The following is a 53399-nucleotide window of genomic DNA, read 5'->3' on the forward strand; positions in this document are numbered from 1 at the left end:
ATCAGGCCCTGTACGATTCGATCACGGCCAATTCGAAAAACATGTTCAAGTCCAGCCTGACGCAAATCGATGGCAAGATTTCCGGTGAATTGTTCAACTTACCTGCCGGCGCCGTCGGCCTGGCGGTCGGTACCGAGTTCCGTCGCGAAAGCCTGAGCACGTCGCCTGATCCGCTTGCCGTGGAAGGCGAGTTCTATCACCAGGCGCAATTGCCGCCAGGCTTTTCGAATGACCGTAACATTTCCTCGATCTATGCGGAATCGACGATTCCCCTGCTGAAATCGCTGGAAGCGCAAGTGGCAGTGCGTCACGACCATTACTCCGACTACGGCAATTCGACCACGCCGAAAGTGGGCTTGAAGTGGAGCGTGACGCCGGCGTTCATGGTGCGCGGCACCTATGCTGAAGGCTTCCGTGCACCGACCTTGGTGGAAAACTCCACCGACGTGCGCAATGCCTTTGTGTCGATTCGCGATCCCTACCGTTGCAACGCCCAATACAAGCTGGGCTGCTCCACTTCCAGCCCGTATCAAAGCGGCGCGAATCCGGAGCTGAAACCGGAAACGGCGAAGAGCTACACCCTGGGCCTGGCCTGGGAACCAAGCTCGTCGTTCCTGGCAACGATCGATCTGTGGCAGATCAAGCGCGTCAACGAAATCGGCACCTATGACCTGGACAAGGTCCTGTCCGATCCTAGCCGCTACGCTGGCGACCCGGCCGTTGCCATCACGCGTGATCCGCTGACCGCCGCCGACAAGCTCGCCGGTGCCACCGCCGGTGAAATCACCAACATCAAGATGTTGCTGACCAACGTGGCCGTGACGCAGATCCGTGGCGTGGACCTGAAGCTGACGGGCCGTATCAACCTGGGTGAGTACGGCAGCTTGCAGCCAACCCTGAACGTCAGCCACATGCAGTCGTTCAAGAACGCGCCGTCGCCAACCGACGACCTGATCGAGTATGCCGGCACCCGTGGCACGCCGTCGGTGCAAGCTACCCTGGGCCTGGCGTGGAAGAAAGCGGCCTACGCCTTGTCGGCAGATACGGTATTTATCAGCAAGATGGCATCGGTTGCCGACCGTACGCAAGATTGCGTACTTGAAACCGAAGGCTTCCCGGAGCTGTGCAAAGGGATTCCATCGTTCACCGTGGTTAATCTGGGCGGCAGCTACAGCGGCTTCAAGAACACCAAGCTGAGCTTTGCCATCCAGAATGCCTTCGACCGCAAACCGCCTTTCCATCCGAACGGCACGGCGAACTACTACTCGTCGCTGCATAGCGCGATGGGCCGTTATTTCCAGATCACGGCTGATTACAGCTTCAAGTAATCGCGCATGATGAAGAAGGCGCCGTGACCGTGAGGTAACGGCGTCTTTTTTTGTCCTGCTGGGCAAGCAGTGCGTGATTGCCTTAAGGAAATTAAAGTCATTGTTTTTATCGAGGAGACTGTCTTGAACCGACGCATCATTCCTGTCGTGCTTAGTACCTTGTTACTCAGTAGCGGCCTGTACAGCGCAAGCGTGCGCGCCGACGAATCCATTCCCATTGCCGAATTTTTCAAGAAAGCGGAGTTCAGCGGCCGCCCCATCCTGTCGCCCGATGGTCAAAGCATGGCGGTGTTGACGCCGCGCAATGGACGCTTCGTGCTGGCGGTCATCAATCTCGATACCAGGGCTTCGACCGTGGTGGCTTCCGATCCGGACTGGAACGTGGCCAACCCCATTTGGGTCAACAACAAGCGCCTGGTGTTCAGCATCAGCAAAGGCAGCGAAGAAGTACTGGAAAAGCAGACCGGCGGTGGTTTGTTCGCCGTCAACAGCGACGGCAGCGGCTTTCGCAAGCTGGTGATCAGCGTGAAGGAATCGATGAGCTCGGGCATGCCGTACAAGCCCGTGTCCGTGCTGCAGCGTGTGGGCGGCGACAGCAACGACTTGATTGTCGTCAACAACGAGCGGGGCCGCGATGCCGACCTGGGCGCCAGCGACGTGTTCCGCCTCGATACGACGAACGGCCGCATGGCCTTGTTGACCTTTAATAATCCGGGCGCCGTCAGCGGCTGGGTGCTTGACCATAATAATGTGATCCGCGTGGCATCGGCCATGACGGTGGAAGACGGCAGCAAGCGTATCGTGCAAACCGTGTACCTGCGCGATGACGAGAAGGCGCCGTGGAAAGCGATTTACAAGGCGTATCTGGATGAAGGCAAGGAAATGAATCCGCTGGGATTTGATTTTGATAACAAGACCCTGTTCGTGGCCGGACGCTTCAATGGCCGCGACAAGGCCGGCGTGCATATCTGGAACAGCGCCACCAATACGGCGGGAGAGCTGATCGCCGAACATGCGGAAGCCGATATCGCGGGCGGCCTGATCTTTGATGAAGCGCGCAAGAAGGTGGTGGGCGTGGCCGTCAACGGCATGAAGCCGGAAATGTATTATTTTGACGAAGACTATGCGCGCCTGCAGGCTTCGCTCGACGCCAGCCTGCCTGGCGAGCACGTGGAATTCCAGTGGCGCGGCAACCGCGCCGTCGTTGTCACCACCGGCGTCAATAACGTGGGCAAGCTGTATTACTTCGATACCTTGAAGAAGACGCTGGAGCCGCTGTACAGTGTCAAGCCCTCACTGGACGGCAAGAAACTTTCCGAGCAGACGGTTATCCGTTACAAGGCGCGCGATGGCCTGACCATCCCGGCCTACCTGACCTTGCCGGAAGGCCGCACGCCCAAGGCCCTGCCGCTGGTGGCGTATATCCACGGTGGCCCGCATGCGCGCGACAGCTTTGGCTACGATCCGATCACGCAGATGCTCGCTTCACGCGGCTTTGCCGTGATGCAACCGCAATTTCGCATGTCGACTGGCCTGGGGTGGAAGCACCATACGGCGGGCTGGAAGCAATGGGGGCTGGCCATGCAGGATGACATCACGGACGGTATCGAGGAACTGGTCAAGCAGGGCGTGGTCGATCGCAACCGCGTCTGCATCATCGGCGCCAGCTATGGCGGCTATGCCACCATGTACGGCCTGGTGAAGAATCCCGACCTGTACAAATGCGGCATCAACTGGGTGGGCGTGACGGACGTGAAAATGTTGTTTACTGTCAACTGGTCCGATGTCTCCGGTCCTGTGATGGATAACATCGGCACGAAAATGCACGGTGATCCGAAGACCGACGACGTGTATTTCCGGAAGGTATCGGCGATCGATCATGCGGACAAGATCAAGGCGCCCGTGCTGATGGCCTATGGTAGCGAAGATCGCCGCGTGCCCCTGATTCACGGCGAAAAAATGCGCGACCAGTTGCTCAAACAAGGTAATACGGTTGAATGGATGGTGATGACGGGCGAGGGCCATGGCTGGTCCAAGGAAAGCAACAACATCAAGTGGGGAGAAGCCGTGTACAGCTTCATTAACCGCTATATTGGTCCGGCTGCCGGCAACAAGACCGCGCAGCAGTAATTCAGCATAGCAAGGTGATGCCGTTCAGACCTGGTCTGGACGGCATTTTTGTTTCCACAGCCGGCGCCGGTAAAAGCGCCACAAGACGCGCAAGTCGCGCAGCACGGGCACGCCCGACAGTAAAGTCAGCACGCCGGCGAGGATGATGGTGGCGGCCGGAAAGCCGATGTGCTTGAAGGCCAGTGCGCCGCTGACGCCGCCGATGAAGAAACAGCTGATCAGCAGGCTGTGCGTCCTCAGCTTGCCCCGGTTGACCTTCACCATCCGGTCCGGCAATTTCCTGCGGTTGTAATACGCCATCTTGCCCAGTTCGATGCCGATGTCGGTCGACAGGCCCGTCACGTGCGTGGTGCGGATGACGGCGCCCGAAATCTTGGTGATGATGGCGTTCTGCAAGCCCATCACAAAGCACAGCAGCAAGATGGTGACGGGACCCAGCACGTCGGGCATGGCCGCGAGGTAGTTGCCCGCCAGGCCGAACAGCAGCAATAGCGCCGCCTCCAGCAGCAGGCTGGCGGCGAACTGGCTGTGCAGCCGGCGCCGCTTGCCCCAGTTCACCATGATGGCCGTGACGGCCGCGCCGCTGACAAAGGCCAGCCAGGCGCCCAGCGCGGCCAGGGCTACCGTGACGTTGCCCAGCGCCAGGTCATCCGCCATGCCCGAGACGATGCCCGTCATGTGCGAGGTATAGCCGCCGATGGCGAGAAAACCGCCCGCGTTCACGGCGCCGGCCACCAGCGCCAGCACGCAGCCCAGCTGCAGATTGGCTTGCGTATCGCGCGCCGATCCGCTCAGGCGGGACAGGTAATGAAGCGGCATGCCCGGGCCGGCCTCAGGCCGCGGCGCCGAAGATGGCTTGCCACAGGCGCATGACATTCTCCGCATGCACGCGCACCCGCTCCGGTTCCACGCGGGCCAGATCCTGCCCTTGCAGGCGCAACTGGTGCTGCAGCTTGCGCAGCGCGCGGTAGGCGTCGGCAACGAGGGTCGCCAGTTGCGCGTCGATCAGCCCCAGCTCGCCGCACAGGCGCAGCAGGGCGATATTGCCCGAGTTGGCCGTCAGCTGCGGATACTGCGCCGCATGCTGCAGCACCAGGTATTGCACCATGAATTCGATGTCGATCATGCCGCCCGGATCCTGCTTCAAGTCAAAGCTGCCGGGGCGGGGCGGATGCGCATCGAGCATTTTCTTGCGCATGGCCACCACTTCGCCCTTGAGCGGGCCGTTTTCCGGGCGCTCCTTGCGCAAGATCGTGTCGCGGATGCGTTCGAAATGCTTGCCGATGCTGACGTCGCCGGCGCAAAAGCGCGCGCGCGTGAGCGCCTGGTGTTCCCACACCCAGGCCGCGCTGCTCTGGTAGCGCTCGAACGCCTGCACGCTGGACACCAGCATGCCCGAGGCGCCGTCGGGGCGCAGGGCGATGTCGATGTCGAACAGGATGCCGGCCGAGGTGTGCGAGGTCATCCAGGTGATGAAACGCTGCGCCAGCTTGGCGTACAGGCCGGGCGCTTCCTGGTCGTCGTCGTCGAACAGGAAGATGACGTCGAGGTCCGAGACATAGCCCAGTTCCTTGCCGCCCAGCTTGCCATATGCGATGACGGCGAATTTCGGCACCTCGCGGTGGCGCGTGGGCAAGGTTTGCCAGACGGCTTGCACGGTGGCGGCGACGATGATGTCGGCCAGCTGCGACAGGTAATCGGCCAGTTTTTCCACGCTCAGGTCGCCCGCCAGGTCTTGCGCCAGGCACTGGAACAGCTGCGCGTGGTGCATTTCACGCAGGATATCCATCTGCCGCTCCGTGTCGCCGGGGGCGTCGTCGAGCTGGCGTTGCAGGTCCAGCGCCAGCGCGGCCGGATCCGGCACCGTGTTGCGGATGCGCTCATCGAGCAACTCGTCGAGCAGGATCGGGTGCTGCGTGAGGAAGGTGGCGGCCCAGCCGCTGGCGCACACCATGCGCACCACGCGCTCCAGGGTGTGCGGGTATTCCGTCAGCAGCGACAGATAGGCCGAGCGGCGCGCGATGGCTTCCAGGAAATCGAGCAGCCGGCCCAGGGTGGCCAGCTGGCTGGCGTTGCCGTTGGAAACGGAGCAGTCGGTGATCAGGGGCAGGGCGGAATTGACGAGGGCGACCAGACGCGTGCGGCTTGCCTCGGGCAAGGATTGCAGGCGCGGTGCTTGCCAGGTGGCCAGCAGCCGGCGCGCGCAGGCGGCCGGCTCATGAAAACCCAGGGCGGCAAAGCGCGCCTCGATGGCTTCCTGCTGGTCCGAGGCGGCGCAGTCGTTCGAGGTTTGCGGGTCGATGCCCGTGTCGGCCGGCGGCGTGCCGCTGCTCTTGTCGCTGAACATTTCGTCGAATTGACCGGCGACAAACACGCGGTGCGCTTCCAGCCGGGCCAGCAGGGTAGCGATGTCGGGCAGGCCCATCATCTGCGCCACGCTCAGGCGGTCGGCGTCATTCGCGGGCAGGGTGTGTGTCTGTGCATCGTCAAGATACTGCAGCCGGTGTTCGAGGTTGCGCAAGAAAGTGTAGGAACCGAGCAACTGTTCCACGATGGCCGGTTCCAGCAAGCCCTTGTCCGCCACCGTGCGCAGGGTGGCGCGCGTGGAGCGCTCGCGCAGTTCGGCGTCGCGCCCGCCCCGTATCAATTGGAATACTTGCGCGAGGAATTCGATTTCGCGGATGCCGCCACGGCCCAGCTTGACGTTGTTGCTGCGGTCCGGGTGCAGCCGCTCCTGGCGGTTGACTTCGGCGCGGATCTGGCCGTGCATGGTGCGGATGGCGTCGATGACGCCGAAATCGAGGTAGCGGCGAAAGACGAAGGGGCGCACGATGGCGTCGAGCGCGGCGATGTCTTCGGGCTTGCCCGTCACGGCGCGTGCCTTGACCCAGGCGTAGCGCTCCCATTCGCGGCCCTGCACGATCAGGTATTGTTCCACCATGCTCAGGCTGGCGGCCAGCGGCCCCGAATTGCCATTCGGGCGCAAGGCCATGTCCACACGGAAAGTAAAACCGTCCTGCGTGATCTCGGCCAGGGCGGCGATCAGTTTCTTGCCCATGCGAATGAAAAACTCGTGATTCGACAGGCTGCGCTGGCCCGGCTGGGTCGCTTGCGTGTCGCCATCTTCCGGATACACAAAGATCAGGTCGATGTCCGACGAGACGTTCAGCTCGCCGCCGCCCTGCTTGCCCATCGCCAGCACCATCAAGGCCTGTTCCTCGCCCGATTCCTCGCCGACGGGCATGCCGTGCAGGGTCACCATCTCGGCCATGATGGCATCCACATGCGTGCGGATGGCGAAATCGGCAAAGCCCGTCATGGCCGTGACGACTTCGTTCAAGTCCGCCTGGCCGCCAAGATCGCGCACGATCAGGCCGCATACCAGCAGGTTGCGCAGGCGGCGCATGGCCCGCTCGGGCGGCAGCGGCGGCGTGGCCGCGTTCGCCTGCTCGGCCAGCGCGGCGGCAAAGTCGAGCCCATCCAGCGGCGCGCGCACCAGTTGCGCTACCTGTGCGGCGCGCTCGGGGGCGGCGTCCAGCCAGCGCTGGTAGAAACGGGAGGCGGAAATCAAAGGCTGTGTGCTCATGGTATCGGTAAGGGTCTCGTGGATGCTGCGTGCATGTTCTTGTTTAACTTGGCTGCGAACGGCGGGGGATGCGGTAAAATTGTGCCGCTGGCGCTAAGCCGCCGGCAGTGCGTGCTCTTCCGGACGATGGTAAGGGAGGCTTTGCTCAGACGCAAGCGCAAGGATGCAGGCGCGCACCACGAATGCAGACGATTTTTGCCATTATTTGACGCCGGGCCCGTTTATTAGCTTATTGATGCAAAAACCGCCAGAAGCAAGCGTGACAGAACATGTGCCATTGGCCCTGCGCTGGCAGCGGCTGCGTGCCGCCTATCGCATGGCAAACCTGGCCACCCACCATGTGCTGGGTTTTACCGTCAAACTGGTGCTGCTCGCATATTTTGCCTTCGCCGTGCTGTTTCTGTTCCTGCGCTACGCGATCTTGCCGAATATCGATTACTACAAAGGCGATATCGAGCGGGCGGCCAGCCGCGCGCTGGGCAACCCCGTCAGTATCGCGCGTATTTATGCCTCCTGGCACGGCCTGCGGCCGAATCTCTTCCTCGGCGACGTGACCTTGCGCGACCAGGCGGGCCGCCAGGCGCTGAGCCTGCCGAGCATCTCGGCCACCGTATCGTGGTGGAGCGTGCTCGGTTCCGTACGCTTCACTACCCTGGAAATCACGCGGCCCGATCTGGACGTGCGGCGCAGCAAGGATGGCAAGCTGTACGTGGCCGGGGTATTGATCGACAGCACGCAAGGCAGCGATGGCAAGGGCGCCGACTGGCTGCTGTCGCAGCATGACGTCATCATCCGCGACGGCAAGGTGCGCTGGACGGATGAAGCGCGCGGCACGCCGGAGCTGGCTTTGTCCCAGGTCAATCTGCTGCTGCGCAACCGCTGGCGCAGCCACCGGCTGGGCTTGCAGGCCACGCCGCCCTCCAGCCTGGCCGCCCCCATCGATGTGCGCGCTCACTTCACGCATCCCCCTTTCAGCACGCGCATCTCCGATGTGTCGATGTGGAAGGGCGAGCTGTATGCGGACCTGAAAAACGCCGACCTGGCCGCCTGGCGCCGCTATCTCGATTACCCGTTCGAGCTGAGCCAGGGCAAGGGCGCCCTGCGCGCCTGGTTGAGCCTGGACCACGCGCGCCTGGCCGGCTTCACGGCCGACGTGGGCTTGACGGATGTGCAGGCGCGGCTGGGCGAGCATATCGCGCCGCTCGACTTGCTGTCGGTCAGCGGACGCATTTCGGCAAAAGAAGAGCTGTCGGCGCAGGTGCCTGACGGTAAGCCGACCTTTGGCGCGAACGGCCATCAGGTGGAATTGACGAACTTCGCGGTGGAAACACGCGACGGCCTCATCCTGCCGCCCACGACCTTGTCCGAGCGTTTCATCGCTGCCACGAAGCGCAAGCCGGCGCGCACGGAAATCACGGCCAAGTCGCTCGATTTGCAAACCCTGGCCGCGCTGGCCGACAAGTTGCCGCTGGGCGAGCAGCAGCGCCAGCGCCTCGACGCCCTGGCGCCGCGCGGGCGTTTGCAGGATTTTTCGGCGCAATGGGAAGGCGAGATGGCCGCGCCCGCCAGCTACCGTCTGCGAGGCAAACTCATCGACCTGGGCCTGGATGCGCAGCCGGCGCGCCTGGCCGTGGCGAAGACGGCGGGCAGCCCCGCGCAGGCCGCCGCGCCCGCCATTCCCGGCTTCGATAAACTCAGCGGCAGCATCGACGCCAGCGACAAGGGCGGCACCATTGCCATCGACGCGCAGGACCTGGTGCTGCAATTGCCCACGTACTTGAGCGAACCGGCCTTGCCGTTCGAACAATTCGCGATGCAGGCGCGCTGGACGTTTGAAGCGGCCAATATGCTGCAGGTCGAGCTGGACAAGCTGGATTTCAATCAGCAAGGCTTGCGCGTCGCCCTGCAAGGCACGCACCGCCTGCCGCTCGACGGCAAGAACCTGGGCCAGGTCGACTTGACGGGCACGATCGACAATTTCCAGATCAATACCATCGGCCGCTATCTGCCGCTGCAAACGCCCGAGCACCTGCGCCATTGGCTGACGGGCGCGCTGGAAGGCGGCATGGCGCACGATGTCAGCCTGCGTCTGCGCGGCGAGCTCGAACATTTCCCCTTCAAGGCCGACACGCCAGCCCAGCGCAACCGGGGCGACTTCCGCGTAGCCGGCAAGATCGAGAACGGCACCTTGAACTATGCGCCCGGCGAATTTGCGGAAAGCGGCCCGCTGGCGGGCAAGGCTCCCCTGTGGCCGCAGGCGGAAAAGATCAAGGGCAGCTTTGTGTTCGAGCGGGCGCGCATGGAAATTCGCGGCGACACGGCCACCACGGGCGGCGTGGCATTGACGAACGTCAAAGCCGTGATCCCCGACCTGACCGTGTTCGACACCTTGCTCGATATCGACGGCAACGCGGCCGGCCCGATGCAGGAATTCCTCAAGTACGTGACGGCCAGCCCCGTGCTGGGCTGGATCGAGCATTTCACGGATGAAACGACGGCGACGGGCAACGCCAGGCTGGCCCTCAAATTGCATTTGCCGATCGAGCGCATGCTCGAGTCGACCGTGCAGGGCAGCTTGCAGCTGGCGGGTAACGACGTGGTGCTGTTCCACGACATGCCGCCCGTGCTGGGCACGCAGGGCAAGATCGAATTCAACGAAAAGGGCGTCAACCTGAATGGCTTGAACGGCAGCCTGCTGGGCGGGCCGCTGGCCATTTCGGGCGGCACGCAGGCGGACAGTTCCATTCAGGTGAAACTCGCCGGCAACATGACCATCGATGGCTTGCGCAAGACGTATCCGGCGCCCGTGCTGCAGCGCCTGGCGAAACATTTGAACGGCGGCGCGCGCTACAGCGGCCTGATCACGGCGCGCGACCACCAGGTGGTGGTCAATGTGGAGTCGCCCTTGACGGGTCTGGGCCTGGATTTTCCCGCCCCCCTGAAAAAACCGGCCGGCGACAGCCTGCCCGTGAAATTCACCCTGACGGGCAATGCGGCCAACGGGGCCGGGCTGCGCACGGACGATATCCGCATCGCGCTCGGCTCCGGCATTGCCGCACGCTACCAGCGCCAGAAGCAGGGCAAGGATGCCTGGCGCCTGGTGCGCGGCGGCATCGGCGTGAACGTGCCGGCGCCGGAACCGGACAGCGGCATGATGCTCAACGTGAATATGAAAACCCTGGACGTGGATAGCTGGATCGCCGCCGGCAGCGAGATCGCCGGCGGCGCCGCGGCGCCAGCCGATGCGGGCGGCAGCGCGGACGACGCGCCCGATATCGCGCAATACGTGGTGCCGGACATGATGGCGGCCCGGGCCAGCGAACTGATGCTGGGCGAGCGCAAGCTGGAAAACGTGGTGGTCGGCGCCACGCACCAGAAGGATGTGTGGCAAGCCAATATTGACGCGAAACAAGTGTCCGGCTATGTGACGTGGCTGGAAACGCCGTCCGGTCTGGGCAAGATGACGGCGCGCCTGTCGTCGCTGATCATTCCGGAGTCGGCCGCCAACGACGTGAAGAATTTGCTGGAAGGGAAAAGCGGCGCCCAGTCGATCCCCTCGCTCGATATCGTTGCCGAGCAATTTGAACTGTTCAACAAGAAGATCGGCCGGCTGGAGTTGCAGGCCTATAACACCATGGCTGCGGGCGGGCGCGAGTGGCGCGTGGGCAAGCTGCAATTGTCGAATCCCGATGGCGCGCTGAGCGGCAGTGGCAAATGGGTCATCAAGGACGGACAAAGCACGACCAGCCTGCGTTTCGGCCTCGATATCGTCGATGCGGGCAAGCTGCTCGACCGCTTCGGCTTTGCCGACACATTGCGTCGCGGCAAGGGGCGCTTGAGCGGCGACATCGCCTGGAACGGCTTGCCGTATTCGCTCGACATTCCCACCCTGTCGGGGCAGATCGAGATGAACGTGGAATCGGGCCAGTTCCTCAAGCAGGATCCGGGCGCGGCCAAGCTGTTGGGCGTACTCAGCCTGCAAGCCTTGCCCCGCTTGCTGAAACTCGATTTCCACGACGTGTTTTCCGAAGGCCTGGCCTTCGACGGCATCACGGCCAACGCCAGCATCAAGCGGGGCGTGGTGACCACCGACAACCTCAAGATGCATGGCGTGGCGGCCACCGTGCTGATGGATGGCACGGCCGATATCGCCAATGAAACGACGAACCTGCACGTGGTGGTGATCCCGGAATTTAACCTGGGCACGGGGCCGCTCGTGTACGCGCTGGCCGTCAATCCCGTCATCGGCCTGGGCAGCTTCCTGGCGCAGCTGTTCCTGCGCGCCCCCGTGATGAAGGCGCTCACTTACCACATGCAGATCGCCGGCCCGTGGAAAGCGCCCGTCGTGACCAAGCTCGATGGTGGTAAATTGGAACCTGTCGCCGCTCCTGCCGCCGCAGCCGTGGAGGCTGGGGCGAAATAGGCGCGGCGTTCGAAAGGATAAGAGGTGGCAATGATGCATACAGTTGCAGCAGTACAAATGATTTCCTCGCCTTGCGTGGAAGACAATCTGGCGACGGCGCACCGCCTGGTGGCGCAGGCCGCCGCCGCTGGCGCGCAGCTGGTGGTGCTGCCCGAATACTGGGCCATCATGGGCAAACAGGAAACGGACAAGCTGGCTCATGCGGAACAGCCCGGCCACGGGCCGATCCAGGATGGCATGGCGCAGATGGCGCGCCAGCACGGCATCTGGCTGATCGGCGGCACCTTGCCCCTGATCTCCGGCCAGGAGGGCAAGGTCTTGAACACCACGCTGGTGTACGACCCGCAAGGCGAGCCGGCCGGCCGCTACGACAAGATCCACCTGTTCGGCTTTACGCGCGGCGCCGAGTCGTACAACGAATCGCGCACCATCGTGCCCGGTGCGCAGGTGCGCTCGATCGAGACGCCGTTTGGCCGGGTCGGCCTGTCCATCTGCTATGACCTGCGTTTCCCGGAACTGTACCGGGCCATGGGCGATTGCGCGCTGATCGTCGTGCCGGCCGCGTTTACCCACACGACGGGCAGCGCCCACTGGGAAGTGCTGCTGCGCGCGCGTGCCATCGAAAACCAGTGCTATGTGCTGGCCTCGGCGCAGGGCGGCTTGCATCCGAACGGCCGGCGGACCTGGGGCCACAGCATGCTGATCGACCCGTGGGGCGAAGTGATCGCCGTGCTGCCCGAAGGCGAGGGCGTGGTCAGCGGCGAGATCGACCTGGTGTTTTTGGCCGGCGTGCGCGAGTCCTTGCCGGCACTCACTCACCGGACGATGTAAATTGAATGTTAAGAAAGAGCTATGATCCCATTTGAACCCAATCTATCGAATCTGGCCGTGGCGCGCGATATCCTGCTCACGCCCTTCGGCCTGGACGAAGACAAGCTGTTGAAAGCCCTGGGCACGATGTTTACGCACAAGGTCGACTATGCCGACCTGTATTTCCAGTCGACCAAGAGCGAAGGCTGGAGCCTGGAAGAGGGCATCGTCAAGACGGGCAGTTTTTCCATCGACCAGGGCGTGGGCGTGCGCGCCGTGTCCGGCGACAAGACGGCGTTTGCGTATTCCGACGACATTTCCGAGCGGGCCCTGCTGGAAGCGGCGGCGGCCACGCGCACCATCGCGCGCGCGGGCGCCGGCAGGGTCAAGATCGCAGGCCGGATGCAGCCGCAGGGCGGGCGCTCGCTGTACCTGCCCAACGATCCGCTCGCCTCGCTGGACGCCACGGCCAAGGTGCAGCTGCTCGAGCGTGTGGAAAAGATGGCGCGCGCGAAAGATCCCAGGGTGGTGCAAGTGATGGCGGGCCTGGCCGGCGAGTACGACGTGGTGCTGGTGCTGCGCAGCGACGGCGTGCTGGCGGCCGACATCCGTCCGCTGGTGCGCGTGTCGCTGACCGTGATCGCGGAACAGAATGGCCGCCGCGAAACGGGCTCGGCCGGTGGTGGCGGGCGTTTCAGCTATGACTATTTCAGCGATGCCGTGCTGGAACAGTACGCTGCCGACGCCGTCAAGTCGGCCCTGGTGAACCTGGAAGCGCGCCCGGCGCCCGCCGGCCCCATGACCATCGTGCTGGGACCGGGCTGGCCCGGCATCCTGCTGCACGAGGCGATCGGCCATGGCCTGGAAGGCGATTTCAACCGCAAGGGCTCATCCGCGTTTTCGGGGCGCATCGGCGAGCGCGTGGCCGCCAAGGGCGTCACCGTGGTCGATGACGGTACCCTGGCTGGCCGGCGCGGTTCGCTCAATATCGACGACGAGGGCAACCCGACGCAGTGCACCACCCTGATCGAGGACGGCATCCTGAAGGGTTACATTCAGGACACCATGAATGCGCGCCTGATGAAGATGCCCGTGACGGGCAATGCGCGCCGCGAATCGTTCGCCCACCTGCCCATGCCGCGCATGACGAACACGTATATGCTGGGCGGCGACAAGGATCCGGGCGAGATCCTCGCTTCCGTGAAAAACGGCTTGTATGCCGTTAACTTCGGCGGCGGCCAGGTCGACATCACGAACGGCAAGTTCGTCTTCTCGGCCAGCGAAGCGTACATGATCGAAAACGGCAAGCTCAGCTACCCGGTGAAGGGCGCGACCCTGATCGGCAACGGCCCGGACGTGCTCAACCGTGTTTCCATGATCGGCAACGACATGTGCCTGGACTCGGGCGTGGGTATCTGCGGCAAGGAGGGGCAAAGCGTGCCCGTGGGCGTGGGACAGCCGACCCTGCGTCTCGATGGCATCACGGTCGGCGGCACTGCCTGATTTTTTTGACACGGCGCGGCCAACGTCGGATGACGCGTGGCTGCGCCCCGCCAATCCGACCTTTCTCTGACATGGCGCTCGCCTAGGTCGGGTTAGCGCAAAGCGCGTAACCCGACACCACCATCACGCCAACATCATCGGCCGTGCCAACACGGCTGCTGGATTTCTCAGAATTTGTATTTCACCCCCGCACTGATGAATCGCCCCGCCGCGCCCGCATAGTCGAGCGGGTTGTAGCCGGTCGCGCCATAGGTCAGCGGATCGAGCGGGGCGATCTTGTCGAACAGGTTTTGCACCGTGGCAAACACCTCCAGCTTGGGCGTGGCCAGCCAGCGGGCCGTCAGATCCACCGTGGTGAACGAGGCGATGCGGCAACCGCGTGGCGCATCCGTGCCGTCGGCGAAATGCGTGGCGCAGCCGTCCGGGTCGTTCTTGAACAGCACATTGTCGAGCGGCGCGCGGTAGTTGACGTTGGCCGTGACCCGCCAGTTCTGGCGTTCCCAGGTGGCGCCCAGGTTGATGCGGTCGTCCGGCGTGCCCATGCAGTTGGATACATCGCAATTGCCATGCGTACCGGCAAAATCGCGCTGCGTGCCATCCTGTTCCGTGCGCAGCCATTTGTACAGATGCGTCCACTTCAGGTCGAAGGTCAGGCTGCCGTAGCCGCCGTCCAGGTTGAAGCGCTGGCGGGCGTCGATGTCGATGCCGCGCACCGTCGTTTGCGCCGAATTCACATAGTTGGCCAGCACGGCCGTGATGGCGCCGGGATCGCCGGGAATGCCCGTGGCCGTGGACGGGTCGCGCGCCACCTTGCCGGCGGCAATGGCGGCATCCGTCTGCTCCTGGTTGATTTCATTCTTGCGGCGGATTTGCCACAGGTCCACGGAAATGCTGCTGCGCGGCAGCGGGTCCCATACGGCGCCCACGGAATAGCTGCGCGAACGTTCCGGCGACAGGTCCGGATTGGGCGAGGTGATGACGGCGATCGCCGCGGGATCGCACGCCACTTCGACGCCCAGCGCGCAGCGCAGCGGATCGCTGGCAGTGGAGAACGCGGCCAGGCCGCCGACGCCGTTTTCCGCCGCGCTGGGCGCACGGAAGCCCTTGGCGAAGGTGCCGCGCAGGGCCAGTTCGCGTACGGGCGTCCATTTCACGCCCACTTTCGGCGTATAGGAATTGCCCACGTCCGTGAAATGGTCGGCGCGCAGGGCGCCTGACAGCTCCACGGTTTTCAGCACGGGCGCCAGCACTTCGGCATAGATGGCCGAGGCGTTGCGGCTGCCCTTGTAGGCGGAATAGCCGAGACCGATGATATTGCCCCGTTCCGTGCCCGTGGTGGGCTTGAGTTCCGTCGATTCGTGGCGGAATTCCGCGCCCACGGCCACGCCCAGGCCGCCGCCGTCGAGCTTGGCTACCTCGCGGCTGGCCTTGAAGTCGATCTGCGCGATATGCGTCTTGGCGTCGTTCGAGATGCGCGGCGACAGGGCCGCGTACAGCTCGGGCGAATTGAGGCCCGCGTTTTCCGCGATGCGCCACAGGCTGCCGGCAGGCAGGGCCGCGTACGCGGGATTCAGGCTGGCCGCCGCCACATTGGCGGCAGTCGGGTTGAGCAGGGCGAAGGCGACGTCGCGCTGCAGGTAGCCGTTCAGGTCGTTCGACACCTTGTTTTGCGAGTACAGCAAGGCGCTGTCGATATCCCAGCCCGCCACGCTACCCTTGATGCCGGCCACGAAGCGCGTGAAGGTGGAGTCGACTTCCGACAGGCGCGGCCCCACGTCGGCCGCCAGGTAGCGCAGCCGCGCCGCCGTGCCGAAATACGGGTTGTCCGGGTGGGCCGCACCGAGCGACACGCCCGCATTGCTGACGGGGCCGCCCGGATAGCCGACCGAGCCGCTGACCGTCGACGGCGTGGTGGCCGAATGCGATTCGCTGTGATACAGGTTCAGTTCGGCATACGTTTGCAAGGCCGGTGTCAGTTGCCAGGCGGCGCGGCCGAAGAAATTGATGTTCTTTTGCTTGGGCTGGATCTGGCCATATTGCTGCGTGGCATCGGTGAGGCAGCCGCCGCCCGGGTCGCCCTGCGGATGCGTGGTGAAGTTGCCGCAGGCGGCGCCGGGGAAGGTCCGCGTAAAACCCACGCCGGCCAGGTTGCCGCGGTTGTAGTAGTCGAGCGTGTCGGGATTGCGCACATTGCCGTTGACGGCGCTGCCGGCCGCGTTGTTGGTGGTGATGGCGCCCGCGCCGCTGAGGGTTTCCTGCGCGCTGAAGCCCAGGTCGCGCAAGTCGCTGCGGCCCACGGCGCCTCGTCCGGCCCGGTCGCGGTTCCAGATGGCGGCCTTTTCGCTGTACTCGAGGTTCAGCAGCACGTTGTAGCGGTCGCTGTCGATGTCGCCGAAGCCGTGCGTGATGGCGGCACGGGCGTCGCGCCCGTCCCACTCCTTCGTCTTGCCGTAATTGCCCTTGATGGCCGTGCCCTGGTAGTCGCGCCGCAGGATCACGTTGACCACGCCCGCGATGGCGTCCGAACCGTAGATGGCCGAGGCGCCATCCTTGAGGATTTCCACCCGTTCCACCGCTTCCAGGGGAATGATGTTCAGGTCGGCGAACACTTTCTGGCCATCGTCGGCCAGGCCATACGGCGCCACGCGGCGTCCGTTCAGCAGCACCAGGGTCGAGGCCGTGCCCAGGCCCCGCAGCGAAACGCCGGAAGCGCCGGCGGCAAAGCCGTTGCCGAAGGTGGTGGGCACGGAGCCCTGGTTGTCGACGGCCAGGGTTTGCAGCAGTTCGGCCACGCTGGACTTGCCAGATTTTTCAATGTCGGCCGCGTTCAGGGTTTGGACGGCCGATGCCGTTTCCGCCTGCGCGCGGCGGATGTTCGAGCCGGTGATTTCCACGCGGGCGATGGGGGCCGCTTCCTGTGCCAGGACGGGCAGGGCGAGCAGGGCGCTGGCCAGGGCCAGGCCCATGCGTGGTGGTGAAAGCAACGGTGGATGGACGGATGTTTTGTAGATCATGCGATTCTCCGGAAGGTCAGACAGGAAAAGGTGAGGTGCACCTTGAAGTCTTGGCCGTGCGGCCCGGCCGGGATTCGATCTACATCAGTAGTGCGCCGATTACCATGGTCAAAACGGATTGGCGTGGTGTGCGTGCCACGGCGGCCACAGCGTTGTCAGGGCGGTGATGCCAGTTCGCGGCGCGCAACTTTTTATGCTTTTTGACGTATTTTTCAGTGTAAAACGGCTGCAGTATGCGGCTTTGCCGACAAATACGCTTGCCAATCCTTGTAATTTAGGTTTATAGTCATTCATCACTTATGGATGAACCGCATGTTTGCTCGCCACTTTTTTACCGCTTATTTTTACTTTAGCAATTCCAACCCAAAAGGCGGTGGAGTAGCGGTCGGTTCACGTAGCAGCAAAAAACGAGATCCCAGCAAATTCTAAAAAACCGCCACTGATGGCGGTTTTTTTTTACCCGGATGTTTTACCCTTCCTTAAATTTTGGAGAAAATGATGCCCCGCACTGATGATCTGCGAATTCGCGAAATGAAGGAATTGACCCCGCCGTCCCACCTGATCCGCGAATTCGCCTGCTCGGAGCAAGCCGGACTGACCGCCGCCAGCGCCCGTATCGCCTTGCACCGTATTTTGCACGGCCAGGATGACCGCCTGATGGTGGTGATCGGGCCTTGCTCCATCCACGACACCAAGGCGGCGATGGAATATGCGCGCCTGCTGGTCAAGGAACGCGCGCGGTTCGCGGGCGAACTGGAAATCGTCATGCGCGTCTACTTCGAGAAGCCGCGCACCACGGTGGGCTGGAAGGGCCTGATCAACGACCCGTACATGGACAACAGCTTCCGCATCAACGACGGCTTGCGCATGGCGCGCGAACTGTTGCGCGATATCAATGAGCTGGGCTTGCCAGCTGGCACCGAGTTCCTCGACGTGATCAGTCCGCAATACATCGCCGACCTGATCAGCTGGGGCGCCATCGGCGCGCGCACGACGGAATCGCAGGTGCACCGCGAGCTGGCGTCGGGACTGTCGTGCCCGGTCGGCTTCAAGAATGGCACGGATGGCAATGTGAAAATCGCCGTGGAAGCCATCAAGGCCGCCTCGCAGCCGCACCATTTTCTGTCCGTCACGAAGGGCGGCCACTCGGCCATCGTCTCGACCAACGGCAACGAGGATTGTCACATCATCTTGCGTGGCGGAAAAACCCCGAACTATGACGCAAGCAGCGTGGACGACGCTTGCAAGGCCATCGCCGCGCAGGGACTGGCGGCGCGCCTGATGATCGACGCCTCGCATGCGAACAGCTCGAAAAAACCGGAAAACCAGATCCCCGTGTGCGCCGACATCGCCAGCCAGGTGGCCGTCGGCGATGGCCGCATCGTCGGCGTGATGGTGGAGTCGCACCTGGTGGCGGGGCGCCAGGATTTGATCCCTGGCAAGGAATTGATCTACGGCCAATCCGTCACGGACGGCTGCATCGACTGGAGCGCCAGCGTGGCCGTGCTGGAAAACCTGGCGGCGGCCGTGAAGCAGCGCCGCTTGCAGGGCGACGCGGAATAACATGGCGCGCAGCATGAAAAAAAGCCCGGAAAGCTAAGCTTTCCGGGCTTTTCAGTTTTGAGCTGGTATCAGTTGCGCAGCAGCTTAAAACTTGTACGTGGCGCGCACGTAGAAAGTACGGCCCAGCGGATCGGCGTAACGCGGATCGTAGCCGGACTGGAAGGTGCCGATCTGGTTACTGAACGGTGGATCTTCGTTCAGCAGGTTTTTCACGCCCACGGTGACTTCGGTGTTCTTGAAGCCCGAGTACGCGCCCGACAGCGACCATACCGAGTAAGCCTTGACGCTTTGCTCGAATTGCGGATCGACATAGTTCTGGTCGCGGTAGCCGCTCATGTACTTGTTCGACAGCGTGGCGTTCCATTTGTCCAGATTCCATTGCAGGGAGGCATTATGTCTCCAGCGGAATACCGGTGCATTGTCGCCATACACGCCCACGTTTTGCACGAATTCGCCGCCGCGTTCGTTCTGGTATTCATACTTCTGCACCCAGGTGCCGTCGAAGTTGAACGTGAAGTTGCCATACTGGCTGCGTGGCAATTTCCAGTTCAGGCCCAGGTCGATGCCCGAGGTGTGCATTTCGCCCAGGTTGCCCAGGGTGGCCAGCACGTAGTCGAGCTTGCCGTCAGCGGTATAGATGAAGTTGCTTTGATACTTGGCGTAGTTGTCGAACAGGGTCTGTTCGGCCACGGTGCCGATCTTGTCGCGCAGCTTGATCTGGAAGTAATCGAGCGAGACGGTCAGCGACTTGGTCGGCTCGATGACGATACCGGCGCTGAAGGTTTTCGATTTTTCCGGGCCGACGTCCGGATTGCCGCCCGAACGGATGTACTGCTGCGCGCCGCAGGCCACATTGCTGTTGGCGCCAGGGATCGGTACGCCGCCTGGGCACAGGCGTGGATCGTCGTACTTGTTGGCCGTGAAGGTCTTGGTTTGCGGACCATGCAGGTCATACAGTGTTGGCGCGCGGAAACCTGTGTTGTAGGAGCTGCGCAGCAGCACCTGGCTCGTTGGCTGCCAGCGTACGCCGACTTTCGGGTTGAAGCTGCCGCCGACGTCGTTGTAGTGGTCATAACGGGCTGCCAGTGACAGTTCCAGGTCTTTCACGACAGGAATGCTCAGTTCCGAGAAGATGGCGGAGATGTTGCGGCTGCCCGACTGGTTCTGCGCTTCGGCGTAGCCGGAACTCGATGCCTGGCCGGCCAGGTCGCGGTTCACATTGTATTCGGCCTTGTCGTTGCGGAATTCCGTACCGACGGCGAAACCGACTGCGCCAGCCGGCAAGTTGAACAGCTCGCGGCTGATCTTCGCATCGACCGCGGTGCTGGTCATCTTCGCGCTCAGGTATTCGCCTTTCAGGACGGAATCCTTCAGGTACGCGGTGCCAGCGGCGCTCTGCTCGCCGAACGGATTCAGGATGCCATTGCCGATGCCGTCGATGATGCGCTGGTCATTCAGGTAGCCGCCCGTGAAGGCACTGGTGGCCTTGCTGACGGAGTAGCTCAGGCCGACGTTGTAGTCCCACGCGCCCAGAACCCCTTCGGAAGCCAGTACCAGGCGGTCCGAGGTGCTGGTGTCGAAGCCGCTGCGCTGGCCCGACGCCACTGGACGCCAGCTGATGTCCAGCGGCTCGCCCGACAGGCCAGCCACGGCTGGCACGCCGCCGCTGCCGCCTGGGTAGTACGGCGAGCTGGACGACATGAGGATGCCGATGTTCGACATCGGCGGCGGCGAGATGCGTGCTTCGTTGGTGCTGCGCGAGTGCAGGTATTCGATGGTGGCCAGGTGATCCTGGTTCAGCTTGAAGCTGGCCTTGCCCAGGAAGGATTCCTGCTGGGTTTTCGGAATGGCCTGGATGAATGGCGTGACATCCATGGCGCACGTGCTCTTGCCCGAGGTATTCTTGTACAGGTTCTCACCTACGCAACCGCCGGCGAAGGCCGGGTTGCCGATCAGGCCATTGCCCGTATCGTAGAAGTTGGCGGGGAAGGTGGTGCCGCTCAGGTTATCCACGCCCTTGCTCGGGATGTAGCCGCTCTTCGAGAAGGAACGGTCGGCCGTGCTCAGCGCCGACTGGCGATGCACGTCGACAACGCCGAAGACGTTGAAGCCATCCTTGTTCAGGTCGCCATAGCCGCCGGACAGGTTCAGGCGCGACTCGTCGCCGCCGCCCGCTTTCTGTGGCTCGTAATGTTCGACCGTGACGGAGCCGCCTTTGACGGAGCGTTTGGTGATGAAGTTGATCACGCCGCCGATGGCGTCGGTACCGTAGATCGCGGAGGCGCCGTCACGCAGCACTTCGACACGTTCCAGGGCAGAAATAGGGATGATGTTCAGGTCGACGGACGAACCGTTGAACGGGTGGCTGGCGATACGGCGGCCGTTCAGCAGGACCAGGGTCTTGTCGCCGCCGATGCCGCGCAGGTCGGCGACGGACTGGCCGCCCGTGCCGGAACCGACGGATTGCGAGCTGCTTTGCGAGCTCTGATTCATGGAAATGGTGGACAGGACTTCCTGCGCCGTCGTCAAGCCTTGCTTGGCGAAATCGTCAGCCTTGATCGAGGTGATCGGCAACGCTGTCTCCGATGCCAGGCGCTTGATGCTCGAACCCGTGACTTCCACGCGTTGCATGGCGCCATCTGTTGTTTCTTGTGCGTACGCGGCGTGCATGCTCAGGGCCATGCCGCCTGCAAACATCAGGCGCAGCGACCGCGATATTACATTTTCTATCATCATCTGAAATTCCTTGTTATTGTGATAAAGGCGGCAATTATTTTGAAATAACTTGTTGCTCACCAACAATTTATTTGCCTTTTTGAAAATCCACCAATGAAAATTCTGTAAATTTTCTGGGCCCTCATCAAAACATTCACGATTCAGATTGTCAATTTCGCGCGGAGTTTTTGGACGAAATGCAACATTTCCCTGTTTTTTTTGTAATCCTTCAGCAATAAAGTATCGTGAGCCCTTGTCAGCCTTGCTCAGATGCGTAAAATAAAACGGCGCACATCATCGCTGATGGCGCCGCTTTTCTGTTGCTGGCACGCTGTTGCCAGCGCTGCCTGCTTTATCACTTGATCTGAAAATTTCCCTTAAAACGTATAGCTGCCGCGCAAGTACCAGGCGCGTCCGAGCGGGTCCGTGTAGCGCGGATCGTAGCCTTTCTGGAACAGGGTGCCCTGGTTCGAGAACGGTGGTTCCTTGTCGAACAGGTTTTTCACGCCGGCCGTCAGCAGCAAGCCTTTCCACGCGTAGCTGCCCGACACGTTCAGCAGGCTGTACGACGGCACATCGTGGCGGAACTGCGGATCCACCTGGTTCTGGTCCGTGTAGCCGGACTTGAACGATTGCGACACGGTGGCGCCCCAGTTGCCCATGCGCCAGTTCAGGGCCGCCGTATGTTTCCAGCGGAACACGGGATTGTTGTCCGCATAGCGGCCCACGTTGGCGATGAAGGCCCCGCCGCGCTCGTTCTGATAGTCGTACTTGTGGGTCCACGTGCCATCGACCGACACGCTGAAATCGCCATACGCGCCACGGCCCAGGCGTGCATTCAGGCTGACGTCGATGCCGTCGGTTTTCACTTCGCCGAGGTTGTCGTTCAAGTCCAGGATGGCGAAGGGCGAACCATCGGGATTGCGCAGGAACAAGGCCTTGTATTTTTCGTAGTTGCCGAAGATCGATTGCTCGGGCAAGGACGAAATCTTGTCCTTCAGGTGGATGTTCCAGTAATCGATGGCAAGCGTGACTTCCTTGACGGGTTCGAGCACGAGGCCGAAGGCGAAGGTGGTGGATTTCTCCGGTTTCAGCTTTTCATTCCCGCCTTGCAGCTTGAATTGTTGCAAGTCGCAATCGCGCAAGGGGTTGGCACCGGGCTGCGGCACGCCGCCCGGGCAAAGGATAGGGTCGTCGTAGGAATCGTTGGTATCGTTCTTCGACGGCGGCGCATTCTTTTCAAACAGGGTGGGCGCGCGGAAACCCGTGCTGGCCGAGCCGCGCAGCACCAGCGCACTGCTGGCCTGGTAGCGCAGGGCCAGCTTTGGATTGGTGGTGCTGCCCACGTCGCTGTAATGGTCGAAGCGGGCGGCCAGCTGCACTTCCAGGTCCTTGATCAGCGGCAAGTTGACTTCGCCGAAGACAGCTTCGATGGTACGCGAACCGCTCTTCGACAGCGAGCCCGACAGACCGGAACTGGCGGCCTGACCGGCGATATCGCGGTTGACGTTGAAGTCGGCCTTTTCGCGCCGCACCTCGCCGCCCAGCGCGATGGCCAGCGGACCGCCGGCCAGCTGCATCAGTTCGCGGCTGCCCTTGATGTCGAAGCCCGTGGTGGTGACCTTGGCACTCTGCACCTCGCCGCGCAGGGCCGTGCTGTCCAGGTAAGCCTTGCCGGCCGCATCCTGCTCGCCGAAGGGATTGAGGATGCCGTTCAGCACGCCGGCGGCAAAGCCCGCATCCTGCACATAGCCGTTCGTGAATTTTTCCGACGACTTGCTGATGGCATGGCTCAGGCCCGTCTTGTAGTCCCAGCCGGCCAGCTCGCCTTCGAGGGCCAGCACCAAGCGGTCGGCCTTGCCGTCCGAATCGATCTGCCGCTGGCCCGCCTCGACGGGGCGCCAGTTGACGCTCAGCGGCTGGCCCGACAAGCCCGGCTGGGCCGGCACGCCGCCCGCATTGCCCGGATAATATTTGCTGCTGATGGGCAGAATCAGGCCCGTTTGCGGCGGCGGCGCCGTGCGTGCCTTCACCTTGTTTTCCGAATGCAGGTATTCCACGGTGGCCAGGTGGCCGCCGCCCAGCTTGAAGGCGCCCTTGCCGAAGAACGCCAGCTGCTGCTGGGCCGGCAAGTCGTCGATCTGGCGCGTGTAGTCCTGGCGGCAGGTGCCGTTCGCGGGCACGGCCGGCACCGACAAGGGCGGGTTGCAGCCGGCCGCTGCGTAGGGATTGCCGGCCAGGCCCTTGCCGCCGTTGGCCGCCGCGTCAAAGTAGTTGCCGGGGAAAGTCGTGCCGCTGGTAATGGACAGGCCGCGCGCGGGGACGATGCCCGTTGCCGAAAAGGCGCGGTCCTGCGAGGTGAGCACGTTTTGCTTGTGGTAGTCGACCACGCCGAAGATATTGTAGCCGTCGGTGTCGAGCTTGCCGAAACCCGTCGACAGGTTGATGCGGTGCTCGCCGCCGCCCTTGTGTTCGGGCGAGACGACTTCGGCGGTGATATTCGTGACGTTGACGGAGCGCTTGGTGATGAAGTTGATCACCCCGCCGATGGCGTCCGTGCCGTAGATGGCCGAGGCGCCGTCGCGCAGCACTTCGACTCTTTCCAGGGCCGCGATGGGGATGATGTTCAGGTCGACGCTGGCGCCGTCATACGGATGGTTTGCGATGCGCCGGCCGTTGAGCAGCACCAGGGTCTTGTCGCCGCCCAGGCCGCGCAAGTCGGCGCTGGCCTGGCCGCCCGTGGGCAAGCCGCTGGTATTGCCGCCGACGGCATTGCCGCTGCCCATACTGGAGGAGTTCGAGGGTATCTTGCTGAGCACTTCCTGGGCCGTCGTCAAGCCCTGTTTGGCGAAATCCTCGGCCTTGAAGATGGACAGCGGCGTGGCCGTTTCCGAGACGAGGCGCTTGATGGAGGACCCGGTGACTTCGACGCGCTGCATGGCGGGCGGCTCGCCGGCGGCGCCGGTGTCCTGCGCCATGGCCGCATGGCCATACGCGCCGATCAATGCTGCGCACAGCAGGCGCAAGGTAGGGGAGGGACTGCGGGTTTGCGTCATCTGACACTCCTGTGGCTTGGTCATGGGCCAAGTGGCCTGCAAGGGAGTTTTACAGGCACGCAGCAGGTAAGGTTTGCGCTGGCGCAATAGGCATGTGGATGAGTGAACTGGCGCCACAGCCGCGGACGAAAAAAAGGCGGTGATTGCTCACCGCCTCGCGTCAGGGGGCCTTGTGTCAGCTTAGAAGAACTTGTAGCTGGCGCCCAGTTTGAAGTAGCGGCCGATGGCGCCGCTCGCATCCATCGGGTTGTAGCTCATGCCGCCATAGGTCAACGGGTCGAGCGGGGCGATCTTGTCGGTCACGTTGTTGATCGAGGCAAACAGTTGCAGCTGTTTGTTGACGTTCCAGCGGCTCGACAGGTCGAGCGTGGTGAACGAGGCGAGCTTGCAACCGTTCGGCGCGGACGTGCCGTCGGCCAGCTTGGAGGCGCATGGCTTGCCTTCAAACAAGATATTCTTCATGTCCGAACGGTAGTTCAGCACGCCGCTGACGTTCCAGTTGCCCAGGTCCCACGAGCCGGTCAGATTGATCTTGTCCTTCGGCGTGCCGGCGCAGTTGGACGTGTCGCAATTGCCATGCGTGCCGGCGAACTGGTAGCGCACGGTGGCCGACTCGGCCCGTACCCATGAGGCGATGTGGGTCCAGGTCAGGCCGAACGTGGCGCGGCCGTAGTCGCCCAGACGCACGCGCTGCTTGACGTCCAGGTCGATCCCCTTGATCTCCGTGAAGCTGGAGTTGCGGTACGGCGCCTTGGTGATCAGCAAGGTGCCCGTGTTCGGCACCACCACGCCATTGATGGTCAGGTTGTTGTCGGCGCGGACGGCCGTCGGCAGGGCGGCCGCTTCGTTGTACGGCAGCGGGTTGATCTCGTTTTCGCGCTTGATCTTCCAGGCATCGAGCGACAGGCTGGTATCGTTGAACGGATCCCACACGAGGCCCAGGGTGTAGCCCTTGGACTTTTCCGGCTTCAGGCTGGGGTCGCCAATCTTGACGGCCGCCACCTGCAGTTCGCAATCGCTGGCATTGGCGCCCGGCAAACGGGTGCCGCCCGGGCAGCGCACGGGATCGCTGACGGTCGAGGTGCCCGTCGATTGCGAGTTGGCATTGCTTTCCGCCGGGCCCGGCGCGCGGAAGCCTTCCGAATACGTGCCGCGCACGGCGAAGGTCTTCAGCGGCGTCCACTTGGCGCCCAGTTTCGGCGTGGTCGACGAGAAACGGTCATATTTGTCGTAACGCAAGGCGCCCGACAGTTCCACCGTCTTGATGACGGGCGCCAGCACTTCGAGGAACACGGCCGAGACCTTGCTGTCGCCCTTGGCCGCCACATAGCTGGAGTTGATGGAACCGTCCTGCGTGCCGGACAGCGATGGATTGTCGAGCTTGTCGCGGCGGTGTTCCGCGCCCACGGCCAGGCCCATGGCGCCGCCCGGCAACTGCATCAGTTCGCGCGATGCCTTGAAGTCGATGATGTCGAGCTTGGTGGTGGAATCGGAAGTGGCGTTCGTCACCATGGCCGCGTACAGCGAGGCGGGATTCTTGTTCGCCTGCGCGCCGATGTAGTAGGGGAAATACTTGCTGTTCGGATTGCCCAACGCATCCTTGACGACGGCCATGTTCAGCATATTGCTGTAATCGAGGTGCAGCTTCGATTCCGAATGCGTGTAGCCGGCATCGTAGTCCCAGCCCATGGCGTTGCCCTTGACGCCGAGCACGATGCGGTTGAATTCGTTGTTCGCCTGGCGCGTGCTGGCGCCCACGTCGAAGGCCTGGTAGCGCACGCGCACGGGCACGCCATACGGATTCTGCGGATGGTTGGCGGCCAGCACAATGGTGGTGCCGGCGCCGGAACCGTAGTTGACGACGCCAGTCGGGCTGGTGGCGTTCGGCGGGAAGGCGATGGTCGGCGTGATCGATGGCGGGATCAGGGTGAAGGCCGTATCGCGCTTCGAGTAGCCCGCTTCCGCATACACCTGGGTATCGGCATTGACTTGCCAGGTGCCGCGCGTGTACAGGTTGATCGATTCGATCTTCGGCTGCATCGAGCGGAACTGGTCGTGGTGCCACAGGCAGCCGCCCTTCGGATCTTGCGGCGAGGAAACGGACAAGCTGGAGCAGCCGGGCAGGGACACGTAATTGTTGGTGACGGGATCGCGGATCAGGCCCGTCGGCGCGGCATTCGCATCGTTGTTGCCATTGATGTAGCCGCCGGCGAACTGGGTGTTGATCGCATAGCCGTATGGGCGCAGGTCGGCCTTGCCTATCCATTTGCGTCCCGCGCGGTCATTGTTCATCAGCATGTCCGATTTGCTGTACTCGGCATTGAGGACGAAGTTGAATTTGTCCGTATCCAGGTTGCCCTTGCCGAAGGTCAGCGAGGCGCGGTGCTGCTTGGCGTCGCTGTCGCCGGAGATGCCCGTGTCGCCTTTCAGGGTCAGGCCTTCGAAGTCCTTGCGCAGGATGATGTTGACCACGCCGGCGATGGCGTCCGCGCCGTAGGTCGACGATGCGCCATCCTTGAGGATTTCGATGCGCTCGACGATCTGCATCGGCACGGTGGACAGGTCGGTAAAGCTCTTCTGGCCGTCATCGGCGCGCGCGAACGGCGCCATGCGGCGGCCATTCAGCAAGACGAGGGTCGAGGTGGCGCCCAGGCCGCGCAGCGAGATGGCCGTGGAACCGGCGGCAAAGCCGTTGCCGAAGCCCGTCGGCAGGGAGCCGGCGCCATCGGCGGTCAGGGTTTGCAGGTATTCGGCGACGGTGGCCTTACCCGATTTCATCAAGTCGTCGCGGGTGATGACCTGCACCGGCGATGCGGTCTCGGCCGTGGCCCGTTTGATGCTCGATCCCGTAATTTCCACACGTTGTACATTGGCGTCTTGCGCCATTGCCGGCGCAGCCATCATGCCCAGGCCGAGCGCTGCTACGCTGCCCGAAAAAATCAGGCGTACGGAGCGGGACATCACTGTTTCCATCATCATTCTCAGAACTCCGAAAGTGTGCTCGGCCGGCCCTTGTAAGGCACAGCTTTGCCAGGGTGATAAAGATTGCTGCGTCGGCAATCGCTGTGGGTCAAAACGGCATACTGTCAGTTGCCGTGAGTGATAAGACCATTTGCCGAGAAACCTTGTCAACGCGCACGCATGTACTTTCATCATGGAAACAACAGTGTTTTTTATAATGTTGACGTGTTTCAATATTTGCAATTATCTTGATGTTGCATTGCGATGCGTATTTTCCGTACTGCGATAAAAACGGTTGTCATTCGAGGCCGTAAGGGTTACTGCCAGGCCGGTTTTTCATGGTGGCGCCTTGTCTTTGTTGCGCTGCGGAAGATTCTCTCCACAAGGCCGGTGGCCATGGCGGCGCGCCACGCCCCTGCTGCGGCTTTTCGCCCGGCGAACGGAATATGCGTTATCGTTACGCCTTTTTCCAGCTCGCCTGCCTGCGGGCGCGGCTGGGGATGAACAAGGCATAGATCTTGCGAGGATGGACTGGTTTTGGCGGTGGAATCCTGTATCCCAGGGGGAAGCCAGTACAAGCGCACCAATACGGTGCGACAGATAATCGAGATGAAGGGTATTACATGAAGTCACCATGGATGCGGCGCGTGGCGCTGCTCGCCTGCTTGGCCACCCTGCCGCTGGCCGCCGTTGCTGCGGATGCCACCCCTGCCGCCGCAGCCGCGCCGGTGAAAACCTTGCGCTATATCCTGCCGGCCGCCGAGACGGGCTTCGATCCGGCCACCGCGCGAGACCTGTATTCGAACCACATTACGCAGGCCGTCTTCGACACCCTGTACACCTATGACTACCTGGCGCGCCCCGTCAAGGTGGTGCCCGGCGCGGCGGCCGCCATGCCGGAAGTGTCCGCTGATGGCAAGACCTACACCATCCGCCTGAAAAAAGGCATCCTGTACACACCCGACGCTGCGTTCGGCGGCAAGCGCCGCGAACTGACGATGGCCGACTACGTGTATTCGTGGAAGCGCCTGTTCGACCCGCGCCTGGCGTCGCCGCACAGCTGGCTGTTCGAAGGCAAGGTGGTGGGCCTGGACGACCTGGCGAAGGACGCGGCCAAGTCGAACAAGCTCGATTACAGCAAGAAGGTGGCGGGACTGGAAATCCTCGACCCGTACACCTTGCGCATCTCGCTGATCAAGACCGATTTCAATTTCCCCATGATCCTCGCCTACGTGCCGACGGCCGCCGTGGCGCGCGAAGTGGTGGAAAAATACGGCGACGTGAAGGGCGAAGTGGGTTCGAATCCCGTCGGCACCGGCTATTACACCCTGGGCGAATGGACGCGCGGCAACCGCATTGTCCTCAACCGCAACCCGCAGCACTTGCCGGAAACGTGGAATTTCATGGCCGGCGACGACCCGGACGACCAGCGCATCGTGCGCCAGATGCAAGGTAAACGGATTCCCGCCATCGACCGCATCGAAATTTCCGTGATGATCGAAGACCAGTCGCGCTGGCTGTCGTTCCAGAGCGGCGGCACGGATGTGTTCTGGCTCGACGGCCCGCTGGCGCCGAAGGCATTGCTGAACGGCAAGCTGCGTCCCGAGCTGGCGGAGAAGGGCGTGCAACTGTCACGTTTGCTGGACCCGGAAATCAGCTATTACTACTGGAACATGGAAGACCCCACGCTCGGCGGCTTCAGCAAGGAAAAGATCGCCCTGCGCCGCGCCATTGCCATGGCACACAATATCGACGAGGAAATCCGCATCATCTGGAATGGCCAGGCCAAGCGCCTCGACTATCCGATACCGCCCGGTGTCGTCGGCTACGATCCGCACTATAAATCCCTGCTGCAATACGATCCCGTGCTGGCGAATAAGCTGCTGGATAAATTCGGCTACAAGAAGGGCGCCGACGGCTGGCGCACCTTGCCGGACGGCAAACCACTCTTGATCCGCTACGCTTCGCGCAACGAAGCCAACGGCGTGCTGCAGGCGGAAATGTGGCGCAAGACGTATAACTCGCTGGGCATCCGCATGGAAAACGACCGCATGATCTTTTCCGACATTCTAAAAACGGAAAAGCAGTGCAAGATGCAGACGCGCACGGCGCCATGGTTGGCCGACTATCCGGATGGCGACAACTTCATGCAGCTGTTCTATGGCCCGAACACGCACCAGAACAACAATGGCTGCTACCAGGATCCCGAGTACGATAAATGGTACGCGGCCAGCCAGGCCATGCCGGCCAGCCCCGAGCGCGACGAGCTGTTCCACAAGATGGCGCGCCGCCTGGAAGTCAATGCGGGCGCCCTGATCGGCTATGCGCGCTACCGCAACATGCTGGCGCAAAAGTCGGTGCTGGGCTACAAGAAGCACCCGATCCTGTTCCAGGAATGGGCGTATATGGATATCGACAGCACGGGTGCGCCAGCGGCGCCAGCCCCTGCGGCCTCGGCCAATAAATAAGCGACGCTTATAACAACAAGGAATCATTATGTTTGCTTATATCCTGCGCCGCTTGTGGCAGATGCTGCCCACCATGCTGGGCGTGGTCCTGCTGGTGTTTATCCTGTTTAACTGGGTGGGCGGCGATCCCGCCTACATCCTGGCCGGCAAGATGTCTAGTGCGGAAAGCATCGCCAACATCCGCCGCCAGCTGGGCGTCGACCAGCCGTATTACGTGCAACTGTGGATCTTCATCAAGCAGATCGTCACCTTTGATTTCGGTCAAAGCTGGGCCACGGGCGAAACCGTGTCGCACATCATCACTTCGCGCCTGGGCCCGTCGATGATGGTCTTGATTCCGCTGACCGTGCTGGAAACGTTTTTCGGCGTGGCGCTGGCGCTGGCCATCGCTTTCGTGCGCGGTTCGCTGACGGACCGCGCCGTCATGATCGCCTGCACGGTGGGCATGTCGATTTCCATCCTCGTCTACATCATCGTCTTCCAGTACGGCTTCGCCTATAAACTGGGCCTGTTCCCCGTGCAGGGCTGGGGCGACAGCTTCTGGGAAAACCTCTTGCGCTATTCGACCCTGCCGATCCTGATCGGCCTGGCCGTGTCGATCGCGCCGACGCTGCGCCTGTTCCGCACCTTCGTGCTGGACGAGGCGAACCAGGATTACGTGCGCACGGCGCGCGCCAAGGGCCTCAAGGAAGGCCGCATCATGTGGGTCCACGTGCTGCGCAACGCCGGCATTCCCATCATTACCTATGTGATGTCGAACTTGCCGGCCCTGCTGATCGGCGCTTTCCTGCTCGAGCGCTTCTTCGGCATCCCCGGCATCGGGCGTGAAGTGATCCTGGCCGTCGAGCGCAGCGACTTTCCGGTGATCAAGGCGATCACCGTGTATGTTGCCGCCGCCACCATGCTCTTCAACCTGCTCACCGACCTGCTGTACCAGGCGGTCGATCCTCGCGTACAACTGAAGTAGAAAGAGACGATGTCGAAACCTCATACATCGCCCGGCCTGTGGGCCCTGGCGTGGCGCCGTTTGCGCGGCGACAAGATTGCAATGGTATCGCTGGCCGTGGTCGGCGCATTTTTCCTGCTGGTGCTGGCCTCCGCCAGCGGCCTGGTGGCGGCGAACTGGGAAGACGAAGTGGCCGTCAGCTATGCGCCGCCCACGTTTGTGGGGGCCGACAAGGATGTGGCCGGCGCCGGCGACGGCGCCATTCCCCATGCCGACGAGCGCAGCGCGCCGACACCCGTCAACGTGCTCGACCCGCTGGCCGACGACATCGCCGAACTGCGCGCCCAGATGGGCAGCAACCCATCGGCTGGCGTCGAGATGTACGGCGTGACGGACCCGCTGGCCGACGACTTGACGGCCTTGCGCGCCGGCATGGGCAAAACGAAAAAGCTGATCGCGCACAAGGCGGCAACCTTGCCGTTCGGCGCCGACAAGTGGGGCCACGACATCCTGCAGAAAACCATCAAGGGCGGCGAGACGTCGATCGTCGTTGGCCTGGTGGCGGCCTTGCTGGCCGTCGTGCTGGGGACGATCTTTGGCGCCGTGTCCGGCTACTTCGGCGGCATCGTCGATGACTTTTTTAATTGGTTCTACAGCATCTTCACCTCGATTCCGTCGATCCTGATGATCTTGACGGTTGCCGCTGTCCTGCAGCAGAAGGGCGTGCTGACCATCGTGCTGATCCTCGGTTTGACGGGCTGGACGGGGCCGTACCGCCTGATCCGCGCCGAATACATCAAGCACAAGGCGCGCGAATACGTGATGGCGGCCGACGCCATCGGCGCCTCGCACTGGCGCAAGATGTTCTCGCACATCTTCCCGAACGTGAGTCACGTGGCGCTGGTGCAAATGTCCATCCTCGTGGTGGGCTTCATCAAGGCGGAAGTGATCTTGAGTTTCCTCGGCTTTGGCGTGCCGGTAGGCACCGTCTCATGGGGCAGCATGCTCAACGAGGCACAAAATGAACTGATCCTGGGCAAATGGTGGCAGCTGACGGCCGCCGCCACGGCGATGGCCGTGCTGGTGACGGCGTTCTCGCTGTTTACCGATGCCTTGCGCGATGCGCTCGACCCCAAAGTGAAATAGGAGTTGCTCATGGACCAGAATAACCTGTTGGAAGTGCGCGACCTGCGCGTCACCTTCCGCCTGGACAAGAAGACCACGTTCGAAGCCGTCAAGGGCATCTCGTTCAACGTGCCGCGCAACAGCACCGTGGCCCTGGTGGGCGAGTCGGGCAGCGGCAAGTCCGTCAGCTCCCTGGCCGTGATGGGCCTGCTGCCGCCTGACAGCACCATCATCGATCCGCAATCGCGCATCCACTTCGGCGGGCGCGATTTGCTGCAACTGTCGATCGCCGAGCGCCGTACCATGTGCGGCAAGGATATCTCGATGATCTTCCAGGAGCCGATGTCGTCGCTGAACCCCGTCTTCACGGTCGGCTTCCAGATCGCGGAGGTATTGCGCCAGCACATGGGCATGAACCGCAGGCAGGCGCGCGCGCGCACGCTGGCATTGCTGGAGGAAGTGGGCATACCCGACCCCGCCACGAAGATCGACGCCTACCCGAGCCAGATGTCGGGCGGCCAGCAGCAGCGCGTGATGATCGCCATGGCGATCGCCTGCGAACCGAAACTGCTGATCGCCGACGAACCGACGACGGCGCTGGACGTGACGATCCAGAAGCAGATCATGGACTTGATCGCGGCGCTGCAAAAGAAGCACCAGATGTCCGTGCTCTTCATTACCCACGACCTGGGCCTGGTGGGGGAGATCGCCGACCAGGTGATCGTCATGCGCCACGGCGAAGTGCGCGAAACGGGCGAGGTACGCCAGGTATTCGAGGCGCCGCAAGACAGTTATACGAAAGCCCTGCTGCATTGCCGCCCGTCCCTGGACGAGCGCCCGTGGCGCCTGCCCGTCATTGCCGATTATATGGAGGGCAAGGCCGGCCCCGGCGTCGAGGTGAAACAGCGCACGCGCGGCTACACGCCGGGCGACGAGCCGGTGCTGGTGGTGAATAATCTCAGTAAAAGCTTTTATACGCGCGAGGGCCTGTTCGGCAAGCGCGAATTCCAGGCCGTCAAGGATGTGTCGTTTACTTTGCCGCGCGGAAAAACCCTGGGTGTGGTGGGCGAATCCGGCTCCGGCAAGACGACGGTGGGCCTGACCTTGCTGCGCCTGCACCAGGCGACGGGCGGCACGGCCATGTTCCACGGCAAGGATCTGATTGCCATGCCGAACAAGGAGTATTTGCCCTATAAACGCCGCATTCAGATCATCTTCCAGAATCCGTATGCCTCGCTCAATCCCCGCTTCACGGTGGGGCAGATCTTGCTGGAACCCATGCGCATCCACAAGATCGGCGCCGATGACAAGGAACGCATCGCCAAGGCCTATTGGCTGCTGGACAAGGTGGGATTGCCGGAGCAGGCCTTCCACCGCTATCCGCACGAGTTCTCGGGCGGCCAGCGCCAGCGCATCGCCATTGCCCGCTGCCTGACCATGCAGCCGGAAATTCTGGTGTGCGACGAATCCGTCTCGGCGCTGGACGTGTCCGTGCAGGCGCAGGTGCTCAATCTGCTGCAGGACTTGCAGGATGAATTCGGCCTGTCCTACATCTTCATCTCGCACGACTTATCGGTGGTGAAATACATCGCCGACCAGGTGATGGTGATGCACAAGGGGCAAGTGGTGGAGCTGGCCGATTCGGACGAGCTGTACCGCAATCCCGTGCATCCGTACACGCGCACCCTGCTCAGCGCCATACCGAAGGGCGTGCAGTTGTAGGGGGCTTTTTACGGTAAGATAGCGGCCATGCCCAACCTCATTTATCTGCTCGAACATTACGGTGTCCTGATTGTCTTTGGCATCGTGCTGGTGGAGCAGCTCGGCCTGCCGATTCCCGCCTTTCCCATTCTCGTGGTGGCGGGCGCGCTGGCCGTCGATGGCGACATGAATGGAGGCTTGGTGCTGGCCGCCGCGCTGGGCGCCTGCCTGATCAGCGACTTCACGTGGTTCCGCGCGGGCCGCCATTTCGGCAAGCGCATCCTGCGCCTGCTGTGCCGCATCTCGCTGTCGCCCGATTATTGCGTCAGCCAGACGGAAGACAAATTCAAGCGCTGGGGCCCGAAAGCCCTGATCGTCTCCAAGTTCGTGCCGGGATTCAATACCGTGGCCGCGCCGATGTCGGGCGCGCTGGGCACGCCGCCGCGCCTGTTCTTCCTGTACGCGGGTCTGGGCGCCTTGCTGTGGAGCGGCACGGGCATTGTCGTCGGCGTGATCTTCCACGCCAGCGTGCAGCAGGTGCTCGATTTGCTCAGCACCATGGGCAGCACGGCCTTGCTGATGCTGGCCACCTTGCTGGGCCTGTTCCTGCTGTATAAATACCTGGAGCGCCGGCGTTTCCGCCAGGCCTTGCAGATCGAGCGCATCGGCATCGATGAATTGCTGGAACTCATAGAGCAGGGCGAGGAGCCGCTGATGGTCGACGCGCGCAGCGCCACGGCGCAGGCGCTGGAACCGGCCGTGCCGGGCGCCTTGTTCTTCAATGGCAAGGAGCCCGTGCCCGCCATGATCGCCATGGACAAGGACCGCCACATCATCGTGTATTGCAGCTGTCCCAACGACGTGACGGCCGCGCAAGTGGCCAAGCTGCTGCACCAGCACGGCTTTCACCGGGCCAAGCCCCTGCATGGCGGCCTCGATGCGTGGAACGCCGCCTACCGCTCGGACCAGCCGGCGCCCGCCAGTCTGCTGGGCGAAGGCTTGCCTTCCTGATCAGTAAAAACCGGTAGTAATAATACGAAAACACCGTCGCCGGGCCACCGGGACGGCAGCGCCACGCCTGCGCCGCCCCATACAAAGCGGCTTTGCGCAAACTGCGGCATACTCTTGTTTTCAGGCGATTCCTGCTGCTGTGCAACATGATTTTCGTGCGCCCGCCGAGTGCAAGTACTTACTATAAATCATTGTTTGCGAGCAACTTTAGCCTTGCCTGTTGCATTTGGAGTGGAACTACCAATAAAGGCTTGTTTTGATGTACTTAAACTACAAACTTTGCTTGCCTCCGGGCGCATTCATCCTTTAAGCTTGGCGTCCCATGCGTCCCACTTCATCATTTAAAATCATGAGCGCTTCGTCTTCACCCGTATTGCCGACTTCCGCCTTTGCCGATGGACCGCGCCTGCTGGCCGACGTGGGCGGCACCAATGCCCGTTTCGCCCTGGAAGTGGCCGCCGGCCACATCACCCTGGTGGAAGTGCTGCCCTGTGCCGATTACCCGAGCCTGTCCGCCGCCCTGCAAGCCTACCTGGCCCTGCCGCACATCGCCGCCGCAGGCGGGCAAGCCGTGCGCCATGCCGTGATCGCCATTGCCAACCCCGTCGACGGCGACTTCCTCAGCATGACGAATCACCACTGGTCGTTCTCGATCCGCGCCATGCGCGAAGAGTGCGGTTTCACGACCCTGGACGTGGTCAACGATTTCACGGCCCTGGCGCGCTCCTTGCCGCAGCTGTCGAGCGAACAGAAGCACCAGGTGGGCGCGGGTACGGCCCGTCCTAACACGGCCATCGGCCTGATCGGCGCCGGTACGGGCCTGGGCGTGTCGGGCCTGATTCCTTCGCACGGCGGCTGGATCGCCCTGCAAAGCGAAGGCGGCCACGTCAGCTTTGCGCCGTTCAATGAAACGGAAGTGAGCATCCTGCAATTTGCCTGGCGTGAATACGAACACGTCTCGGCCGAGCGCCTGATTTCTGGCGACGGCCTGGAACTGATCTACCGCGCCCTGGCCGACCGCGCCGGCGTGCCGGCGGAAGCCTTGCCGGCGGCGGAAATCACGCGCCGCGCGCTGGCCGGCGAATCCCAGTTGTGCGACGACGTCATCGAAGCGTTCTGCTGCATGCTGGGCACCGTGGCGGGCAACGTCGCCGTCACTCTGGGCGCGTTGGGCGGCATCTATATCGGCGGCGGCATCGTGCCGCGCCTGGGGGCGCGTTTCGACCGCTCCGGCTTCCGCGCCCGCTTCGAGCGCAAGGGCCGCTTCGCCAATTACGTGTCGCAAGTGCCGACCTTCGTCATCACGGCGCAGTACCCAGCTTTCCTGGGCGCATCGGCCATTCTCTCGGAGAAACTCGCCTCCCTGTGATGCGGGCAGCGGACGATGTGTCGTGCCAGGACCGGGTAAAACGCGTGTTTTGCCCGGTTTTGCGCTTTTCCGCTTTTTATCAGGTACAATTGGCATCGTTGGATGAAACGACGACTGTCGCTCTCCTGTCTGGCTGGTTCGCCGCCACGGGAAAAGCAGCTGCTCCGGAGATCGTTTCATTGCTGGTTACTTAGTGAAGGTTAATTAAGGCCAGCACCATGGATGGCAGGACTTTCACTGCATCCGCTTTAATCCCGCTTTGCGCGCATCGGCCAAGGCGTCGGAAAAACAGCCTCAACTAGTAACCCAGTACGGCGTCATCATCGATGTCTGCCCTCTGTTACGTTGAAATGAACGTTTTTGATTTCTTTCTCTGCATACGAATTGCAACACACATCCGCACAGAATTGCTATGAATACAATTGAGGCTAAAAAAGTCCTCGAAACCGCGTTGCTGTGCGCTCGTGAATCGCTGACGATCCACAGCTTGAAGAAGCTGTTCGTCGATGCGGACGAGAACGGTCGCGTGCGCGGCGTCGGCGTCGGTGCCGACACGATCAAGCAGTTGCTGGAGGAGTTGCGGCAGGAGTGGGAAGGGCGCGGCATCGAGATCGTCAGCCTCGCTTCGGGCTGGCGCTTTCAAAGCCGCCCGGAAATGAAGATGTATCTCGATCGCATGACGCCCGAGCGGCCGCCCAAGTATTCGCGGGCGACCCTGGAAACCCTCGCCATCATCGCCTACCGCCAGCCGGTGACGCGCGGCGATATCGAGGAAATCCGCGGCGTTGCCGTCAATTCGCAAACGATCAAGATGCTGGAAGACCGTGGCTGGGTCGATGCCATCGGTTACCGCGACGTGGTGGGACGGCCGGCCTTGCTGGCCACCACCAAGCAGTTTTTGGATGACCTGGGTTTGCATTCGCTGTCCCAGCTGCCGCCTTTGCAGCAAATCAGTGAAATGCAGGGCAATGGGCTCGAAGCCCTGGAAGCGGCCCTGCAAGAGAATTTTGACAAGGCAAGCAATGAGCTTGTCCCCCAGCTTGGTGCAGGTAGCAATACGGCTGTGACAGATGTAGATGTGACAGCAAGCCTTGATGCCGGCCCCGATGCTTCGCCCACGGACGAAGCCTACACTCACGACCCTGCGCCAGAACTAACGGTTGACGCTGCGCCAGGTCAGCACAGCCAAGAAACGAAGAATGAATAATCCGAATACACCCGAGACAGTAACCGCCAGCGACGAAGCCATCGTTGCCAAGCCCAAGCGCCGCACCAAGGCCCAGATCGAAGCCGATGCGGCTGCCGCTGCCGTTGCCGGCGACAGCGCCGCCGCCAAGCCGAAGCGCCGCGCGAAAGCCGACGTGGCCGCCGACTCAGTTGCTGAATCCTCCGTCGTCGCCGCTGCTGAAACTGAAGCTGCGCCAGCGGCCAAGAAAACCCGCGCCAAGCCGGCCCTGAAGGCCGTTGCCGACGCCGCCGAAGCGGCTGCCGAGGCGGTTGCCGCCCCGGCACCGCGTCCGCCGCGCGCCCGCGCCGCCGCCAAGGCCGCTGCCGCCGTCGCTGAGGTAACACCGGAAGCCGTCGCCGACAAGCCGGCCGAAGCACGCCCGACCCGCGGTCCGCGCCAGATGCGCGGCGTGCAGGCCGAACGCGCATTGCGCCAGCCGCCGCGCGCCGAAGCGCCGCAGGCCGCCGATGCCGCACCTGCCGCAGCGCCGGCTGCCGCGCCTGTCGCCGACGTGTTCGATGCCGAAGGCAACCTCGTTTCCGCACCACGCGCACCGCGCGGTCCGCGCAACGACGTGCCGGGCGCCGGCAAGAATGCGGGCAAGAGCCGTAAAAAGGGCAAGGGCCGCCAAGCTGCGCCGGGCAAGCTCAGCGACGCTGATGCCGTCTTCTCGTTCGTCACCTCCGACGCGTTCGACAGCGAAGAGGGCGGCACGGGCCGCATGCAGAAAGCGGTCGTGCGCCGCGACCTGACGTCCGACGACGATGCGCCGAAGCTGCACAAGGTGCTGGCCGAAGCCGGTCTCGGTTCGCGCCGCGACATGGAAGATCTGATCATTTCGGGCCGCGTGTCCGTGAATGGCGAACCGGCCCACATCGGCCAGCGCATCTTGCCGAGCGATCATGTGCGCATCAACGGCAAGTTGATCCAGCGCCGCGTCAGCAAGAAGCCGCCGCGTGTGCTCGTGTACCACAAGCCGGCCGGCGAGATCGTCAGCCACAATGACCCGGACGGCCGTCCATCCGTCTTCGACCGCCTGCCGACCATGAAGGCCGGCAAGTGGCTGGCCGTTGGCCGCCTTGACTTCAACACGGAAGGCCTGCTGCTGTTTACCACCTCCGGTGATCTGGCCAACCGCCTGATGCACCCGCGCTACGGCATCGACCGCGAGTACGCCGTGCGTACCCTGGGCGAGCTGGAAGAGGGCATGCGCCAGAAGCTGCTGGCCGGCGTCGAGCTGGAAGACGGCATGGCGCAGTTCTCGAAGATCGCCGATGGCGGCGGCGAAGGCATTAACAAGTGGTACCGCGTGGTGATCGGCGAAGGCCGCAACCGCGAAGTGCGCCGCATGTTCGAAGCCATCGGTCTGACCGTGTCGCGCCTGATCCGTACCCGCTACGGCGCCATGACCCTGCCGAGCGGCCTGAAGCGCGGCCGCTGGGAAGAGATGGATGAAAACACCGTGCGCGACCTGCTGGCCGCCTACGGCATCGAAAAGAAAATGCCGCCTTCGGGCGATCCCCGTGCCGCCGGCGCCGCCAAGGGCCGCGAAGCGCGCAAGGCCAGCCGCGATGACGAGCCGAATGGCAACCGTATCGATGTGAGTAACCGCAACGCCGATCCGTTCCCCGTCGCGCCGCGTCGTGGCCAGCCTGCCGGCCAGTTTGCCCGTCCGCAAGGCCAGGGCCGCCCAGGCGGCGCCGGCCGTCCAGGCGACGCGCGTGGTCCTGGCCGCGGCCAGCCGCAAGGTCCGTTCCAGGGCGGCCAGCCCCGTTCGTCGGCATCGTTCGAAGGCGCGCAAGGCCATGGCCAAGGCCAAGGCCAGGGCCGTCCGCCGCGTGCGGCAGGCCAGGGCCAGGGCCGTCCGGGTGGCGAAGGCCGCGCGCCGCAGCGCGGTCCGCGTCAGCCCGATCCGCTGCAAACGGCATTCGGCTTCGCCAACACGGGGCCGCGCCGCAATGCCGGCGGTGGTGCCGGTGGGCAAGCGCGTTCCGGCGGCCAGCCGCGTGGGGGCATGGATCGTGGCGGCATGGACGGCATGCCGCGCCGCCGCAGCAAAGGTTAATCGGGAAGAGTTTCTTCTTGCGCGCCCGCCGATCTGCGGCGGGTGCGCGCTCTTGTAACTGTTGTAAGCCGGGCCGCTCCTCGTGTGCGGCATTGCGGCGAAGTTAATAAGAGGTTATAATCTGCAGCCTAATAAAAGTTCTCCGCAGGGTTGTTTGGTGGGGAGTGCTTTCATCTGGTTGGGGAAATACAAGAAGATGGGCAGATGCCCATTTTTTTTTTGTTGAACCGTTTGTGATGGCGCCGGCAAGGCGCCATATATGACTTGTGCGTGTTTTTTTGCATGCCGCCGGCCCTGTTTCAGTGCCGCGATGCCGAAAACAGGCCTTTTTCTGGAGAATTTCTTGCAGCAGTTGGGATTAATTGAAAAGACAGTCACTGGTCTGGGCTATGAGCTCGTTGATGTCGAACGTGCCGAGCGCGGGCTGCTGCGCGTCTTTATTGATTTCAGCGCCGCCGATGCCGCTGAAAAAGGTCCGATCACGGTCGAAGACTGTGCCACGGTGAGTCACCAGTTATCGCATGTGTTGACGGTAGAGAACGTTCCTTACGAGCGTCTTGAGATTTCTTCCCCGGGTCTCGATCGTCCGGTGCGCAAGCTGGAAGACTTTGTCCGTTTCGCAGGCCAGGAAATCATCGTCAAGCTGATGGTGGCGATGCCGGGTACGAACAACCGGAAATCGTTCCAGGGGATCTTGCAAGAACCCGTGGGCGATAAATTGTCGTTGGAATTTGAAGGTAAGGATGGTCCGGCGATGTTGGAGTTTACGCTCGCCGATGTGGATAAGGCACGCTTGGTGCCGCAGGTGGTTTTTAAGGGACGCAAAGCATGAGCCGCGAAGTTTTATTATTGGTTGACGCGCTGGCGCGCGAAAAAAACGTCGATAAAGATGTCGTCTTCGGCGCCCTCGAATTCGCGTTGGCGCAAGCCACGAAGAAACGGTATGAGGGTGAAGTAGACATCCGCGTTTCAATCGACCGCGAAACGGGCGAATTCGAATCGTTCCGCCGCTGGCACGTGGTGCCCGATGAAGCGGGCCTGCAATTGCCGGATCAGGAGATCCTGCATTTCGAGGCAAAAGAACAGATTCCCGATATCGAAGTCGATGACCACATCGAAGAACCGATCGAATCCGTCGAATTCGGCCGCCGTTTCGCCCAGGATACCAAACAGGTGGTCCTGCAGCGCGTGCGTGACGCCGAACGTGAACAGATCCTGGTCGATTTCCTGGAGCGCGGCGACTCGCTCGTCACCGGCACCATCAAGCGCATGGAACGCGGCGACGCCATCGTCGAATCGGGCAAGATCGAAGCGCGCCTGCCGCGCGACCAGATGATCCCGAAAGAGAATCTGCGTATCGGCGACCGTGTGCGTGCCTATATCTTGCGCATCGACCGCAACATGCGCGGCCCGCAAGTGATCCTGTCGCGCACCGCGCCGGAATTCATTATGAAGCTGTTCGAGCTGGAAGTGCCGGAAATCGAGCAAGGCATGCTGGAAATCAAATCCGCAGCCCGCGATGCCGGCGTGCGCGCCAAGATCGCCGTCTACACGGCCGACAAGCGCATCGACCCGATCGGTACCTGCGTCGGCATGCGCGGTTCGCGCGTGCAGGCCGTGACCGGCGAGCTCGGTGGCGAACGCGTCGACATCGTGCTGTGGTCGGAAGATCCGGCGCAGTTCGTCATCGGCGCCCTGGCGCCGGCGAACGTGTCGTCGATCATGGTTGACGAAGAGAAACACGCGATGGATGTCGTCGTCGATGAAGAAAACCTGGCAATCGCGATCGGCCGTTCCGGCCAGAACGTGCGCCTGGCCTCGGACCTGACCGGCTGGAAGATCAACATCATGACGGCCGAAGAATCGGCTGACAAAGCTGCCCAGGAAACGGCTGCCGTGCGCATCCTGTTCATGGAAAAGCTCGATGTCGACCAGGAAGTGGCCGATATTCTGGTGGAAGAAGGTTTCGCCAGTCTGGAAGAAATCGCTTACGTGCCAATTTCCGAAATGCTGGAAATCGAATCGTTTGACGAAGATACCGTCAATGAACTCCGTACCCGTGCGCGTGATGCGCTCGTGACCGAAGCGATTGCTTCGGAAGAGGGTCTGGAAGGCATGGACGAGGCGTTGGTGAATCTGGAAGGCATGGATCGCATCACCGCCGGCAAGCTGGGTCTGGCTGGTATCAAGACCGTTGAAGCATTTGCAGCACTGGCATACGACGAATTTGGCGCAATCCTGGCCTTGTCTGCGGACCGTGCGCGTGAACTGATTACAAGTGAATTTAAAGATGTGACCGACGATGAGATGAAGTTGGTTGACTCGAAATACGACGATCGTGCCAAGGCGTTGCAAGCCAAGGCATGGAGTCTGGCCGAATCCGCAAAGGCTTAATTTGAGTATCTTTATCATCTCCGCGACACATAGAAAAGAGGACTGAATGGCGAGTAACAACGTAGCCCAATTTGCCACCGAACTGAAGATGCCTGCAGATTTGCTGCTGACGCAGCTGCGTTCTGCCGGCGTCGAGAAAAGTTCGACGTCAGATCCATTGTCGAAAGATGATAAGGACAAGCTTTTGGATCATCTGCGCCGCACACACGGCGCAGCGGCTGACACAGAAAAGAAAAAAATCACCGTGACCCGCAAGGAAACGACTGAGATCAAGCAAGCAGACGCCACCGGCAAATCGCGCACGATCCAGGTGGAAGTGCGCAAGAAACGCACTTTCGTCCAGCGTGACGAAGCTGCGCCGGTCGCGGCAGAACCGGCCGCGCCTGCCGCACCGGTGATCGATCCCGCCGACGTGGCGCGCCGTGAAGAAGAAGCCCGTAAACAGGCTGAACTGATCGCCCGCCAGGAAGCCGATCTGCGCGAAAAGCAGGAACGTCTGGCCAAACTCGACGCGGAAAAAGAAGCCCAGGCGAAAGCCACGCAACAGGCTGAATTGGCTGCGAAGAAAGAAGCTGAAGCGGAAGCGAAGAAAGCGGCCGCCAAGGCTGCCGCCGCGCCTGCTGTCAGCGCTGCTGCGCCTGTCGTTGACGACGCCGCCGCCGAAGCGAAAAAAGCCGCCGCCGCCGAAGAAGCGAAGAAGAAAGCCGCCGCCGCCGCTGTTGCCGCCAAGGAAGCCGCCGATAAAGCGGAAGCCACCGAGCGCGCACGCAAGGCCGTTGCCGACGAAGTCGCCCAGATCAAGGCCATGATGAACGCGCCACGCCGCGCCATCAAGGCACCAGAACCCGTACCGGTTCCCGTCAAGCCGAAGGCGCCGGAAGGCACCCTGCACAAGCCTGCTGACAAGAAACCTGGCGACAAGCCGGGCGACAAGAAGCCTGCTGTCGCAGACAAGAAATCCATCAAGTCGGCCAATGTGTCGTCCACCTGGTCCGATGACGCGAAAAAACGCGGCACCACCGGTGGTCCTAAGCCACGCGGCAACAGCGGCCCAGGCGGCCGTGACAGCTGGCGCGGTGGCGCGAAGGGCCGTCGCCCGACGCACCATGACGACCGTGAATCGAACTTCCAGGCACCGACGGAAGCCGTCGTCAAGGACGTGCACGTACCGGAGACGATCACCGTGGCCGAACTGGCACACAAGATGTCCGTCAAGGCATCCGAAGTCATCAAGCATTTGATGAAACTGGGCCAGATGTGCACGATCAACCAGGTGCTGGACCAGGAAACCGCCATGATTCTGGTGGAAGAAATGGGCCACAAGGCGTTCGCCGCCGAACTGGACGATCCGGAAGCGCTGCTGGCCGACGTGGGCGAACACGCGCACTTCGAAACCAAGCCACGCGCACCGGTGGTCACCGTCATGGGTCACGTCGACCACGGCAAGACCTCGCTGCTCGATTACATCCGTCGCGCCAAGGTGGCATCCGGCGAAGCGGGCGGCATTACGCAGCACATCGGCGCTTACCACGTCGATACGCCACGCGGCATGATCACCTTCCTCGACACCCCGGGCCACGAAGCGTTTACCGCCATGCGTGCCCGTGGCGCCAAGGCAACCGACATCGTGATTCTGGTGGTGGCCGCCGACGATGGCGTGATGCCGCAAACGAAAGAAGCGATTGCCCATGCGAAAGCAGCTGGCGTACCGCTGGTGGTGGCGATCAACAAGGTCGACAAACCAGGCGGCAACGTTGACCGCGTGACGCAGGAACTGGTCGCCGAACAAGTCGTGCCGGAAGAATACGGTGGCGAATCGCCATTCGTGCCGGTCTCGGCCAAAACGGGCCAGGGTATCGACGACTTGCTGGAGCAAGTGCTGCTGCAAGCCGAAGTGCTGGAACTGACGGCGCCGGTCGATGCGCCAGCGCGCGGCCTGGTGGTCGAGGCGCGTCTGGACAAGGGTCGTGGTCCTGTCGCGACGATCCTGGTGCAGTCGGGTACCTTGCGCCGCGGCGACGTGATCTTGGCGGGCTCTTCGTATGGTCGCGTTCGCGCCATGCTGGACGAGAACGGCAAAGCCATCGCTGAAGCGGGTCCTTCGATTCCGGTCGAAATCCAGGGTCTGACGGAAGTGCCGGTCGCCGGTGAAGAAGTCGTCGTCATGGCTGACGAGCGCAAGGCGCGTGAAATCGGTCTGTTCCGTCAAGGCAAGTTCCGCGACGTGAAGCTGGCGAAACAGCAAGCCGCGAAACTGGAAAACATGTTCGACCAGATGGCCGAAGGCGAAGTGAAAAACTTGCCATTGATCATCAAGACCGACGTGCAAGGTTCGCAGGAAGCGCTGGTTGGCTCGCTGCAGAAACTGTCGACCTCCGAAGTGCGCGTACAAGTGGTTCATGCCGCTGTCGGCGGCATCACGGAATCGGACGTCAACCTGGCAGTCGCCTCGAAAGCGGTCATCATCGGCTTTAACGCCCGTGCTGATGCCCAGGCACGCAAGCTGGCCGAGTCGAATGGCGTGGACATTCGCTACTACAACATCATTTACGATGCGATCGACGAGATCAAATCGGCGTTGTCGGGCATGTTGGCACCAGAGAAACGCGAAACCGTCATCGGCCAGGTCGAGATCCGCCAGGTTATCCTGGTCTCGAAGGTTGGCGCGATTGCCGGCTGTCTGGTCACCGATGGCGTGGTCAAGCGTGCTTCCTCCGTCCGCCTGTTGCGCAACAACATCGTGGTGTGGAGCGGCGAGATCGACTCCCTGAAACGCTTCAAGGACGATGCGAAAGAAGTTCGCGCCGGTCTGGAGTGCGGCCTGTCGCTGAAGAACTACAACGACATTCAGGTTGGCGACACCCTGGAAGTGTTCGAAGTCCAGGAAATCGCTCGTACCCTGTAATCACAGAAGTAATGGCGCGGACATATCGTTGTCCGCGCAAACACGTGGGGCGCATTGGTCAACGGGCAACCGTTTGACCCATGCGCCCTGCGGCACTTAGGACAGCACTTATATCATGGCTAAACATAGCAAAACCATGCCGGCGCGCGGCTTGCGCGTGGCTGACCAGATCCAGCGCGATCTGGCCGAAATCATCGCCTACGAATTGAAGGACCCGCGCGTGGGCACGATGATCACCATCACCGAAGTACAGATCACCCCCGATTATGCGCACGCCAAGGTGTTTTTCACGATGTTGAAAGACAGCAAGGAAGCCATCAAGAACACCACCGAAGGCCTGATGGCCGCGGCTGGCTTCATCCGTGGCTTGCTGGGCAAGCGCCTGCACATCCACACCCTGCCGATGCTGCATTTCGTGCACGACAGCTCGACCTCGCGCGGCATGGAAATGTCCTTGCTGATCGACAAGGCCAACGCCACGCGCGCGGCCGACGCCGAGCCGGATGTCAAACCAGAAGCGGACGAGCAATAACAGTGGCGGGTCCGAAGAAACCGCCCGGCATCAAGCGGGTGCGCGACCTGGTCGACGGCGTCTTGCTGCTCGATAAGCCTGTGGGCTGGTCCAGCAACGATGCCCTGATCAAGGCCAAGCGCGTCCTGAACGCGAAAAAAGCGGGCCATACGGGTACCCTGGATCCGTTCGCCACGGGCTTGCTGCCGCTGTGCTTTGGCGAGGCGACCAAGTTCTCGCAGGACTTGCTGGAAGCCGACAAGACCTACGAAACCCTGGTGCACCTGGGGCAGACGACGGATACGGGCGACACGGAAGGCGCAGTGCTGGAAACGCGCGACGTGAATGTGACGCCGGAGCAGATCGAAGCCGTGCTGGCGCGGTTCCGCGGACCGATCCTGCAGACGCCGCCCATGTACTCGGCCTTGAAAAGGGACGGCAAGCCCTTATATGAGTATGCAAGGGCGGGCATCACCCTGGAGCGCGAAGCGCGCCCGGTGACCATCCACAAGCTCGAGTTCCTCGGCTACGAAGCCCCGTTCCTGAAATTGTCCGTGATGTGCAGCAAGGGCACGTATATCCGCGTGCTGGGCGAAGACATCGGCCATGCCCTCGGTTGTGGCGGCCATCTGAACGCCTTGCGCCGCACGCAGGTGGGCAGCCTGACCTTGGACGGCGTCGTCACCTTGGACGAGCTGACGGCGCATGCCGCGCCGCTGAGTCTGCTGGCGCCCGTCGATGCTCTGTTGTCGAGCTTCCCCGCCGTCCAGCTGACGGAAGAATTGGCCAAGCGTTTCCTGCACGGCCAGCGCATTGCGTTGGGCAAGGAAGACGTCGCCGTACCAAACGAGCCGGGCAGGGTGCGCGTGTATCACGACAGCAAGCTGCTGGGCACGGGCCAGTTGCAGGAATACAGCATCCTGGCGCCGGAACGCCTGATCGCGACTGCACACCAATAAGTCACAGCAACGTCATATTACCCAGCGACACTCTTCAAACAGTGTCGCTTTTTTAAACAATCCGTCCCCGACTGCGGGAGCCGCCAGCATTTTTAGATAGCGTTGCAACGCAACATGCTATACTACGCGGTTCCGGAAATAGATTAGCATTCGGGTATCTCGTACATCTTGTACGCACTCCGCAGTTTTTCAGTAACTACTACGACCATGTCAAATACAAAACGCGCAATTCGTAATATCGCCATTATCGCCCACGTTGACCACGGCAAAACCACGCTGGTGGATCAGCTGCTGCGCCAGTCCGGCACCTTCCGTGAAAACCAAGCGGTCGACACCCGAGTCATGGACTCGAACGACCTGGAAAAGGAGCGCGGCATTACGATTCTGTCGAAGAACTGCGCTGTTGAGTACGAAGGCACCCACATCAATATCGTCGACACCCCAGGCCACGCCGACTTCGGCGGCGAAGTGGAACGTGTTCTGTCGATGGTGGACTCGGTTCTGCTGCTGATCGATGCACAGGAAGGCCCGATGCCGCAAACCCGTTTCGTCACGCGCAAGGCGCTGGCACTGGGTCTGAAGCCTATCGTGATCGTCAACAAGATCGACCGTCCAGGCGCACGTCCGGACTGGGCCATCAACCAGACGTTCGAACTGTTCGACAAGCTGGGCGCAACCGACGAGCAACTGGATTTCCCTATCGTTTACGCTTCGGGCCTGAACGGCTATGCCGGCCTGACCGAAGACGTGCGCGGCGGCGACATGAAGCCGATGTTCGACGCCATCCTGGAACACGTTCCAGTACGTGACGACAATCCGGAAGGCCCGCTGCAAATGCAGATCACCTCGCTGGACTACTCGTCGTACGTGGGCAAGATCGGCATTGGCCGCGTCAACCGCGGTACCGTTAAAGTTGGTCAAGACGTGCTGGTCATCAATGGCCCAGGCGCAACCCCGATCAAGGGCCGCATCAACCAGGTGCTGAACTTCAAGGGCCTGGAGCGCGTGCTGGTGGACGAAGCCGTTGCCGGCGACATCTGCCTGATCAACGGTATCGACGAAATCGGCATCGGTTCGACCCTGTGCGCCGTGGACACGCCTGAAGCGCTGCCGATGCTGACCGTCGACGAGCCGACCCTGACGATGAACTTCATGGTCAACAACTCGCCACTGGCTGGCCGCGAAGGCAAGTTCGTGACCTCGCGCCAACTGCGTGACCGTCTGGAAAAAGAATTGAAAGCCAACGTTGCGCTGCGCGTGGCGCCGACCGACGACGACACGATCTTCGAAGTCTCGGGCCGCGGCGAGCTGCACCTGACGATCCTGATCGAAAACATGCGTCGCGAAGGCTTCGAGCTGGCCGTATCGCGTCCACGCGTGGTCTTCAAGATGGTCGATGGCGTGCGCCACGAGCCGTTTGAAAACCTGTCGGTTGACGTGGAAGAAGCCAACCAGGGCGGCGTCATGGAAGAACTGGGCCGTCGTCGCGGCGACCTGCAAAACATGGAATCGGATGGCAAGGGCCGCGTGCGTCTCGAGTATTTGATCCCGGCGCGTGGCCTGATCGGCTTCCAGGGCGAATTCATGACCCTGACCCGCGGCACCGGCCTGATGAGCCACGTGTTCCATGAATACGCACCGGTCGACAACACCCGTGGCGAAATGGCCGGCCGTCGTAACGGCGTGCTGATCTCGCAAGATGACGGCGCCGCCGTTGCCTACGCGATCTGGAAACTGCAAGACCGCGGCCGCATGTTCGTGTCGCACAATGACCCGGTCTACGAAGGCATGGTCATCGGTATCCACTCGCGCGACAACGACCTGGTCGTCAACCCGATCAAGGGCAAGCAGCTGACCAACGTGCGTTCGTCGGGTACCGACGAAGCGGTGCGCCTGGTGCCGCCAATTCAGATGTCGCTGGAATACGCGGTCGAATTCATCGAGGACGATGAACTGGTGGAAATCACGCCGAAATCGATCCGTCTGCGCAAGCGCTTCCTGAAAGAGCACGAGCGTAAAAAAGCGTCGCGTGAATCGTAATCTGTTGTAGAGCATGGCCTGCGGGCCATGCCGCGCTCAAGCCCGTTGCTCCGCCTTTCCGTCACCGGTGAGGCGCGCAGCGGGTTTGTCATTTGCAGCTCCTGTTTTTTTGTAGACACCATGACTTCCTCTTCTTTGCCTTCCCGCCGCCTGTCCGTCGCCCCGATGATGGACTGGACCGACCGCCATTGCCGCAAGTTCCACCGCGAAATCACGCGTCACACCTGGCTCTACACAGAGATGGTGACGACGGGCGCGCTCGTGTACGGCGACGTGGAGCGCCATCTGCGCTTCAACGAGGAAGAGCACCCGGTGGCCCTGCAGCTGGGCGGCAGCGATCCGGCAGACCTGGCCACCAGCGCGAAGTTGGGCCAGCAGTGGGGCTACGACGAGGTCAACCTGAACTGCGGCTGCCCGTCCGAGCGCGTGCAGAAAGGGGCGTTCGGCGCCTGCCTGATGGCCGAACCGCAACTGGTGGCGGACTGCGTGAAAGCCATGCGCGACGTGGTCGACATCGACGTCACCGTGAAACACCGCATCGGCATCGACGACAGCGAATCGTACGACTTCGTGCGCGACTTCGTCGGTACCGTGGCCGATGCCGGCTGCAAGACGTTTATCGTGCATGCGCGTAACGCCATCCTGAAAGGCCTGAGCCCGAAGGAAAACCGCGAAGTGCCGCCCCTGAAATACGATTACGCCTATCGTCTGAAGCGTGATTTTCCCCAGTTCGAGTTCATCATCAATGGCGGCATCAAGACCCTGGACGAGATCGACCTGCATTTGCAGCATCTGGACGGCGTGATGCTGGGCCGCGAGGCCTACCACAACCCCTACGTGATGGCGCAGTTCGACCAGCGCTACTACGGCGATGACGCGCCCGTGAAAACGCGCGAGCAGGTGCTCGAGGCGATGATTCCGTACATCAGCGCGCAGCTGGAGAAGGAAGCGGGGCGCTTGAAACTGAACAGCGTCACGCGCCACATGCTGGGCCTGATGCAAAACCTGCCCGGCGCGCGCGGCTTCCGCCAGACCCTGTCCGACTCGAAGAAGCTGGCCTCGGGCGACCCCCGCTTGCTGCTGGAAGCGGCGGCGCGCCTGTCGCTGCCTGCCTGATGAGCGGCGACTGCCACGGCCTTGCGCGCGTGATCGAAGGCTACTTGCTGGCCGTCGGCGCCCTGAAGGATGACGGCAGCTTGTTTCTTTGCGAGTACCTGGGACCCGTCGCGCCGCAGGCCTCGCTCGACGCGCTGTGCCGCGTGCTGCGGATCGCGCCGGAGGGCTTGTCCTTGCAGCCGCTCGAGAGCGTGGTGTGCCGCGGCATCGCCTGCACGCCACGCCAGTGGCTGCTGGAACGGTTTCGTCCCATGAGCGAGGCCGACCGCCAGCCGCTCGATGCGCGTTTATATGACGGTTTCGAGCGCGAACTGGCCGAACTGCTGCGCGGCGAGCCCCGCTGGTATCAACTGGTATTGTCCAGCCAGCGCAGCCTGGCCGGACAATTGGGCGCCATCTGGAGCGTCTTTGTCTTCGGCACAGAGTGCCACGCCTATGTGATGCATTGCAGCTGGGACAGCTGATCCAACTTGTCTATACCGGTGCCCCTGCGTACTGGTATTGTCCGTCCTCCCCCTTCCTCTGAGCACCTCTTCCAAAACGATGCAATATGGCTACGCCATGTGTTGTAAATGCGCTGTTTCGGCGCACGCCCGCACTGCGATGGGGCATTTCTAAGAGGCAAGAATCGGCGTTGTTGCCATTTCCCCGAAGAAAGTTAATCTGCCATTTATTCAGGTACTTATTGCTTGCTTTGAGGCAAAATTTACACCTATAATTGATTATAGACAAATATTTCTCATATGAATGTTTGATGTTGATCTCATATCATCAGTGTCAAAAATTCAGCGTGTGGAGCAAGTTTGCATTCGCAGTCACTGGCAGTTTCAGGACTGGCGAAGGACCAGGAAGTACCCCAGGCTGCGTGCGGCCGGATACCGCCAGCATACCAATGGGTAAGGGCGGATACCGGTGTACCGCAGCCTTCGTCTTGTCGTGCCGGGCAAAAATCCTTATCAATAGTTTCATTTACGAAGAGCCGAAATGAATTTAGCAAAAATGAAGGTTGGTACCCGCCTGGGCCTGGGTTTCGCCCTGGTACTGGTTCTGCTGGTGGCCGTGACCGTCCTCGGCATCGCGCGCATGGCGCAAATCCAGGAACGTCTCGATCACGTGATCAATGTCAACAACGTCGTCACCCGCCTGGTGATCGATATGCGTGGCAACGTCAGCGACCGCATCACCTCGCTGCGCATCCTCACCCTGATGACCGACGCGAGCGATATGGAGCCGGAAATGGCGCGTATCAAGACGCAGACCAGCACTTATCAGGAAACGCAGAAGAAGCTCGAGGAGAAATTCGCCATCGAGTCGACTGCCGAAGAAAAGACCCTGCTCGCTTCGATCAAGGAATACGAAGCGGCCGCCATGCCGGCCATCGCCAAGGCATCCGCACTGTGGATGGCCAACGATGCGGAAGGCGCCACGCGCGTGATGATCAAGGAAATCCGCCCGGTACAGAAAAAATGGATGGAAGCGCTGGAGCAGCTGGCCGTGCTGGAAGACAAGCTCAATGAACAGATGCAGTCGGATGCCCGCAAGGCCTTCGACAGCGCGCGCCTGTTCATGATCATCCTCGGCGTGCTGGCCGTGGCGATGGGCGTAGCGGCGGCACTGGTGATCACGCGCGGCCTGCTGAAGCAGCTGGGCGGCGAGCCGGACTACACGGCATCGATCGCCGGCAGCATCGCCAATGGCGACCTGTCGATCGGCATTCACACTCAGCCATCGGACAATTCCAGCCTGCTGGCGGAAATGAAGGAAATGCGCAACAGCCTGGTGGGCATCGTCGGCCAGGTGCGCGTCGGTACGGAAACCATCGGCACGGCATCGCGTGAAATTGCCGACGGCAATATCGACCTGTCGTCGCGCACGGAAATGCAGGCCAGCGCGCTGGAAAAAACGGCGTCCGCGATGGAAGAGCTGACCTCGACCGTGAAACAGAATGCGGACAATGCACGCGAAGCCAACAAGCTGGCCGCCACCGCATCGGACGTGGCCCTGAAGGGCGGCTCCGTGGTGTCGCAAGTGGTTGACACCATGAGCTCGATCAACGAGTCGGCCAAGAAAATCGTCGACATCATCGGCGTGATCGACGGCATCGCCTTCCAGACGAATATTCTGGCGCTGAACGCGGCCGTGGAAGCGGCGCGTGCCGGCGAACAAGGCCGCGGCTTTGCCGTGGTGGCGTCCGAAGTGCGCAACCTGGCCCAGCGCTCCGCTGGCGCCGCGAAGGAAATCAAGATCCTCATCGACGATTCGGCCGAGAAGACGGAACGCGGCACGCGTCTGGTGGGCCAGGCTGGCGTGACGATGGGCGAAGTGGTCGACAGCGTGCGCCGCGTTACCGACATCATGAGCGAGATCGCCAGCGCCAGCCAGGAACAGAGCGCCGGCATCGAACAGGTCAACCTGTCGATCATCGAGATGGATGGCATGACGCAGCAAAATGCGGCCCTGGTGGAGCAGGCGGCCGCCGCGGCGCAAAGCCTGCAGGACCAGGCGGCCGAACTGGCCCACGTCGTCAGCATCTTCAAATTGGTCGAGGGCGAAGAGAAGCCGGCGGCATATGTGCCGGCCCCCGTCGCCACCGCCACCGCCACCGCCCCCGTTGCCGTACGCAAGCCGGCGCCCGCATTGCGCCCGGTCAAGTCGCTGACCCGCAAGGTGGAAGCGGCCGCACCCGCGGCCGCCGCGGCGCCGCGCAAGGCGGCGGCGGCGAGCAGCAATGACGAATGGGAAGAGTTTTAAGCGCGGTCAACAGCGCACAGGAAATTGTAATTACCGTATCTGATAATCATGGGGAAGCACATGTTTGAGAATAAACGTTTGATGAGTGTTGCAGCAGCCTTGCTGGTGTCCGTTTCTTCCGCCGCCTTCGCGGCTGAGGTGCCGGCGTCGTTCGATGCCAAGAACTGCAAGGCCGACTATCCGAAAGCCTCGCTGATGAACGAAGAGCAGGGCACCGTCTCGATGTCCTTCCTGGTCAATGCCGACGGTAGCGTTGCCGATTCGAAAATCGAGAAGAGCAGCGGCTTCAAGAACCTGGACAAGGCCGCAATCAAGGCTTTGTCTGCATGCAAGTTCAAGCCGGGCACCAAGGATGGCGCCGCTGCGCAAACCTGGACCAAGGTCGATTACGCCTGGAAGCTGGACTGATCCACGCATTGCCGGGAGCCTGGCTCCCGCAATCGCCTGTCCGCTACGGGCGGCGCCTGCGAGGGTGCCGCCCGTATTGTTATGTGCGCCAGCCAACGGCGCTGTCGCCCCCGATTCTGTTACCCTCGAAACATACCTTCGGGATCTCTCACCACAAGAGGCTTATCATGCAGCGCATCCTGACACTTTCCTCCCTGGCGGCCACCGGCTTGCTGCTTTCCGCCTGCGCTACCCTGGGCACGCCTGTGGGCTTGCAGGCGGGGCAGACCGTCGCCGTCGTCAACAGCTTGAGCTGGGACAATCCGCTGACGGGCAAGCGCGACGGCGTGCGCACCAGCTGGCCTATCAAGGATGGCAAGATTGCCCCTGAATATTTCCCGCTGGCGCAATTGAAGCAATGCGAGGCCGGCGGCAAACCTTGCGCCTGGGGCGTGATGCGTGCGCAGCGCGGCGCGCCGACGCTGAGCTATGCGGACGGCGGCGTGGACCTGGCCGTGAGCGTGGCCATCGACGTGGCGCGGCGCCAGGATGCGCGCCAGGGCGAGATGCAGACGGCGATGGCGATACCGCAGGACGTGGCGGCACTGGTGGGCAAGCAGCGCGTGCAGCCCAGCTGGAAATTGAAGTATGGCAAGGTCGAGCAGGTCGAGCTCAATTATGGCGTGCGCTACCAGGTGTGCGTGCAGCGCTACGATGTGGCCGGCAAGGCCATCGACAGCTGCGACATTCCATTTATCTGAGGAAATATGCCGCGCGGGCCGCTTGTGGCGCCATTGCCACATTTCATGTTGCGGCGTGCGTCGGGGTGTAACAATCGGTAAAAGCGCAGCAAAGCACGGCGTAATTTCTTATAGTACTTAATTAAGGTAGTACACATTAGGAGAATTGCGATGAAAACCCTGTTGGCAGTAATCTCGCTGGCCGCCCTGGGTGGCTGCGCCGTGGCGCCGCCCGGGCCCGCGTATTACGGTTCGCGCGCGCCACAGGGGGCCTACAATCCCTATGAGTGGCATACGGTCTCGTCCGAGCCGGTGCAGCCGGGTCGCGTGATGAGCGCGCCGCGCGTGGAGTACACGAATGAACCCGTCTACGTGCAGCAGCAGCCGGTGTACGTGCAGCAGCCCGTGTATGTGCCGGCGCCCGTCTACGCACCGCAACAGTATTACTATAATCCGCCCGTATCGATCGGGCTCGATTTCGTGTTCGGCTTTGGACGCTACGGTGGACACCGCGGCGGCTGGGGCGGGCATGGACGTTACCATGGCCGCCGCTAGACGCGGGGCGTAGTCTTTCTGGCGTGAGAAAGCGCGCCG

Annotated in this window: 32 protein-coding genes; 26 read left to right on the forward strand and 6 right to left on the reverse strand. The window is 62.1% G+C overall.

The features are described 5' to 3' along the window. Both AC0V2Y_RS09715 and AC0V2Y_RS09720 read left to right on the forward strand, forming a co-directional pair. On the forward strand, positions 1 to 1328 hold a 1328-nt coding region (locus AC0V2Y_RS09715), incomplete at its 5' end, for a TonB-dependent receptor domain-containing protein (protein ID WP_475418334.1). 123 nt (positions 1329 to 1451) lie between these two features. Further along, positions 1452 to 3458 carry a S9 family peptidase gene (locus tag AC0V2Y_RS09720; protein WP_475416416.1) on the forward strand — a complete coding sequence of 669 codons (2007 nt, stop codon included), beginning with the start codon at positions 1452 to 1454 and terminating at the stop codon, positions 3456 to 3458. 24 nt (positions 3459 to 3482) lie between these two features. On the opposite strand, the gene AC0V2Y_RS09725 is transcribed toward AC0V2Y_RS09720, so the two are convergent. After that, on the reverse strand, positions 3483 to 4277 hold the full coding sequence (locus tag AC0V2Y_RS09725; protein ID WP_475416415.1) for a YoaK family protein: 795 nt from the start codon (positions 4275 to 4277) through the stop codon (positions 3483 to 3485). A gap of 13 nt (positions 4278 to 4290) precedes the next feature. Next, positions 4291 to 7044, reverse strand: coding sequence for a bifunctional [glutamate--ammonia ligase]-adenylyl-L-tyrosine phosphorylase/[glutamate--ammonia-ligase] adenylyltransferase (gene glnE, locus AC0V2Y_RS09730; protein WP_475416414.1), 2754 nt, complete (start codon positions 7042 to 7044; stop codon positions 4291 to 4293). Between the two features lie 259 nt (positions 7045 to 7303). On the opposite strand from glnE, the gene AC0V2Y_RS09735 reads away from it, so the two are divergent. Genes AC0V2Y_RS09735 through tldD form a run of 3 tightly spaced genes read left to right on the forward strand, consistent with a single transcriptional unit; the run spans position 7304 to position 13780 of the window. Next, positions 7304 to 11467, forward strand: coding sequence for a YhdP family protein (locus tag AC0V2Y_RS09735; RefSeq protein WP_475416413.1), 4164 nt, complete (start codon positions 7304 to 7306; stop codon positions 11465 to 11467). 30 nt (positions 11468 to 11497) lie between these two features. Beyond that, positions 11498 to 12298, forward strand: a complete 801-nt coding sequence (locus tag AC0V2Y_RS09740) for a carbon-nitrogen hydrolase family protein (RefSeq protein ID WP_475416412.1) — start codon at positions 11498 to 11500, stop codon at positions 12296 to 12298. A gap of 21 nt (positions 12299 to 12319) precedes the next feature. After that, positions 12320 to 13780 (forward strand): metalloprotease TldD, encoded by a 1461-nt coding sequence (gene tldD / locus AC0V2Y_RS09745; RefSeq protein ID WP_475416411.1) that lies wholly within the window; start codon positions 12320 to 12322, stop codon positions 13778 to 13780. 167 nt (positions 13781 to 13947) lie between these two features. Here tldD and AC0V2Y_RS09750 read toward each other — a convergent pair whose 3' ends face one another. Further along, positions 13948 to 16794 (reverse strand): TonB-dependent receptor, encoded by a 2847-nt coding sequence (locus tag AC0V2Y_RS09750; protein ID WP_475416410.1) that lies wholly within the window; start codon positions 16792 to 16794, stop codon positions 13948 to 13950. Positions 16795 to 17292: 498 nt separating this feature from the next. Between AC0V2Y_RS09750 and aroG the strand changes: the two genes are divergently transcribed. Further along, positions 17293 to 18357 (forward strand): 3-deoxy-7-phosphoheptulonate synthase AroG, encoded by a 1065-nt coding sequence (gene aroG / locus AC0V2Y_RS09755; RefSeq protein WP_475416419.1) that lies wholly within the window; start codon positions 17293 to 17295, stop codon positions 18355 to 18357. 84 nt (positions 18358 to 18441) lie between these two features. Here the strand turns inward: aroG and AC0V2Y_RS09760 are convergent, their stop codons facing one another. From AC0V2Y_RS09760 to AC0V2Y_RS09770, 3 genes are all read right to left on the reverse strand, one after another. Then, entirely contained in the window at positions 18442 to 21093 is a 2652-nt protein-coding gene (locus AC0V2Y_RS09760; protein ID WP_475416409.1) for a TonB-dependent receptor, read from the reverse strand. A 356-nt stretch (positions 21094 to 21449) separates the two neighbouring features. Next, positions 21450 to 24128 carry a TonB-dependent receptor gene (locus AC0V2Y_RS09765; protein WP_475416408.1) on the reverse strand — a complete coding sequence of 893 codons (2679 nt, stop codon included), beginning with the start codon at positions 24126 to 24128 and terminating at the stop codon, positions 21450 to 21452. Between the two features lie 180 nt (positions 24129 to 24308). Then, the gene (locus AC0V2Y_RS09770; RefSeq protein WP_475416407.1) at positions 24309 to 27089 is read right to left on the reverse strand and encodes a TonB-dependent receptor; all 2781 of its coding nucleotides are present in this window, start codon (positions 27087 to 27089) and stop codon (positions 24309 to 24311) included. A 623-nt stretch (positions 27090 to 27712) separates the two neighbouring features. Between AC0V2Y_RS09770 and AC0V2Y_RS09775 the strand changes: the two genes are divergently transcribed. The 20 genes from AC0V2Y_RS09775 to AC0V2Y_RS09870 all read left to right on the forward strand — a co-directional run bounded on the left by AC0V2Y_RS09775 (position 27713) and on the right by AC0V2Y_RS09870 (position 53360). Continuing rightward, positions 27713 to 29557 carry an ABC transporter substrate-binding protein gene (locus tag AC0V2Y_RS09775; RefSeq protein WP_475416406.1) on the forward strand — a complete coding sequence of 615 codons (1845 nt, stop codon included), beginning with the start codon at positions 27713 to 27715 and terminating at the stop codon, positions 29555 to 29557. A 28-nt stretch (positions 29558 to 29585) separates the two neighbouring features. Next, positions 29586 to 30524 carry an ABC transporter permease gene (locus AC0V2Y_RS09780; protein ID WP_071079183.1) on the forward strand — a complete coding sequence of 313 codons (939 nt, stop codon included), beginning with the start codon at positions 29586 to 29588 and terminating at the stop codon, positions 30522 to 30524. A gap of 9 nt (positions 30525 to 30533) precedes the next feature. Then, a complete protein-coding gene (locus AC0V2Y_RS09785; RefSeq protein WP_475416405.1) occupies positions 30534 to 31649 on the forward strand; it encodes an ABC transporter permease in 1116 nt (371 codons plus the stop codon). A 9-nt stretch (positions 31650 to 31658) separates the two neighbouring features. Continuing rightward, positions 31659 to 33350 carry an ABC transporter ATP-binding protein gene (locus tag AC0V2Y_RS09790; protein ID WP_475416404.1) on the forward strand — a complete coding sequence of 564 codons (1692 nt, stop codon included), beginning with the start codon at positions 31659 to 31661 and terminating at the stop codon, positions 33348 to 33350. Between the two features lie 27 nt (positions 33351 to 33377). Beyond that, entirely contained in the window at positions 33378 to 34340 is a 963-nt protein-coding gene (locus AC0V2Y_RS09795) for a VTT domain-containing protein (RefSeq protein ID WP_076569123.1), read from the forward strand. 349 nt (positions 34341 to 34689) lie between these two features. Next, on the forward strand, positions 34690 to 35709 hold the full coding sequence (locus tag AC0V2Y_RS09800) for a glucokinase (protein WP_070219236.1): 1020 nt from the start codon (positions 34690 to 34692) through the stop codon (positions 35707 to 35709). A 412-nt stretch (positions 35710 to 36121) separates the two neighbouring features. Then, complete coding sequence (scpB, locus tag AC0V2Y_RS09805; RefSeq protein ID WP_034782524.1) at positions 36122 to 36916, forward strand: SMC-Scp complex subunit ScpB; 795 nt, start codon at positions 36122 to 36124, stop codon at positions 36914 to 36916. Beyond that, positions 36909 to 39002, forward strand: coding sequence for a 23S rRNA pseudouridine(2605) synthase RluB (rluB, locus tag AC0V2Y_RS09810; RefSeq protein WP_475416403.1), 2094 nt, complete (start codon positions 36909 to 36911; stop codon positions 39000 to 39002). Before scpB ends, rluB begins: the two co-directional genes overlap by 8 nt. Positions 39003 to 39345: 343 nt before the next feature. Then, positions 39346 to 39834, forward strand: a complete 489-nt coding sequence (rimP, locus tag AC0V2Y_RS09815) for a ribosome maturation factor RimP (RefSeq protein WP_035828693.1) — start codon at positions 39346 to 39348, stop codon at positions 39832 to 39834. Further along, the gene (nusA, locus tag AC0V2Y_RS09820) at positions 39831 to 41396 is read left to right on the forward strand and encodes a transcription termination factor NusA (RefSeq protein ID WP_070222358.1); all 1566 of its coding nucleotides are present in this window, start codon (positions 39831 to 39833) and stop codon (positions 41394 to 41396) included. The genes rimP and nusA overlap by 4 nt, the downstream gene beginning before the upstream one ends. A gap of 46 nt (positions 41397 to 41442) precedes the next feature. Then, on the forward strand, positions 41443 to 44301 hold the full coding sequence (infB, locus tag AC0V2Y_RS09825; protein ID WP_475416402.1) for a translation initiation factor IF-2: 2859 nt from the start codon (positions 41443 to 41445) through the stop codon (positions 44299 to 44301). A gap of 115 nt (positions 44302 to 44416) precedes the next feature. Then, positions 44417 to 44833 carry a 30S ribosome-binding factor RbfA gene (gene rbfA / locus AC0V2Y_RS09830; RefSeq protein WP_076569135.1) on the forward strand — a complete coding sequence of 139 codons (417 nt, stop codon included), beginning with the start codon at positions 44417 to 44419 and terminating at the stop codon, positions 44831 to 44833. Between the two features lie 2 nt (positions 44834 to 44835). Then, positions 44836 to 45771, forward strand: coding sequence for a tRNA pseudouridine(55) synthase TruB (truB, locus tag AC0V2Y_RS09835; protein ID WP_475416401.1), 936 nt, complete (start codon positions 44836 to 44838; stop codon positions 45769 to 45771). A 207-nt stretch (positions 45772 to 45978) separates the two neighbouring features. Then, the gene (gene typA / locus AC0V2Y_RS09840; protein ID WP_475416400.1) at positions 45979 to 47811 is read left to right on the forward strand and encodes a translational GTPase TypA; all 1833 of its coding nucleotides are present in this window, start codon (positions 45979 to 45981) and stop codon (positions 47809 to 47811) included. Between the two features lie 120 nt (positions 47812 to 47931). Beyond that, a complete protein-coding gene (gene dusA, locus AC0V2Y_RS09845) occupies positions 47932 to 48927 on the forward strand; it encodes a tRNA dihydrouridine(20/20a) synthase DusA (protein ID WP_092798209.1) in 996 nt (331 codons plus the stop codon). Further along, positions 48927 to 49391, forward strand: coding sequence for a hypothetical protein (locus AC0V2Y_RS09850; RefSeq protein ID WP_475416399.1), 465 nt, complete (start codon positions 48927 to 48929; stop codon positions 49389 to 49391). Before dusA ends, AC0V2Y_RS09850 begins: the two co-directional genes overlap by 1 nt. A 520-nt stretch (positions 49392 to 49911) precedes the next feature. Beyond that, complete coding sequence (locus tag AC0V2Y_RS09855) at positions 49912 to 51678, forward strand: methyl-accepting chemotaxis protein (RefSeq protein ID WP_475416398.1); 1767 nt, start codon at positions 49912 to 49914, stop codon at positions 51676 to 51678. A gap of 60 nt (positions 51679 to 51738) precedes the next feature. Then, positions 51739 to 52086: an energy transducer TonB gene (locus tag AC0V2Y_RS09860; RefSeq protein ID WP_230538705.1), complete on the forward strand. Its 348-nt coding sequence runs from the start codon at positions 51739 to 51741 to the stop codon at positions 52084 to 52086. A gap of 167 nt (positions 52087 to 52253) precedes the next feature. Continuing rightward, the gene (locus tag AC0V2Y_RS09865; protein WP_475416397.1) at positions 52254 to 52826 is read left to right on the forward strand and encodes a hypothetical protein; all 573 of its coding nucleotides are present in this window, start codon (positions 52254 to 52256) and stop codon (positions 52824 to 52826) included. A 150-nt stretch (positions 52827 to 52976) separates the two neighbouring features. Then, a complete protein-coding gene (locus AC0V2Y_RS09870) occupies positions 52977 to 53360 on the forward strand; it encodes a hypothetical protein (protein WP_475416396.1) in 384 nt (127 codons plus the stop codon). Positions 53361 to 53399: the final 39 nt, after the last annotated feature.

The organism is Janthinobacterium sp. BHSEK (genome assembly GCF_056174685.1).

Bases quoted from the DNA above. Each gene is read 5' to 3' on its own strand.
- AC0V2Y_RS09725 (WP_475416415.1), bottom strand. From the start codon at position 4,277: ATGCCGCTTCATTACCTGTCCCGCCTGAGCGGATCGGCGCGCGATACG.
- glnE (WP_475416414.1), bottom strand. From the start codon at position 7,044: ATGAGCACACAGCCTTTGATTTCCGCCTCCCGTTTCTACCAGCGCTGG.
- AC0V2Y_RS09740 (WP_475416412.1), top strand. From the start codon at position 11,498: ATGATGCATACAGTTGCAGCAGTACAAATGATTTCCTCGCCTTGCGTG.
- tldD (WP_475416411.1), top strand. From the start codon at position 12,320: ATGATCCCATTTGAACCCAATCTATCGAATCTGGCCGTGGCGCGCGAT.
- AC0V2Y_RS09750 (WP_475416410.1), bottom strand. From the start codon at position 16,794: ATGATCTACAAAACATCCGTCCATCCACCGTTGCTTTCACCACCACGC.
- aroG (WP_475416419.1), top strand. From the start codon at position 17,293: ATGCCCCGCACTGATGATCTGCGAATTCGCGAAATGAAGGAATTGACC.
- AC0V2Y_RS09760 (WP_475416409.1), bottom strand. From the start codon at position 21,093: ATGATGATAGAAAATGTAATATCGCGGTCGCTGCGCCTGATGTTTGCA.
- AC0V2Y_RS09765 (WP_475416408.1), bottom strand. From the start codon at position 24,128: ATGACGCAAACCCGCAGTCCCTCCCCTACCTTGCGCCTGCTGTGCGCA.
- AC0V2Y_RS09770 (WP_475416407.1), bottom strand. From the start codon at position 27,089: ATGTCCCGCTCCGTACGCCTGATTTTTTCGGGCAGCGTAGCAGCGCTC.
- AC0V2Y_RS09775 (WP_475416406.1), top strand. From the start codon at position 27,713: ATGAAGTCACCATGGATGCGGCGCGTGGCGCTGCTCGCCTGCTTGGCC.
- AC0V2Y_RS09780 (WP_071079183.1), top strand. From the start codon at position 29,586: ATGTTTGCTTATATCCTGCGCCGCTTGTGGCAGATGCTGCCCACCATG.
- AC0V2Y_RS09785 (WP_475416405.1), top strand. From the start codon at position 30,534: ATGTCGAAACCTCATACATCGCCCGGCCTGTGGGCCCTGGCGTGGCGC.
- AC0V2Y_RS09790 (WP_475416404.1), top strand. From the start codon at position 31,659: ATGGACCAGAATAACCTGTTGGAAGTGCGCGACCTGCGCGTCACCTTC.
- AC0V2Y_RS09795 (WP_076569123.1), top strand. From the start codon at position 33,378: ATGCCCAACCTCATTTATCTGCTCGAACATTACGGTGTCCTGATTGTC.
- AC0V2Y_RS09800 (WP_070219236.1), top strand. From the start codon at position 34,690: ATGAGCGCTTCGTCTTCACCCGTATTGCCGACTTCCGCCTTTGCCGAT.
- scpB (WP_034782524.1), top strand. From the start codon at position 36,122: ATGAATACAATTGAGGCTAAAAAAGTCCTCGAAACCGCGTTGCTGTGC.
- rluB (WP_475416403.1), top strand. From the start codon at position 36,909: ATGAATAATCCGAATACACCCGAGACAGTAACCGCCAGCGACGAAGCC.
- nusA (WP_070222358.1), top strand. From the start codon at position 39,831: ATGAGCCGCGAAGTTTTATTATTGGTTGACGCGCTGGCGCGCGAAAAA.
- infB (WP_475416402.1), top strand. From the start codon at position 41,443: ATGGCGAGTAACAACGTAGCCCAATTTGCCACCGAACTGAAGATGCCT.
- rbfA (WP_076569135.1), top strand. From the start codon at position 44,417: ATGGCTAAACATAGCAAAACCATGCCGGCGCGCGGCTTGCGCGTGGCT.
- typA (WP_475416400.1), top strand. From the start codon at position 45,979: ATGTCAAATACAAAACGCGCAATTCGTAATATCGCCATTATCGCCCAC.
- dusA (WP_092798209.1), top strand. From the start codon at position 47,932: ATGACTTCCTCTTCTTTGCCTTCCCGCCGCCTGTCCGTCGCCCCGATG.
- AC0V2Y_RS09850 (WP_475416399.1), top strand. From the start codon at position 48,927: ATGAGCGGCGACTGCCACGGCCTTGCGCGCGTGATCGAAGGCTACTTG.
- AC0V2Y_RS09855 (WP_475416398.1), top strand. From the start codon at position 49,912: ATGAATTTAGCAAAAATGAAGGTTGGTACCCGCCTGGGCCTGGGTTTC.
- AC0V2Y_RS09860 (WP_230538705.1), top strand. From the start codon at position 51,739: ATGTTTGAGAATAAACGTTTGATGAGTGTTGCAGCAGCCTTGCTGGTG.
- AC0V2Y_RS09865 (WP_475416397.1), top strand. From the start codon at position 52,254: ATGCAGCGCATCCTGACACTTTCCTCCCTGGCGGCCACCGGCTTGCTG.
- AC0V2Y_RS09870 (WP_475416396.1), top strand. From the start codon at position 52,977: ATGAAAACCCTGTTGGCAGTAATCTCGCTGGCCGCCCTGGGTGGCTGC.